Origin of the sequence: Paenibacillus sp. FSL H8-0537, from assembly GCF_038051995.1 — a bacterium.
In the GTDB taxonomy this organism is placed as follows: Bacteria; Bacillota; Bacilli; order Paenibacillales; family Paenibacillaceae; genus Pristimantibacillus.
Genome location: NZ_CP150290.1, coordinates 6,708,529 through 6,766,199, shown reverse-complemented (window position 1 = coordinate 6,766,199; position 57,671 = coordinate 6,708,529). Strand labels below are relative to the sequence as shown.

47 protein-coding genes and 1 pseudogene (2 of these 48 only partly in view) are annotated in these 57,671 nt (G+C 48.0%); 30 read left to right on the top strand and 18 right to left on the bottom strand.

The window, feature by feature from the left end; genetic code table 11:
- On the top strand, window positions 1-198 hold the 3' portion of the coding sequence (locus MHB80_RS28645; protein WP_341280103.1) for a sigma-70 family RNA polymerase sigma factor. Its footprint begins 144 nt before the window's first position; 198 of the gene's 342 nt are visible here — the last part of the coding sequence; its start codon lies off the left edge, out of view; the stop codon is at window positions 196-198.
- Window positions 150-374 (top strand): hypothetical protein, encoded by a 225-nt coding sequence (locus MHB80_RS28640; RefSeq protein WP_341280102.1) that lies wholly within the window; start codon window positions 150-152, stop codon window positions 372-374. The genes MHB80_RS28645 and MHB80_RS28640 overlap by 49 nt, the downstream gene beginning before the upstream one ends.
- A gap of 67 nt (window positions 375-441) precedes the next feature.
- Here the strand turns inward: MHB80_RS28640 and MHB80_RS28635 are convergent, their stop codons facing one another.
- Entirely contained in the window at window positions 442-1,077 is a 636-nt protein-coding gene (locus tag MHB80_RS28635) for a DUF1361 domain-containing protein (protein WP_341280101.1), read from the bottom strand.
- A 797-nt stretch (window positions 1,078-1,874) separates the two neighbouring features.
- On the opposite strand from MHB80_RS28635, the gene MHB80_RS28630 reads away from it, so the two are divergent.
- Window positions 1,875-2,162, top strand: a complete 288-nt coding sequence (locus tag MHB80_RS28630) for a putative quinol monooxygenase (protein WP_341280100.1) — start codon at window positions 1,875-1,877, stop codon at window positions 2,160-2,162.
- Window positions 2,163-2,176: 14 nt separating this feature from the next.
- Window positions 2,177-2,590, top strand: coding sequence for an organic hydroperoxide resistance protein (locus tag MHB80_RS28625; RefSeq protein WP_341280099.1), 414 nt, complete (start codon window positions 2,177-2,179; stop codon window positions 2,588-2,590).
- Between the two features lie 96 nt (window positions 2,591-2,686).
- On the opposite strand, the gene MHB80_RS28620 is transcribed toward MHB80_RS28625, so the two are convergent.
- Window positions 2,687-3,121 carry an Lrp/AsnC family transcriptional regulator gene (locus MHB80_RS28620; protein WP_341283109.1) on the bottom strand — a complete coding sequence of 145 codons (435 nt, stop codon included), beginning with the start codon at window positions 3,119-3,121 and terminating at the stop codon, window positions 2,687-2,689.
- A 160-nt stretch (window positions 3,122-3,281) separates the two neighbouring features.
- On the opposite strand from MHB80_RS28620, the gene MHB80_RS28615 reads away from it, so the two are divergent.
- Window positions 3,282-3,758, top strand: a complete 477-nt coding sequence (locus MHB80_RS28615; RefSeq protein WP_341280098.1) for a VOC family protein — start codon at window positions 3,282-3,284, stop codon at window positions 3,756-3,758.
- 73 nt (window positions 3,759-3,831) lie between these two features.
- Here MHB80_RS28615 and MHB80_RS28610 read toward each other — a convergent pair whose 3' ends face one another.
- The 4 genes from MHB80_RS28610 to MHB80_RS28595 form a co-directional block, all read right to left on the bottom strand.
- A complete protein-coding gene (locus MHB80_RS28610) occupies window positions 3,832-6,147 on the bottom strand; it encodes an S-layer homology domain-containing protein (RefSeq protein ID WP_341280097.1) in 2,316 nt (771 codons plus the stop codon).
- 225 nt (window positions 6,148-6,372) lie between these two features.
- Window positions 6,373-6,882: a hypothetical protein gene (locus MHB80_RS28605; RefSeq protein WP_341280096.1), complete on the bottom strand. Its 510-nt coding sequence runs from the start codon at window positions 6,880-6,882 to the stop codon at window positions 6,373-6,375.
- The gene (locus tag MHB80_RS28600) at window positions 6,872-7,297 is read right to left on the bottom strand and encodes a YkvA family protein (RefSeq protein ID WP_341280095.1); all 426 of its coding nucleotides are present in this window, start codon (window positions 7,295-7,297) and stop codon (window positions 6,872-6,874) included. Before MHB80_RS28600 ends, MHB80_RS28605 begins: the two co-directional genes overlap by 11 nt.
- Window positions 7,298-7,591: 294 nt before the next feature.
- Window positions 7,592-8,212 (bottom strand): GPR1/FUN34/YaaH family transporter, encoded by a 621-nt coding sequence (locus tag MHB80_RS28595; protein WP_056036441.1) that lies wholly within the window; start codon window positions 8,210-8,212, stop codon window positions 7,592-7,594.
- A gap of 215 nt (window positions 8,213-8,427) precedes the next feature.
- On the opposite strand from MHB80_RS28595, the gene MHB80_RS28590 reads away from it, so the two are divergent.
- The 4 genes from MHB80_RS28590 to MHB80_RS28575 all read left to right on the top strand — a co-directional run bounded on the left by MHB80_RS28590 (window position 8,428) and on the right by MHB80_RS28575 (window position 14,438).
- Complete coding sequence (locus MHB80_RS28590; protein WP_341280094.1) at window positions 8,428-10,128, top strand: methyl-accepting chemotaxis protein; 1,701 nt, start codon at window positions 8,428-8,430, stop codon at window positions 10,126-10,128.
- 85 nt (window positions 10,129-10,213) lie between these two features.
- Window positions 10,214-10,504, top strand: a complete 291-nt coding sequence (locus MHB80_RS28585) for a hypothetical protein (RefSeq protein WP_341280093.1) — start codon at window positions 10,214-10,216, stop codon at window positions 10,502-10,504.
- 236 nt (window positions 10,505-10,740) lie between these two features.
- Window positions 10,741-13,269 (top strand): glycoside hydrolase family 3 N-terminal domain-containing protein, encoded by a 2,529-nt coding sequence (locus tag MHB80_RS28580; protein WP_341280092.1) that lies wholly within the window; start codon window positions 10,741-10,743, stop codon window positions 13,267-13,269.
- Between the two features lie 383 nt (window positions 13,270-13,652).
- Window positions 13,653-14,438 (top strand): ankyrin repeat domain-containing protein, encoded by a 786-nt coding sequence (locus MHB80_RS28575; protein ID WP_341280091.1) that lies wholly within the window; start codon window positions 13,653-13,655, stop codon window positions 14,436-14,438.
- A gap of 255 nt (window positions 14,439-14,693) precedes the next feature.
- Here the strand turns inward: MHB80_RS28575 and MHB80_RS28570 are convergent, their stop codons facing one another.
- Window positions 14,694-15,413 (bottom strand): 3-ketoacyl-ACP reductase, encoded by a 720-nt coding sequence (locus MHB80_RS28570; protein ID WP_341283108.1) that lies wholly within the window; start codon window positions 15,411-15,413, stop codon window positions 14,694-14,696.
- Between the two features lie 125 nt (window positions 15,414-15,538).
- Between MHB80_RS28570 and MHB80_RS28565 the strand changes: the two genes are divergently transcribed.
- The 3 genes from MHB80_RS28565 to MHB80_RS28555 all read left to right on the top strand — a co-directional run bounded on the left by MHB80_RS28565 (window position 15,539) and on the right by MHB80_RS28555 (window position 19,062).
- Complete coding sequence (locus tag MHB80_RS28565) at window positions 15,539-16,471, top strand: YafY family protein (protein ID WP_341280090.1); 933 nt, start codon at window positions 15,539-15,541, stop codon at window positions 16,469-16,471.
- 165 nt (window positions 16,472-16,636) lie between these two features.
- Entirely contained in the window at window positions 16,637-17,152 is a 516-nt protein-coding gene (locus MHB80_RS28560; RefSeq protein ID WP_341280089.1) for an effector binding domain-containing protein, read from the top strand.
- A gap of 128 nt (window positions 17,153-17,280) precedes the next feature.
- Window positions 17,281-19,062 carry a hypothetical protein gene (locus tag MHB80_RS28555; protein WP_341280088.1) on the top strand — a complete coding sequence of 594 codons (1,782 nt, stop codon included), beginning with the start codon at window positions 17,281-17,283 and terminating at the stop codon, window positions 19,060-19,062.
- Between the two features lie 462 nt (window positions 19,063-19,524).
- On the opposite strand, the gene MHB80_RS28550 is transcribed toward MHB80_RS28555, so the two are convergent.
- Window positions 19,525-20,358, bottom strand: a complete 834-nt coding sequence (locus MHB80_RS28550) for a carbohydrate ABC transporter permease (RefSeq protein ID WP_341280087.1) — start codon at window positions 20,356-20,358, stop codon at window positions 19,525-19,527.
- Window positions 20,358-21,248, bottom strand: coding sequence for a sugar ABC transporter permease (locus MHB80_RS28545; protein ID WP_341280086.1), 891 nt, complete (start codon window positions 21,246-21,248; stop codon window positions 20,358-20,360). The genes MHB80_RS28550 and MHB80_RS28545 overlap by 1 nt, the downstream gene beginning before the upstream one ends.
- Window positions 21,249-21,445: 197 nt before the next feature.
- On the opposite strand from MHB80_RS28545, the gene MHB80_RS28540 reads away from it, so the two are divergent.
- The 12 genes and pseudogenes from MHB80_RS28540 (at window position 21,446) to MHB80_RS28485 (ending at window position 44,324) form a co-directional block, all read left to right on the top strand.
- Complete coding sequence (locus MHB80_RS28540) at window positions 21,446-23,290, top strand: histidine kinase (protein ID WP_341280085.1); 1,845 nt, start codon at window positions 21,446-21,448, stop codon at window positions 23,288-23,290.
- A complete protein-coding gene (locus MHB80_RS28535) occupies window positions 23,287-24,996 on the top strand; it encodes a response regulator (protein ID WP_341280084.1) in 1,710 nt (569 codons plus the stop codon). Before MHB80_RS28540 ends, MHB80_RS28535 begins: the two co-directional genes overlap by 4 nt.
- A gap of 130 nt (window positions 24,997-25,126) precedes the next feature.
- Entirely contained in the window at window positions 25,127-26,464 is a 1,338-nt protein-coding gene (locus MHB80_RS28530; protein ID WP_341280083.1) for an extracellular solute-binding protein, read from the top strand.
- A 196-nt stretch (window positions 26,465-26,660) separates the two neighbouring features.
- Window positions 26,661-28,718, top strand: a complete 2,058-nt coding sequence (locus tag MHB80_RS28525) for a methyl-accepting chemotaxis protein (RefSeq protein ID WP_341280082.1) — start codon at window positions 26,661-26,663, stop codon at window positions 28,716-28,718.
- A gap of 189 nt (window positions 28,719-28,907) precedes the next feature.
- Window positions 28,908-30,629, top strand: coding sequence for an ATP-binding protein (locus MHB80_RS28520; RefSeq protein WP_341280081.1), 1,722 nt, complete (start codon window positions 28,908-28,910; stop codon window positions 30,627-30,629).
- A 677-nt stretch (window positions 30,630-31,306) separates the two neighbouring features.
- A complete protein-coding gene (locus MHB80_RS28515) occupies window positions 31,307-31,570 on the top strand; it encodes a hypothetical protein (protein ID WP_341280080.1) in 264 nt (87 codons plus the stop codon).
- 368 nt (window positions 31,571-31,938) lie between these two features.
- The gene (locus MHB80_RS28510; RefSeq protein ID WP_341280079.1) at window positions 31,939-32,493 is read left to right on the top strand and encodes a hypothetical protein; all 555 of its coding nucleotides are present in this window, start codon (window positions 31,939-31,941) and stop codon (window positions 32,491-32,493) included.
- Between the two features lie 69 nt (window positions 32,494-32,562).
- On the top strand, window positions 32,563-33,384 hold the full coding sequence (locus tag MHB80_RS28505) for a S8 family serine peptidase (RefSeq protein WP_341280078.1): 822 nt from the start codon (window positions 32,563-32,565) through the stop codon (window positions 33,382-33,384).
- Between the two features lie 251 nt (window positions 33,385-33,635).
- On the top strand, window positions 33,636-34,178 hold the full coding sequence (locus tag MHB80_RS28500) for a hypothetical protein (RefSeq protein WP_341280077.1): 543 nt from the start codon (window positions 33,636-33,638) through the stop codon (window positions 34,176-34,178).
- A 190-nt stretch (window positions 34,179-34,368) separates the two neighbouring features.
- On the top strand, window positions 34,369-35,373 hold the full coding sequence (locus MHB80_RS28495) for a S8 family serine peptidase (RefSeq protein ID WP_341280076.1): 1,005 nt from the start codon (window positions 34,369-34,371) through the stop codon (window positions 35,371-35,373).
- Window positions 35,298-35,522 (top strand): annotated as a pseudogene (locus tag MHB80_RS28490) (S8 family serine peptidase); the annotation flags it as partial. The gene MHB80_RS28495 and the pseudogene MHB80_RS28490, both read left to right, overlap by 76 nt.
- Window positions 35,523-36,080: 558 nt before the next feature.
- Window positions 36,081-44,324 carry a fibronectin type III domain-containing protein gene (locus tag MHB80_RS28485; protein ID WP_341283107.1) on the top strand — a complete coding sequence of 2,748 codons (8,244 nt, stop codon included), beginning with the start codon at window positions 36,081-36,083 and terminating at the stop codon, window positions 44,322-44,324.
- Window positions 44,325-44,447: 123 nt separating this feature from the next.
- Here MHB80_RS28485 and MHB80_RS28480 read toward each other — a convergent pair whose 3' ends face one another.
- Entirely contained in the window at window positions 44,448-45,461 is a 1,014-nt protein-coding gene (locus MHB80_RS28480; protein WP_341280075.1) for an LLM class flavin-dependent oxidoreductase, read from the bottom strand.
- A 191-nt stretch (window positions 45,462-45,652) separates the two neighbouring features.
- Here MHB80_RS28480 and MHB80_RS28475 point away from each other — a divergent pair, with 191 nt between their 5' ends.
- The 4 genes from MHB80_RS28475 (at window position 45,653) to MHB80_RS28460 (ending at window position 48,411) form a co-directional block, all read left to right on the top strand.
- The gene (locus tag MHB80_RS28475) at window positions 45,653-46,129 is read left to right on the top strand and encodes a MarR family transcriptional regulator (protein ID WP_341280074.1); all 477 of its coding nucleotides are present in this window, start codon (window positions 45,653-45,655) and stop codon (window positions 46,127-46,129) included.
- A 102-nt stretch (window positions 46,130-46,231) separates the two neighbouring features.
- The gene (locus MHB80_RS28470; RefSeq protein ID WP_341280073.1) at window positions 46,232-47,161 is read left to right on the top strand and encodes a ring-cleaving dioxygenase; all 930 of its coding nucleotides are present in this window, start codon (window positions 46,232-46,234) and stop codon (window positions 47,159-47,161) included.
- Window positions 47,162-47,179: 18 nt separating this feature from the next.
- Window positions 47,180-47,791, top strand: coding sequence for an alpha/beta hydrolase (locus MHB80_RS28465; RefSeq protein ID WP_341280072.1), 612 nt, complete (start codon window positions 47,180-47,182; stop codon window positions 47,789-47,791).
- Window positions 47,791-48,411: a flavin reductase family protein gene (locus MHB80_RS28460; protein WP_341283106.1), complete on the top strand. Its 621-nt coding sequence runs from the start codon at window positions 47,791-47,793 to the stop codon at window positions 48,409-48,411. The genes MHB80_RS28465 and MHB80_RS28460 overlap by 1 nt, the downstream gene beginning before the upstream one ends.
- 133 nt (window positions 48,412-48,544) lie before the next feature.
- Here MHB80_RS28460 and pepT read toward each other — a convergent pair whose 3' ends face one another.
- Window positions 48,545-49,777 (bottom strand): peptidase T, encoded by a 1,233-nt coding sequence (gene pepT, locus MHB80_RS28455; RefSeq protein ID WP_341280071.1) that lies wholly within the window; start codon window positions 49,775-49,777, stop codon window positions 48,545-48,547.
- Window positions 49,778-50,019: 242 nt separating this feature from the next.
- On the opposite strand from pepT, the gene MHB80_RS28450 reads away from it, so the two are divergent.
- Window positions 50,020-50,583, top strand: a complete 564-nt coding sequence (locus MHB80_RS28450; protein ID WP_341280070.1) for a DUF1697 domain-containing protein — start codon at window positions 50,020-50,022, stop codon at window positions 50,581-50,583.
- 172 nt (window positions 50,584-50,755) lie between these two features.
- On the opposite strand, the gene MHB80_RS28445 is transcribed toward MHB80_RS28450, so the two are convergent.
- The 6 genes from MHB80_RS28445 to MHB80_RS28420 form a co-directional block, all read right to left on the bottom strand.
- The gene (locus MHB80_RS28445) at window positions 50,756-52,459 is read right to left on the bottom strand and encodes an alpha/beta fold hydrolase (RefSeq protein WP_341280069.1); all 1,704 of its coding nucleotides are present in this window, start codon (window positions 52,457-52,459) and stop codon (window positions 50,756-50,758) included.
- 288 nt (window positions 52,460-52,747) lie between these two features.
- Window positions 52,748-53,800 carry a Glu/Leu/Phe/Val dehydrogenase dimerization domain-containing protein gene (locus MHB80_RS28440; RefSeq protein WP_341280068.1) on the bottom strand — a complete coding sequence of 351 codons (1,053 nt, stop codon included), beginning with the start codon at window positions 53,798-53,800 and terminating at the stop codon, window positions 52,748-52,750.
- A gap of 199 nt (window positions 53,801-53,999) precedes the next feature.
- The gene (locus MHB80_RS28435; RefSeq protein ID WP_341280067.1) at window positions 54,000-54,686 is read right to left on the bottom strand and encodes a hypothetical protein; all 687 of its coding nucleotides are present in this window, start codon (window positions 54,684-54,686) and stop codon (window positions 54,000-54,002) included.
- Entirely contained in the window at window positions 54,686-55,579 is an 894-nt protein-coding gene (locus tag MHB80_RS28430) for an ABC transporter ATP-binding protein (RefSeq protein WP_341280066.1), read from the bottom strand. The genes MHB80_RS28435 and MHB80_RS28430 overlap by 1 nt, the downstream gene beginning before the upstream one ends.
- Window positions 55,576-55,947, bottom strand: coding sequence for a GntR family transcriptional regulator (locus MHB80_RS28425; protein WP_341280065.1), 372 nt, complete (start codon window positions 55,945-55,947; stop codon window positions 55,576-55,578). The genes MHB80_RS28430 and MHB80_RS28425 overlap by 4 nt, the downstream gene beginning before the upstream one ends.
- Before the next feature lie 169 nt (window positions 55,948-56,116).
- Window positions 56,117-56,566 (bottom strand): MarR family transcriptional regulator, encoded by a 450-nt coding sequence (locus tag MHB80_RS28420; protein ID WP_341280064.1) that lies wholly within the window; start codon window positions 56,564-56,566, stop codon window positions 56,117-56,119.
- Window positions 56,567-56,806: 240 nt separating this feature from the next.
- Between MHB80_RS28420 and MHB80_RS28415 the strand changes: the two genes are divergently transcribed.
- The gene (locus MHB80_RS28415; RefSeq protein WP_341280063.1) at window positions 56,807-57,286 is read left to right on the top strand and encodes a glutathione peroxidase; all 480 of its coding nucleotides are present in this window, start codon (window positions 56,807-56,809) and stop codon (window positions 57,284-57,286) included.
- On the opposite strand, the gene MHB80_RS28410 is transcribed toward MHB80_RS28415, so the two are convergent.
- Window positions 57,275-57,671 carry the 3' portion of an NAD(P)H-binding protein gene (locus tag MHB80_RS28410; protein ID WP_341280062.1) on the bottom strand. The gene runs 230 nt beyond the window's last position, so 397 of the gene's 627 nt are visible here — the last part of the coding sequence; its start codon lies beyond the right edge, outside the window; it ends in the stop codon at window positions 57,275-57,277. The two genes, MHB80_RS28415 and MHB80_RS28410, sit on opposite strands and share 12 nt — an antisense overlap.

Here is a 57,671-nt window from a genome sequence, read left to right as displayed (position 1 = left end):
CAGATGGAGCAGAAATTATTAGTGCAGCAGCTGCTTGCTGCGCTCCCTTCAAAGCTGGGCCGAACAGTCATTCATGAGCTGTATTTGCAGGATAAGACGGAAGCGCAGGTGGCCAAGGCGCTGAACATGAGCCAGCAGGCGGTGAACAAATGGAAGCAAAAGACGCTGAAGCAGCTATGTCAGATGCTGAGTTCCTGAGGCTGCTCGAGCTGGTTCAGCAAAATGATGAGCAGGCGGCACTTGCGCTGATCCGATTTTTTGAGCCGGAGATGATACGAATCAGCCGCTTTATCCGCATGCCGCAAGAGGATGCTGTGCAGAGCATGACTGCTGAGCTGCTTGCTTTTTTCAAGGAAGGACAAGAAGCCCCCTAGCCGAAATCGGATAGGGGGCTATAGGCATTTAGGAACCCAGACACTCTAACACTCAGACACTCGATATCTACCGCCTCATCCAAGTAAAGGCGTAAAGCACTACGTAGAAAAACAAAGTGAAGGCAAAGATTGACAAGGTGAAGGGGATAAGCAGTACTTCTGCCTTCGCATTCGTTACGATCTCATAGAGCTGGCCGAATACGACATGCGGTCGTGCCCATACATCCCAAGTGTTCCAGCGTACAAACCTGCCAATATAGATGCCGAAGCTGCTGAGCAGCAAAACAACAACAGTGAACAGCCAGCCAGTAACAGCGCCAAAGGCTTGACGGATGAGCTGATGCAGCGAGTACAGCGAGACGACGCTTACCAGCACACCGACTGAAGCTGCCGTCAGAAAAATAAAAAGATGCTGCCAAAATTCCATCGTCTGGACAAAATGCCCGCCCCCATCGGCCTGAACTCGCATAAAGGGATGCAGCAGGTCCGTGATCAAATAAGCGGCGTTTGGATAGAAGAGCAGCCATACCAGTCCGAGAGGCAGCAAAATCAGCGTCTTCACCGCTGTATGCTTCTGCTTCAAATAAAAAGCTGCCAGCTCAATGATTAAGGAAAGCCCCAGTGGAACCCACGCCAGAAACACATCCCAATCCAAAAATAAATAAATTGCGCGGCCTGTCACCGCTCTTAAGTGATCTGCCAAAGTGAGGCTTGCTATAGTAGCCGCCAATAAAACGGCAATAATAATAGCTTTGCTGTGCAGCTGCGTATTTTCCCGAAATTTCAGTTTGAACCCTCCCTATGCGTTTTCCTATATATGTATAACGTTTATTTTGGGATTTTGTTGCTAGGACGTGGATGCAAACGTAAGCGTAAGCGTAAGTGATCCAGATCCTGATCGAAGCCCACGTCAAATGTAGTTCCTCTACTACTGGGAATGTCACCCCTCATGGATGTGAATATTTGTGAATATGAATATACGAGAATGTGAATGTACTTACTGAAAAGCAGCCTCCTGCATTTCGCTTCATTGGTCTGCTCCTAGCATAAAGCTAGACTTGGTGGACACAGCGGCCGCTATTTCAACCGAATCACCGATTAAGGCATAGGTCGCGGACTCAGGAGCCACTAATGGGCTGCAATTGGCCATATTTCTGGGATAATGTGGGCAATAACGGATATCCTGTCCGCTTATGGCCTGAAATCGATTCAAAATCCAAAATAGCGGAACCTCAGTCCTTGAAAAAGGGAGTGGGCGTTCGAACTGTGGGCAAACTGCGGGGGTCTAGGAACCGTGTTTTTGCAGCATTTTTTGTTAAAGGCAGTTGACAGCGGTAAAGCGATGCGTTAATATTGGTTTTATCAAATTAAATTTTATACAATTTATTGGTGAGGCCTTCTAATATCCGACTTGTATTTCCAAATTATTGGGATAGCAATTAGCAATTTGGGTAATAAGAAAGTAGGGTGTCGCAGCACACAGCATGGAGGTAGGCACAGATGATTATTGTACAAGCTTTTTTGAAGGTACAAGCAGACGCACGTGAGGCTTTTATTGAGCAGGCGAAAATTCTGATTGCCGCGACGCAGCAGGAGCCGGGCAATATAAGCTACAAGCTGTATGAGGATGCGGAGCAGCCCAGCCATTTTGTGATGCTGGAGGAATGGCAGGATCAGCAGGCGATTGACGAGCATAATGGATCGGCGCATTACACAGCATTCGCTGGCTTTGCACGCGGCGTATTGGCGGCACCGCCAGAACTTAAACTTTCTACACCAAAACAATAACGGAGGCGATTGTTATGCAAAATTTATACACAGCTACAGTAACAGCAGTAGGCGGAAGAGACGGTCAGCTTAAATCCGAGGACGGCATTTTGGAATTAGCAATTCGCGCACCTAAGGAGCTAGGCGGCCCAGGCGGCGCCACGAATCCAGAGCAGCTTTTTGCTGGCGGCTATGCGGCTTGCTTTGAAAGTGCCTTGAACGTTGTCGCAAGAATGAAAAAGATCAAGGTTGAGAAGACGCAGGTTACAGCGCATGTCACGCTCGGCAAAGAAGAAGATGGCGGCTACGGTCTGGAAGCGAAGCTGGACATTTCCGTAGTTGGCGTAGATGCAGATGTGGCGAAGGAGCTTGTTGAAGCGGCGCATCAGGTTTGCCCGTATTCAAGAGCAACAAGAGGAAACATGAAAGTCGAATTGAACATCGTTTAATGACAGATCAAGCCATCCTTCGCGGGATGGCTTTTTTTCGTAAGCGGGCATTAAATGCTTAGCCAATAGCCAATTGCTATTAGCCAACAACAAGCGTTAGAGCAAAACCCTGTTCTCGATTATATTTTTCATACTAATATGCGATTTGGAGGCTCCAAGCGTGACCAGCGTATCTTGAAAAGCGGCAACCTCGCCGACGGAGCCGGTTTGTATTTTGATTAAATAATTATATTCCCCGCTTATTCGAAATAAATCTGTTACTTCACCAGCGTTGTGGCAAAAATCGACCAGCTCTTGGCATTGCTCTGTTTTCACGAGAATAAAGGTGGTCATTCCGCGATTCAGCTCCTGCAAACAGAATACGGTTGTGTATGAAGCTATAATATTTTTCTCTTCCAGCTTCATTATTCTTTCTTTAACCGAAGGGGGAGACATGGCGATTTGTTTGCTGATTTGTGAGATGGGCATTCGGGCATTTTGCTGAAGCAGCTGCATAATTTTTTTATCAATATCATCAATGAGATGATCCATCATAAGCACCTCCCAGGCTATGCCTTGAAAAATAAGCCTATTTTGCTTAAATAACTGCGATATATGAACTATTTTAGCCGAATATCCTCATCTATTCTATGTATTTATCCCTATATTCCCCGTAAAATAAACGGCATATTCGAAACGGGAGCGATGGCAGATGAGTATAAAAGGACTTGCGCACGTAGCTATTCAAGCTAAAAATTATCAAGAAACGATTGCGTTTTACACGCTGGCCTTAGGTTTTAAGGTGGGGCATCATTGGAGCTTGCCGTCGTTTCAGATCAAGGAAGCGTCCATGCTGATTTCGCCTGACGGACGGACCTGCCTAGAGATTTTCGATAATGAGGCCGTCATTCCGGCACAAGGGAGAAAAGCTGCTTCTGATGAGGAGGTAGTCCATGGGGCGCTGCTGCATCTGGCCTTTTATGTTGATCAAGTGGATGTCATTTATCAGAAGTCGCTTGCCCACGGAGCGAAGGCGTATATAGAGCCTAGCGAGCTTGCCCTTGGGGAGCCGCCGCTGCTCGTCAGAAATGCGCTCGTCTATAGCCCGAATGGCGAGGTAATCGAGTTTATTGAGGATGTGGATTTTGATCGTTCGGGTCTTTTGGAGGAGGAGCGGACGCTGCTTTGAATGCAGCAGATCTTATCATTAAAAAAACCAGTCTCATAAGAAACTGGTTTTTTACTTCATTTTATCACGTAAACTAGGATTGGCTGCTTAATAATTGCCACAGTATTGTAATAGCCTCAGCGCGAGAGGCCTCTGCCTGCCCGTCAAACTGTCCGTCTTTACGTCCTTGCAATACCCCTTTTTGTTTCAGCGCCTCGGCTGCGCCACTTGCCCAGTTAGGAATGCTTGCACTATCTGTGAAGCTAGAATCGCCTTGAACAACAGCAATATTAAATGCTCTGGCAACCATGGTTACGAGCTCCGCACGTGTAATACGTTCTTTTGGCCGGAAACTGCCGTCGGCATAGCCGCTTACGATGCCCTTGCTGACCGCCTCTTCAACTGCAGACTTTGCCCAAGTGCTAATTGCGGTACCGTCGGTGAAGCTTGCAGCTCCTCCGCTGTTACCTGTGTTTGTTCCTGCGGCTTTCATGATCATGACTACGAACTCTGCTCGTGTTACAGGGGCATTTGGACGGAATGAACCATCAGGATAGCCGCTTACAATGCCGCTAGCAGTCATTTCCTGAATGGCTTCCGATGCCCAGTGCTCGTTCACATCAGTGAACGTAGACGTATTAGGAGCGGAAGGCTGGGCTTTGCGGACAATGGTAATAGTGTAAGTTTTTGTCGCCCCGTCTGCTGCCTGTACAGTCACTTCAATTCGGTTATCGCCTTCTTTGAGATCAATAGGGCTGTCCAGACTAACGGACTTTCCATTAATATACGCCGTAACTTTCGTTGCGTTAGCAGCAACATCAGGGCTGAGGGTAATCTGGCTGGCTTCTGTTTCTGCGGTATAGGCCGTATCACTGATTTTATTCAGTACTAATGCTTTACCATTTACTAGGACATTGACCTGTTTAATATCTGTGTTGCCGGAAACAATAGGAAGGCTTCCTCCGCCAGCTCCGCCGCTGCTAGGTAATGGAGAAGGGGAGACAATTTGCACCTGTTTTACATACTCGTTTCCTGCTTGATCTTTGACATAGATGCTCAGCCAGCTATTTTCCGCTATGCTCAATGTTGCTTTATTATCGATTAAGGTAAGTGTAGTTCCGCTTTGTTCAAAATAGGAGACGGATTGAATGCCGGTTGCCCATTTCGTTTCAACGGTTCCGCTATGCGAATCATATACGGAAGCAGTGACACTAACCGACTGGTTCGATGAAGGTGTAGCTGTCGTCAATACAATATCTGGTGGTGTAACATCAATAAAAAAAGGATGGGACACATAATAGAAGTCAAACCCGTTAGAATCCTTTGCCCATACATGTAAATGCCATTGGCCAGTTTGCGTAGGAGCGGCAATAGAAACATTGGAGTCAAATAAATTCCATGCTCCGGACAAAGGAATAGCAGCGCTTGTAGACCACTGGTATTTAATTATTTCAGTACCGGGTAAGGAGGGAAGAGATATATTTACATCTGTTGAATGCGTCTTTTGCCAATTCAAGTTTCCATCTGGGCTAAAATCGACATTAATCGGTGCAAATCGCTCAAATGAATATCCTTGGGCATCGGCAAATTGCTCTGCATTGTCGTAACCAATTAGGGTGAGTCCTGATGGATTATCGCTAAAAGCAGCGTGATTAATGTATGTAGAATCGCCTTTAACAAGTACCTTTGATAATTGATTATTGGAAAAAGCCTCCCCTGCAACACCGAAGACACCCACAGGGAGAGTAAGGGAGGTTAGTTGATTATAGGAAAAAGCATTCTGATAAATTTCATAGATACTATCAGGTAGCGAGATACTAGTGAGTTCGTTATGTGAAAAAACGTCCGCACGGAGGGCCCTCACACCGTCAGGGATAGAGAGGCTGGTTAATTGGTTGTATGAAAAAGCTCCTGAATCAATATCAGTGACACCTTCAGGAATAACAAGACTCGTTAACTGATTATGCGAAAAGGCATCGTTGAAAATTCTTTTAACACTATCCGGTATAGTAACACTTCTTAATTGGCTATTAGAAAAAGCTCCTACTCCAATCGCATAAACACCGTACGGAATTGAAACACTAGTTAGTTGACTGAAGTAAAAAGCTTGAGCACCTATGAATGTTACACCATCAGGAATAGTAACGCTTGTTAATTGACTACGGGCAAATGACCCTGATCCAATTATGGTTACATTCAGCCCATTAATGGATTTTGGAATGTTGACATACCCCGCACTTCCTAAGTATTTCGTAATGGTAGCTGTCCCATTTCCATTATTTTCATACTCAAAATCACCTGAAACTAAAGCAGCAGCATGTATTTGCTGTATAGGAGAGCCCGGCCATGCCATTTGTAGAAATAAAGCGAGAACAATCAGCATGATTAATTTAGCAGATTTCATTTTCATAAATAGTGATCCCATCCCTCTAATAAATTAAACAATATATCTGGCTGTAAACAGATAGTCCCAATGTACCATACCCATTATTTTGATAGCAATAAAATTATAAAGAAACAAAAGGGAAAATATTAAAAATTAAATATTATAGTATATTTAATTTTTAATTTATTAAAGGGATTCCACCACAAATAAAAAATGCGATCCAATGATCGCATTTTTCCAAAGCCTATATTAAGTTTGACGTTGCTTCCCGTGGTTCCTTTTACCTACCCTACTAACATTTCGTGTTATCGCGAGCAGCTCCCCCAGCACCCACCCATAAACGACATGGCCAACAAGCCACCAAGTCCACGCGGCGCCGCTTCCGATGGACGGCGTACGATCTGACAGAAGCGTAGTCTGAAAAAGCACCAATCCGATTAGCAAGCTGACCGCCATAGCGGAATAGGTTTGCCGTACCACGGGCCAGCGAACGATCCTGAAGAAGAGAGCTAGTCCGATGCCGACGAGTGCAGATACGAACAAGTGCAAGGCGAATTCCCATAGCTCGGATAGCGCCAGCTCGTTCAGCAGCGGGATATAATCGACATTGAGCAGCAGCGTGTAGACGGTTTGTCCGGTCAACTGCTGAACGGCCTTCATATACAATCCGATCAGCAAGCCAGCCCCTGCACCAGCAGCGGCTGCGAGGGCAAGCGTCCGGGCTAGGCCGCCGTTGCCTCGTTTGCGTTTAATTCGCAAACCACTGCTCCGCCATCTCCGTATGTGCGTCCGTCACATGGATGCTGATGCTGCGGTATGCCGCCCAGAAGGCTGCTGCATCATCGGTATAGCCAATGCCGAGCACAAAATCCGGAATCAAATCAATCGGCAGCAAAATATAAGCGAGTGCCCCAATGGCAATGACTTTAGCCGAAGTAGGCGTATTGGCGTCAACGGCGCAGTAGTACATAGCAACGGCGTGCTTCGCAAAAGGGATTTTTTTTGCGTGTTTTTTAATTTTACGCAGAAAGCCTTGCTTCACATACTTTTCCTGTTTGGCGGAATCGCCAATTTTGGACGTCCACTCATTCACATTCGGCGTATCCTCGGGTGCCGTCTGCTGCTCCTGTTCATCCTTAAAGCGGTAAGGCTGGCCTGTAATCAAGTTATCCATTATCATTTGCCCCTTTCATTCATAAAATCCATCTATTGCTTAACAGCTTCATAGCTTCAACCATCCAGATTCTAAACCCGCAAATGCAGGTTGTAATGCTTATACGTAGTTATACCCAAGTTTGATTCGTTTTGAAAATAAATCAAAAAACCGCCTCCGCGAATCGGCGCGGGAGGCGGTTTAAAGAAAATATAAGAAAGTATAGGATTCCCCCTTATACTCGGCTTATATTTCTCGGACTGAAACGCGCCGAGCCGCCAAAGGACGGCGACAGCCGTTTCACCTTGAGCGCAGCTAAGCGCGTGGCTTGAAAATGCCGAACGGCTTGCCAATCGGCAGGAAGCTCCGGCCGAAATGAGCGTTAAGCACGGAAGCGCCGCAGCCGTAAAGCGATACGATGCCGATAGCGAGCTCGGAGTAGGCAGCCAGCGTATGGAAAATTTCAGGTGCAACACCGAAAGCATCGAGCGTAAGTCCTAGGAACAATAGATCAATCAAGCAGAAAATGATCAGCAGCACACGGTTCGTTTCAACCGCGCCAATGGTCATAAACAAAGTAAATACGAGATAGCCGGCGAAAGCGAAGCCGAGCTGCTTGCCATCAACATCGCCTGCGAGCGCGGTGCCAAAGACACCCATTTTAAACATCCAGCTTGTTGCGACTGCAAACCAGAAAAACGCATAAGCGCCGAAAGCTGTCGTACCGAATGTATTGTTCCGCTTGGAATCTTGAATGCAAGCGAATAACTGGGCGAATGCGCCCAGGAAGATGGCCCATGGGATAACGAAGCTGTAGCCCGTTGTAATTCCGAGCTTTTGGGATGATGCGACCAAGGTGACGATGGCTAGTCCGAATAAGCCTAGGGCGCTCGGATCAGCATTCATAATTTTGACGTTCGATGATTCCTTTTGCATATAAGCCTCCAATAATCCTGCGATTTCCTCTGTTTCATGCGTATTTGCCGACTACTAACACACATTGAAATATTCTAACTGAATTCGAAACAAGAAGAAAGGGTATAATTCGTGTCCGAAAGTCGAAATTTGCTGAATATAGTTGTTTAGACTCGAATAAATTGGTTTAATAGGTAAAGAGAACTAATACATAAGATAAAAGGGAGCGCTTTCATGTGAATATTAGAAAAAAACTGATTTCAGGTTTTGCAGCAGTATTATTGCTTACTTTGACCGTCGGCGCAATAAGCTTGTTTCAGCTTACGTCTCTTAATCAGGCCTATCAGGATTTGCTGAATGACCGTGTTCAGAAAATTATTTGGGTGAATAAGCTTAAGGCATTAACGATGAGTGAATTCAGCTATGTAAGGGGGCACTTAATTACAGGGGGCTCTTCGCAGTTGGAAAAATATGAAGCGGATCGCCGATCGTTTGCCGATACGATCAACCAATTGAGGAGCAGCATTAAATCGCAGCTGGCGATCGAATTAACCGAGGAGCTCAAGCAGTTGGAAGCAGATTATAATGCGGCATCGCTGGAGTTTATTGCAGCCAAACAGCAAGGTGATATGGATCAGGTGATCTTATTGCTTGAAACAAAGGGTATGCCAATTTCAGAGAAGTTTTTGAGTGCCGCTACTGAGCTGGAGAAATATCAGACGGATATGCTAAATGAAGGAAAGGTCAGCTTGACTAAGCAAGTCAGCGAGGTGCAGACGATCATTATAACAACGATTATCGTCGCTATGGTTCTTGGTATCGCTCTTGCATTGCTCATTGGACAAATGATTGCCCGTCCTGTCCAGAAGGTAGCCCAGGCAGCGCGGCAAATCGCAGATGGCGACCTGACGGGAGCAGATATTGTGCTGCGACAGAAGGATGAAATCGGAGCGATGGCTTTGGATTTCAATAGAATGAAGCAAAATTTGCGGCAGTTGATGCTGGCCATCAATCATAATGCGGTGGAGGTTGAAGCAGCGTCGAAGGAGCTTTCTGGCGGGGCGGAGCAGGCAGTAATGGCTTCCAACCATATAGCGGAGTCTGTGCAGGAGGTATCGGAAGCATCGGATCAGCAGTCTGCCAGCATTAATGAGAATAAGCAGGCGATTGAAGAGAGCGCCATCAGCATTCAGCGTATTGCCGATTCAGCTACGGTTACTTCGGAATCGTCCGAGCTTGCCTTACAGCAGGCAGAACGCGGCAGTGCGCTGCTCGGTGAGACGATTGGCCAAATGAAGCAGCTCCACCAGACCATTGATCAATCTGCTGCTGTCATTTACGAGCTTGGCGAGCAATCGCGGGCAATTGAGGGAATTACACAGTTTATTCGCGAAATTGCCAATCAGACAAACCTGCTGTCGCTGAACGCATCCATCGAGGCGGCACGTGCAGGCGAAGGCGGCAGAGGCTTTGCTGTCGTTGCTGGCGAGGTGAAAAAGCTGGCTGAGCAGACCGGTGAAGCATCCGATAAAATCGCCGTTTCCATTCGGGCTATGGTGGACAAGGTGAATGGCGCAGTCGTGTCCATGCAGAAGGGCTCTGGTGAGGTTGAGTCCAGCACCGCTTATATGAATCAGACAGGCGAAGCTTTTGAGCAGGTTTATGCGGCAATTCGTACGGTAACCAGCCAAGTTCAGGAAGTATCGGCATCGGCGGAGGAACTGGCCGCTTCGACAGAGCAGCAGCTCGCAACCGAGGAGCAGTTGGTCGTGCTTGCGAATAACATTTCGGGCAATTCTCAAAGCGTGGCTGCCGTTTGCGAGGAGCAGCTGGCATCGATGGAGGAAATTTCAGCTTCGGCCGAGTCGCTGAGCCAGATGGCTAATGTGCTGCGGGGCGAAATCCAGAAGTTTACTTTTGAGAAAGAGCAGGCGTAATTTGTTTAGCTGCTGAGCATGCTTAGATACGAAGGGGCCGTTGTGATACAATGACATTAGACAGCCCATGAGGAGATGATGACAGATGAGCGAGCAAGGAAATGACCAAATCGACGAGCAACAGCTGATCGCGTACATAACGAGTAAGGCGAAGGCATCCGAAGCGGATGTAAAGCTGGTACTTAAGCATGAAATGACCTTCATTAACAATGCGCAGGAGAACGCTTCTGGTGAGGTTGAAGTTGACAGCGATGAGCTGGTCGATTACATCCTGAAGCAGCGTGATGTGAAGCTGGATGAGCTTATGGTTGAGACGATTCTTGATCTGGAAATGGAATATTTGATGGATCAAGGCGTGGCTGGGTACGTTGATTAAGCAGTATAATTAAAAGAAGCTTTCGAAGCGCCATTTAGGCGTATTCGGAAGCTTTTTTTATTCAGAAGTAAATGAATCCCATTATTGTGGATGTGTCGAAGCATCCCCCTATTCTAGTCGCAAAAGTACTAATAAATAGTCGTCTTATCGGTAGTGAGGGTGGATGCATAAAGGTTATAGTCAAACTAATCAAACTAATCAAATGCAGCACTTTTAATGAAGAGAGGACGATAGCGATGAAGGGCGTATGGCATGGGCATGTGAAAATAGGGGAAGGCTCCGCGCTGTTTATTTTTACGGTAGAGGAATGGGACGGCGATTATCGGCTTGCTGTGCATTCGGTACCAGGCATATACAGCTTTGAGGCAGGCGGCCTGAAGGCGGAAGGAAGCAAAGGCAATGAGCTTAAGGCAACCGGTCATCTGGCGATGTTTGGAGCGAATATGACGGTTCACCTTATATTTGGAGAAACATCGCTCACAGGCATGGTGACTTTACCGTTTGGCGGTCCCTTTCCGCTCGAAGGGGAGAAAGGGCATCCGACCTTTCGCAATGATTCCCTTTTAGTGAGAGCTGCTGAGGTGCAGGGCGGAACAGTCGTAGAGCGAACGGAGGCAGAAATCGCCGAGCAAGTGGAGCTGCTGCTAGAACGAATGAGCGTGGAGGAGAAAATCGGACAAATGAGCCAGGTCGGAGCGTCGAACTTCTCGTTCGGCGGCGATGTGGAGAGCGAGCCGGTTGAGGTGTTGATCGCAAAAGGGAAGATTGGCTCAATATTAGGCGCATTCGATATGAGTCAGGTACTGGAGCTGCAAAGAATTGCGGTCGAGCAGTCGCCGCTCCGTATTCCGCTGTTGTTTAATGCCGATGTGATTCACGGTTATCAGACGATTTTTCCAGTGCCGCTAGCTTGGGCATGCAGTTGGGATATGGAGGCGATTCGCAAAGCCTGCGCAATCGCGGCCAAGGAGGCCGCAGCTTCCGGCATTACGTATAATCATGCGCCAATGGTCGATGTTACTCGCGATGCCAGATGGGGCAGGGTAGTTGAGGGAGCGGGCGAGGACCCGTATCTTGGCGCTGCCATTGCTAAAGCTCAGGTAGAGGGATTTCAAGGTGAAAGCCTGCTGGATCAGGATACAATGATTGCCTGCTTGAAGCATTTTATCGCGTATGGAGCGGCCGAGGCAGGCCGGGATTACAATACGGTCGATATTTCCGAGCGTACGCTGCGTGACGTGTTTTTGCCGCCCTTCCGTGCGGGCATTGAGGCCGGCGCCGGATCGGTCATGAATGCTTTTAATTTGTACGATGGCATTCCGATTGCTGGAAATACCCGCATATTGCGTGATCTGCTGCGGGAGGAGCTTGGGTTCGAGGGCATGCTCATCTCCGATTATGCGGCCATTGATGAGCTGGTCGTCCATGGCGCTGCCGAGAACGGCAAAGAGGCTGCCGCGCAAGCGCTGCATGCAACGATGGATATTGAAATGGTGACCAGGCTGTACGAGGAGCATCTTCCGGCGCTTCTGGCAGAAGGAAGGGTGACGGAGGAGCAGTTGAATGCGGCGGTGCGCCGGATTTTGACCTATAAATTTAAAATAGGCATTATGGATGCTCCTTACCGTTATGTGAGGCCAGAAGAAGCGTACAAGCATTATTTGTCGCCTGAGCATTTGGAGGCAAGTCGTGACGTAGCCCGCAAATCCATTGTGCTGCTGAAAAATAACGGCGTGCTGCCGCTTGCGTATGGCTCCAAGCTGGCGGTTATCGGGCCGTTCGCGGCCAGCCGGGATTTGCTCGGGCCGTGGCAGTTTTCCAATTACGCGAGTGAAACGGCGACGCTGCTGCAAGGCTTGGCAGCGAAGGGCTTCGCACCGGAGCAGCTGCTGTATGCAGAAGGCTGCGGCGTGCATGAGCCGCTGGCCGGAGGCATCGAGCGCGCCTTGGAGCAGGCGAGCAAAGCAGATATCGTGCTGCTGGCGTTGGGCGAGAGCAGCGATATGTCTGGCGAGGCGGCATCTCGTATGGATGTGACGCTGCCGGATGCCCAATTGGAGCTGGCTAAGGCAATTGCGCAGACAGGCAAGCCGGTCGTGCTTATTTTGACCAATGGCCGTCCATTGGTGCTGGAATGGTTTGATAACCACATGGCTGCGATAGTGGAAAGCTGGTTCCTTGGCTCGCAAGCGGGGCATGCTTTAGCAGATGTTCTTCTGGGCGATTACAATCCATCGGGCAAGCTGACGATGAGCTTTCCATACAAGACGGGCCAAGTGCCTGTGTATTACAATCATTTCCGAACTGGCCGTCCGCTTACGGAGAGCAACAGCGGCCAGAAGTTTATTTCCAAATACATGGATGGCCCGAATGAGCCCTTGTACCCATTTGGCTATGGCCTCAGCTATACGGCATTTGCTTATTCAGAGCTTGTGCTTAGCCGCTCTGAGCTGCGGGTGGGCGACACGCTGGAGGTCTCCGTCACGGTGACGAATACAGGCAGCAGAGCTGGAGAAGAAATCGTGCAGCTGTACGTTCAGGACGTTCACGGCAGTGTCGTTCGTCCGGTGAAGGAGCTGAAAGGGTTCCAGAAGCTGTGGCTGGAAGCGGGAGAAAGCCGGAAAGCGGTCTTTACCCTTTCGGAGGAGCATTTGAAATTTACAACAGCAGCTATGATTTGGCAGATAGAAGCAGGGCAGTTCAAGGTTTACGTAGGCGGAAGCTCAAGAGAAACGCTGACAGCGGGGTTTGAATGGCTCGCGTAGCCTCAAGGAAGCGGAAGCATAACGTTTAGTGTAAGTGGAGCCATCAGCCTAAGATAGCTATGAAAAAGACAAGGAAGAGGGTGAATCCCTCGCTCCTTGTCTTTTTTTGCGTCGTTATATGATTTTAGCCCACAATTGTGCGAATGGAGTCATGCCGCGGATGCGAATATCCGTATCAACACGCGCCTATCAAAAGAAAATAAAGGTTTAGATTGGATAGGGGGTTAAGCTAACGGGCAGGACATTATTATCCTTCCACGAATACTTCAAGTACGGCGAATTTGCGGAGCTTAAATTTAAGACAGTATATAATTCAAATGGTTACACAATTCTTGAAGGACAGATATAGAACTGATTATATAGGTGTGTGAGGAGATTGGGATATGGAATTTATTTACGAAGATGAAACGCTGGCAGTAACCGTTGTTAAAGCGATCCACACTGGCGATATCCCATCGTTGAAACGACTTCTTGAAGAGAATCCGGGCTTGGCTACGGCAAGAATGATCGGTAGAGACAATAACAACGAAGACAATAGTTGTGGAATGTCTCGAACACTTTTGCATGTCGTGACCGACTGGCCCGGTCACTTTCCTAACGGTGCGGCTACTGTTAGTACGCTAATCGAGTTTGGTGCGGAGGTGAATGCTCGGTTCACTGGATCGCACACCGAGACGCCGCTTCATTGGGCTTCGAGTTGCGATGACATTAAAGTGCTTGATGCGCTTCTTGATGCTGGTGCCGATATCGAAGCGCCAGGTGCAGTGATCGCAGGCGGTACACCGCTGGATGATGCAGTAGCGTTCGCACAGTGGCGGGCAGCGCATAGGTTGGTTGAACGTGGAGCGCAAATCGCACTCTGGCATGCGGCTGCGCTAGGACAATTGGCTGAAATTGAGGCTTACTTCGCCGGTTCCACACTTTCAGAACGATACCCTTGGGGAGCAAGTCGCTCTTCACCTCCGGACAAGATTACCGTCGCCTTCTGGTGCGCTTGCCACGGTGGACAACGGCGCACTGCAGAGTACCTTCTCGGCCGAGGCGCTGAACTGAACTGGATTTCGGTTTGGGATGGATTGACCCCGCTGGACGCGGCGCAGCGCAGTTCTGCTGCTGATCTGGTTCATTGGCTGCATAGCCAAGGCGCCAAAGCTGCCGGCGAATTGTGAAGAATCAATATAGTTGTAGCGCCTCAAGCTAGAGTTCCTTAGGATTAAGCTATCGAATACGTTAGCCCAATATGAACAGCGGCAGTCTAAGACTTTCTTCAGTCTTAGTCCGCCGCTGTTTCATTTGTATGGTCTGTCTAATCCTTCATTTTTGAGGTCTGGCGATTATTATTCTCAAAAACCGCGCTAGATCAGGCATCTCAATCTAAAACTTTATTTTCATTGGGCAATGCCAACCCATTCGCTGCAATAACTTTATTGCGGGTTCGTCGTCCAAATACCCGCCGTCTTAATGAAGACGCGTGGCGGCAGCGATATAGCGGCAAGCGCCAAAGCTGCAACATCCTCAGGCTGCATCATGCGGTCCTCATCACCGATTTTGAGGCCAGCTTTCGTAGCCAGCTCGGTATTGACCGTGCTTGGCGTAAGAGCTGTAACGCGAATATTGTGCTTGCGCACCTCCTGCAGCAGCGATTCAGTGAAGCCCAGCACTGCGAACTTGGAAGCGCAGTAGGCCGAGCCCGTTGCGAAGCCGCGCTCTCCCGCTGTGGAGGCTACATTAATAATTTCGCCGCTATTTCTGGCAATCATATCTGGCAGTACAGCGCGAGTCACATTGTAGGTGCCGAATAAATTAACATCCATCATGCTCTTCCACTCTTCTGGGTCCATATCCAGCACGGTGCCGAATTTGGCAATGCCTGCATTATTGATTAGAATATCAATAGGGCCAAGCTGCTCGGTAATCGAGGCGACAGCTGCCTGAACCTCTTGATTAACCGATACATCGGCAGCCGCAAGGCTGACCTGTATCGAATAGCTGGCTTTCAGCGTATCGGCGAGCGTCTCCAAATCGGATGCCGTTCGGGAAATAAGTCCAAGGCTTACGCCCTCCTTCGCGAGTGCATGGGCAATAGCAAGTCCGATGCCTTTGCCCGCGCCGGTAATGATCGCTGTTTTTCCGCTTAGTGTCATCATTAATCTCTCCATTCATTAGGAAAATCGCTTCTCGTTTCTCCTCTCCATTATAAAGCTGACAATAACCGGAATACAAATAAGCCCCAATAAGCGGGCAAATGCTACAAGTCAGGTGGGTCCGTATGAAAATAGATCGATTGCTCAGCATCGTCGTCCTGCTGCTCGGCAGAAAGCGTTGGAATGCGACCGAGCTTGCTGAGCGTTTTGAAGTATCAATCAAAACGATTTACCGTGATATGGATACGCTGAGTCTAGCTGGCATTCCTGTGGTCTCGCATCATGGTGCAGCCGGCGGTTACGAAATTATGGAGCAATACACGTTAAATCGGCAGCTTGCAAGCGCGAAGGAATGGAAGGCGCTGCTTGCTGCAGTGAAGGGAATTGCCTCAGCTCTAGATGATCAAGCCTATCATGAGCTGCTCGCCAAAGTGAATGCGCTGCTGCCTCAAGCAGCGCATGAGGAGCAAGCCAGGCAGGGCGAGGAGCTGGTGTTTGATCTGCAATCATGGGGATCGGGACTGGATTTGAAGCCCAAGCTGGCCTTGCTCCAACAAGCGATTACAGAAGGCAAGGTGGCTTGCCTGCGTTATGCCAGCTCGGCCGGGACCGAAAGCGAGCGGGAGGTTGAGCCGGCAGCGCTCATCATGAAAGGGTCCGTGTGGTATGTGCAGGCGTATTGCCGGGGGAAGCAGGGCTTTCGCATGTTTCGTTTGACGCGCATACTCAGTCTGTCGCTAAGGCTGGAACGCTTCGAGCCGCGGCAGTCGCCGCAGCTGGAAGGGCTGATCTGGCGCAGCGACTGGGGAGCAGATCAGGAGACGCAAATGCTTCTGCACTTTCAGCCGCAGGTCAAGCATCGGGTATATGATGCTTTTCCAAGCGTATTAATTACCGAGCTAGCGGATGGCAGCTTGCAGGTGGCGGGTTCTTTTTCGCTGGATGAGTGGTTTTATGGCTTGCTGCTGAGCTTCTGCCAGCATGTTAAGGTGCTGGCTCCCGTTCATGCCGCTGAAGAAGTGAAGCGTCGGGCACGGCTTATCTTTGAAAGCTATTAATTTAGTAGCAACGCCGCCAAAGGGAGGCGACAGCCGTTTCACCTTGCAAATTGAATCCGGACATATAGCTGTCTGATAAGATGCGATAAGCTTTGGGTAAATCTAAGTAAGCATGGTGCATGGCTCGCACCTTAGCCGCTGTGCTTATGGAAAAGAGGAAATGACATGATGAAATCGATAGTGGAACAGCAAGGGACCTTGAAACTGGCGGGCTTCGGCGTTCGGACAACAAATCAGGAGGAAGCGGGGCCGAATGGGCGAATTCCTGCGCTCTGGACACAGTATTTTCAGCTGGCGGGCACGCACTCCAATGAGGCTCAAGCTCAAGACGATTTTATTTATGGGGTATATACGGACTATGAAACGGATGCGAGCGGCGCTTACACGGCTTTCATCGGACATGCCTATGATTTAGACCTGCCCATGACAACAGAAACAACAGGGGCATCTGCCGCAGCAAATATACAGCAAATTGTTGTGCCTAGCTCTATGTACCGGGTTTTTGAGACGAGGAGAGGGCCTATGCCGCAGGTCGTCATCGAGGCTTGGCAGGAAATTTGGGCTTATTATGAGACAGCTGCCGAGCAGCGGGCGTATACGGGTGATTTTGAGCGATATGATAAAAATGATTATCAGGATGGGGAAGCAGCCGTTCGTATTTATATCGCCATTAAAGGCTGAATGCTGTTAAGCGTTCGTTAGCCGAGAATGCGTCATGTAAATGCCGCATGCCCCGTCACTGGATGGATCGCCGTTCCTTTTTTTGTGCGAGAGGAGAGGATAACGGTTAGATTGGAAGGGGAAGGCGAATGATCAACAGAAGCAAGCTGGAGCAAATAAAAAAATGGAACAGGACCGGTGAATTTCATCGGTCCATTCAAGCGTTGCAGGAGGCGGTAGCCATTCCCGCTGATATTAGAAGTGAAGCGGGCTGCCAAGAAGGCTTTGATACGCTGTACTTATATGTAGAAGCGCAGCTTTACAGCGGGCATGCGGAGGAAGCAGAGGCGCATTACCCAGCGCTTCAATCGCTGCTGTATACGTGGAATGGTATTTATAATCACAGCTATACGGCCAATTATCAGCTGAATTTCATTCGGTCAGCGCTGGATTACGCGCTGGGGAGCAAGCTTGCAGCAGGGCGCGGCTTCGCCAGGCTGATGGAGTATGGCGCACAGCTTGATACACAGCTGCGGGCGGCGATTTATTATTATTTTTCGCTAATGGACTACGAAGATTACAACGTGGTGGATGCGGGAGAGAAGCTGAATTTGGCTAAGCGAGAGGAAGACTGCACGCCGTTCGTAGCAGAGCGGCTAGACGAATTGGAGCAGTGGATTGTCATTCGCGAAGCACGGATGGAGTGGGAGCAGCTTGATCGCAGCCGCTCAACCTTCCAGCAATTCGGGGAGCTTGCAGCGGGGCAAGAAAGCGGCATCTGCGAGCTCGCGCTGAATGCCGAGGGCAGCTTGGCAGCCGTCCTCTATAATGACGGCATCGTCCGCGTGTGGCATACAGCGGATGGCCAGCTTCAAGCTGTAATCGACAGAGGAGATGGGGAAGCTGTGGGTAATCGTACTGAAAGCAAAGCTGCAGCAGATAGGGCTGCGTTGTGTTTTAGTCCCGACTCCAGTCTGCTGGCGATTGGCAGTGGAATTGGCGTTGTAGATCTCTTTCATGTACATAGCGGGAAGCCGGAGCAGCATTGGGAGTTCTGTGCTGACATACAGGAGCCGCTTCGTGATGCGCTTGATCAGAGCTTTTATACGCATGTCAGCTTTAGCGGCAATGGCCGTTATGCCGTCGTTATGCCGGTGGCCGAGGGCGATGTGCTTCCATTTGTAGATGAGGTGGATATGTCGTGTTTCCACACCGTATTTGTTATAGAAACAAGCAGTGGACAGTGTGTGCTGCAGCATGCGTTTCGCGAAGGGCGAATCGGTGCGGTTGCCTTCAGCGAGGATGAGCGGATGCTGGCGGTCGGCGTTATTGGCCAAGAGGTTGCTGTATGGGAGCTGAATAGCCGCAGTATTGTATATTTCGATCATGATTTTGTGACGGTGCAGGATCATGGTCGCATGGCGCTTGCGAATACGATTGCTTTTGCACATGGCAGCTCCATGCTTGCTTATCCGGCAAGCGATCATACGATTAAAATAATCAGCATGAGTGAGTGGGGCGGCGTCTATACGATTCAGCGGCGGGCGATTGTACTGGAGGAAGGTGTTACGGTCAGTGCGATAACGTTCAGCGAAGATGGAGCAACGCTCATTTCGGCGGAGGATCATAGCCGTTGGAAACATGGATTGCTCAGCGTTTGGGATGTGGAGCGGGCACAGCAGCTGCATACGGCCGCCATTGAGCGGTCCGTCGCTTCTAAGCTTGCTATTCATGAACAAAACGATGAGCTATGGGTGCTAACCGGCCCGCTCTTGGAAATCCGCAGGCTGAGTACACTGGAGCAGCTAAAAAGGCTCGACCCTTGCCAGTGGCACAATTCCACAGCCATGTTGCAAAATGCCAGCGTGCTTGCTGACGACAGAGCCGCCTGCGCCATCGCCTTTAGAGGCAAGGTGCGGTTTTTCAGCTAACGATAGAGTGCCAAGCTTAAATAATAGGGTCGGTCTGCTGTCGCGGACTCATTCAGCAGGCTGGAGTCGTTAAGAAAGGCTTTATTTTTGATTTAATAGCAGCTGGCATAGGTCGGGATAAACCTCCTGATTGTTCAGAGCCATAAGCAAGTAATCAGGGTTTACATCCTCTGGCACAACAGCCGAAACGTAGGCAACAAACTCATGATAGGATGGGGGAGCATCGGCAAACAAAGGATGGTTTGGACGGGAGAATAGCGTGTGACGCTGCTGAATGTCGGCAACCTTTGCGTTATAAAAGCGGATGCTATGCTCATCGCTAGCGGCGGCAGCCCCTTTCATAATGAGATGGATAAAATGATTCTTCTATAATAATATTGTAATTGAAATACTTTTTATAAACGAGCAAAAAGCCTATCCGCTTGATGGAATAGGCTTTAATTTTTTTAAGGCCCCTTGTTTTTAGCCTTTCACCGCTCCGGCAACGACGCCTTTGACGATGTATTTTTGCAGAAAAATAAAGACGATAATCGAAGGCAGCACGGCCATAACCATGGCGGTCATTGCATATTGCCAGTCGGATGTATATTGGCCGACGAACGTGTAGGCCGCAAGCGTCAGCGTCTTCGTATCCGGCGAGCCGTTCACCATAAGCAGCGGCAGCAGGAAGTCATTCCAGATCCACATTACATCAATAATAATGATGGTCGTCGTGACCGATTGCAGCAGCGGGAAAATAACGAGGAAAAACAGCCGAAAGCCAGATGCGCCATCCATCGTCGCGCTTTCGTCGATTTCCTGCGGGATGCCTTTCACGAAGCCGTGATAAATAAAGACAGCAAGCGGAGCGCCAAAGCCCCAATACAGCACGCCAAGTCCCCAGGTACTCTCCGACAAATGCAGCTGTTTAGCGAATTGGAGCACCGTCAGCATAATCGACTGGAACGGAATGAGCATCGGCATAATGCAGAGCAGATAGATCAGGCCGCTCATCCGCGTTTTTGTACGCGCCAGCTTATAGGCAGCAATAGATGAGACGAGAATAATACCTGCAAGGCCAACAATTGTAATGACCAGATTGTTCATGAACAGCTTCGGGTAATTGATAAACTGCCACACATAAGCATAGTTTTCAAAAATAATTTTCTCAGGCAGCGCGATAACGTCGCTCATCACTTCTCCAAAGCTTTTGAACGAGTTGTTAATGGCCAGAAACAGCGGGTATAGAAACAGCAGAGAGAGCAGAAGCATGACGGCTTCCAGTGCGTAGCGTCCGACTGGGCGATTTTTTCTCATTAGGCCTCTACCTCCCGGCGCTTGAACAGCGTTAATTGAATGATCGTAATGAACAGCACGGCAACGAACAGAATGAGCGCTTTCGCCGTACCGTAGCCATACAAATTGTTCTGGAACGTATCGCGGTAAATGTCATAGGCGATGCTGTAGGTCGAGCCGCCCGGCCCGCCGCCCGTCAGCGACAAAATGACATCAAACACCTTGATCGAATTTGTCAGCGCCATAAAGACGGCAATCGTAATCGAAGGGGCGAGCAGGGGCAGTGTAATGTTGAAAAAGGTGCGCAGCGGTCCCGCGCCGTCTACCGTTGCGGCCTCCTTCAAATCTCCCGGCACCGATTGCAGTCCCGCGATATAGATAACGAGGTAGAAGCCAATCGATTGCCAGATCGATACGAGCAAAATCGAAACAAAGGCAAGCCCCGGCGTGCCAAGCCAGCTTAAATCAAAAATTCCCCAGCCCGTACTTTCTCCCAGTGATTCAAAGCCCTGCATGAAAATAAACTTCCAGATGAAGCCGACGATGACGAGGCTCAAAATGTACGGAATAAAGAAAGCGGCCCGCAGCCAATTGGTCGTGCGCAGCTTCATGTCGAGCAGAACCGCAAGCCCAATCGCCAGCACATTGACAAGCACGATGTACAGCACGGCGTATTTAATCGTAAACCACGCCGAGCTGGTGAAATTCGCATCATTCAGAAAAATTTGCTTGAAATTATCGAGCCCAATAAATTTCGGATGCTTGGAAATGCCGTTCCATTTGGTTAAGGAATAACGGATGGTCATGGCAAAAGGAATATAAAAGGCAATGGCAATACAAATCAGTACAGGCAGGCTGAACAAGGTGAATTCCAGCTTTCCGCCCCATTTTTTACCTAATGCTTTGAACATATGATGCACCCCAATTCGTCTATTTCATCCACGCTTGCGAGCCTCGCAGCCAGAGGATGGCGCCAGCCGCTTACGCTGGAAAAAGCATTTTCCAATCTAGCTTTAATGTGTATTATAGAGCAGACGGTTGCCCGTCTAAATGGATTATAGAAAACAGTTAGGGGTAAAAAGGTGAACTGTATGCGGAGCGTGAAACGATGATGAAAGCGATTGCGGGCAAGGTGTGGGAGCTGCTTTCTTTTTGGCGGGAGCTGGTTGCCAGAAGGCTGGTCAATAAGCTGATTTTACTGTTTACGGGCGTCATTGTACTGGTTGTGGCTTCGCTTAACTTCATCTCCTACCAGATGCTTGAGAAGGAATCGGTCGGCAACAGCATCGATAGTACAACGAACAACTTGCTGCTCGTTGGCCGCAATTTAGAGGATTATCTGAAGGGCATCGAGCAAATTTCCTTGCCGCAAATCGGCTACGATGAAATTACCTATGCCATTATGCACGAGTCAGAGGACTATTCCTCCAAGATGTATGTTGAAAATTATTTGCGCAATCTGTTTTATTCCCGCAGCGACTTGGAGGCTATCTACTTGTATGTCGTAGAGAAGCAGAAGTATTATGCGATAACGAGAGAAAATTACAATATAACGGTGCGGACGGGAACGAACACCGTCATTGCGGAGCAGCCATGGTATGCCAAGGCGATGGCAGATCCGAGCAATCAAGCGTATCAATCGCTGTCGGGACCAGGTGCGGAGGCGGATTTTGGCTATTCCGCCGAAATTCAGCAGGCCAGCTTTATGGCGTATCACCGGGTCATGCGTTCGATTAAGACGCGCAAGCCGCAGGCGGTGCTTTCTTTTTATTACAACGCTTCAGTCAAGGACGAGATTGTGAAGGATATACCGTTTAGCGAAGGCCAGCATTTGCTGTATGTCAGCCCGGATAATGAGCCTTTTGAGCTGGATGATGAAGCGTTCTACACGGAGCTGCGGGAAGCAGGTGTGCTGCAAAAGCTAGATGGCGGAGCGGGGCCGTTTACTTGGTTGCAGAGGGAGCAAAAATATTTAATTATTTACAATGTAGCGGAGAAAAGCGGCTGGAAGCTGATTAAGCCGATTCCTTATTCACAAATTTATGAGGCCGCGACGAAGACGCGCAACCTGAACTATGCCATTGGCGTGCTGTTTTTGCTGCTCGCAGTTGTGCTCGTCAGCTTGATGTCGAGCGCTATCACAAAGCCTCTCAAGAAATTATCCCGCCAAATGAGCCGATTCAGCGCAGGCAGCTTTGACGCGGAGGCCGAGGTGAAGGGCCGCGATGAAATTGCTTATTTATCGCGCCATTTCAATTTGATGGTCAGGCGGACGAATGAGCTGATTAATGAGCGCTACAAGATGAAGCTGGCGGAAAACCATGCGATTTTAAAGGCGCTGGAGGCGGAGATCAATCCGCATTTTCTGTATAATGCGCTGCAAGCGATCTCCACGAAAGCGCTCAAGCATCAAACATATGACGTCGCGGATATGATCGATGCGTTGGCGCTGACGTTCCGCTATTGCATCAGCGGGAAGGATATTGTGTTTGCGCGCGAGGAGCTGAAGCATATTGAGTGTTATATGGCGCTGCAAACGGCGCGGTTCGGCGCCAGATTGCAGGTCGTCTATGAGTGGGAGGAAGCGCTGATGGAGCTTGAGATTCCGAAGCTTTCGGTGCAGACGCTGGTCGAGAACGCGATCAAGCATGGGCTGGAGAAGGTAACAAGCACCGTCACCATTGGCATTAAGGCGTCCATTCAAGAGGACGGAACAGCGCTGATCGCTGTTCAGGATGACGGGCCGGGCTTTACGCAAGGCAGGCTGGGGCAGGTGGAGGCTTCGCTGCGGCGCGAATGGGGCCAGCGGGAGAGCGACAACATTGGGCTCGTCAACCTTTACACGAGGCTGAAGCTGCTGTATGGGGAAGAGGCTGAGCTGCTCATTAAGAGCGATCAAGCGGGGACGGAGCTGGCGATGCGGCTGCCCCGGCGAGGAGGGAACGGTTCATGAATTATACGGTGCTGATCATAGATGATGAAGAGCCGCTGCGCGAAGCCATTAGGCTGCTTGGCGACTGGGATGGACTTGGCGTGGAGCAGGTGCTGGAGGCTGCAGATGGGTTAAGCGGACTGCGCATGCTTGCGGAGCATAAAGTGGACCTGGCTATCGTCGATATGAAGATGCCTGGCCTGAACGGAGCGGAGCTGCTGCAAACCGTGGAGCAGCAGTACCCGGGGCTGCTGACCATTGTCGTCAGCGGCTACAACGACTTTGAATATACGCGGCAGGCGATTCGCTCCAAAGTCGTCGATTATTTGCTCAAGCCCGTAAACCGGACAGAGCTGAATCAGGCGCTGCGCAAGGCAATGGATGTGCTGGAGGCGAAGCGCAGGCAGGAGAGCGATTTTATTGCGCAAAATATTACCCTCAACCTGTCGCTGCCAGGGCTCAAGGAGAAGATGTATTTGTCCATTCTCGAACGCAGCTTTAAGCAGCAGGCGAATGAAGCGTTTCTGCCGCTCATTGGCGCGGACGACAAGGCCAATCGCTTCGTCGTTGTGCTGCTGCGCATTTTGAATCTAGACCAGGTCAGGCGCAGCCGCTTCCACGGCGATACGGAGCTGCTGCATTTCGCCGTCAGCAACGTCGTCAATGAGGTGGCGGGCGCGCACTTTCAAGCGTTCAGCTTCGCGAATCCGAAGCAGGAGCGCGAGCTGTTCGCCATTCTGACCATGAATGGCGGGGGTGCAGCCGATGCAGCCTATCGGGCGCTGCATCAGGTGAATGCAATAGCCGCTACGCTCCAGCGGCTATTCGGCATTAGGGTCGCCGCAGGCATCGGCGGCCCGGTAATGGAGGCGCTGGACATGGCCGCCTCCTTCGAAGAAGCGCGCACAGCGCTGGGTGAGATGGACCTGCTGCGCATGAATGGAGCAGCAGCTGTTAGAGCTGCCGCGGCTGATCATCGCGGCAGCGGCAATGGTGGCGGTAGCCGCACGTCAGGAGCGGCTGCTACGGGTACAGAGAAGCGGCAGCCGAAGGAGGGGCTGTCGCTGCCAGGGCGTATGGCGGTCATCCGCCAAGCGCTGGCGGGCGACAATCTTCAGCAGGCGAGCAGCATCATCAGCGAGCTGGCCCGCAGCTGGCAGGAGGCGGACAAGCTGAGCTTGGGCGAGGCCGATCGCATCATTCGCGAGGGCATCGTGCTGCTTGGCGACCTGTCGCTTGCGCTTGGCGTTCCGCAGGAGCGGCTGCCGGCCGGCAGCGAGGAGAGCTTGCGCAGCTGGGGGCTTTCGCTCGATTTTGCCACCTTCGAGCAGTTCGCCGCGCTGCTTCAGCGGCTGCTAAGCTTCTACCATGAGCAGCTGAGGGCAGCGCAGGCTGTGCAGAAGCCGTTCGATATTGCCGATATTAAAGCCCATATCGACCGTTATTATTTTGAGGATATTAAAATCTCGCTATATACCGATAAATATTTTCTCAGCCGCGAGTATTTGATGAAGCTGTTCAAGCAGCAGTTTGGCTGCGGCATTCATGAATATGTACAGAAGGTGCGGATGGATAAAGCGCGGGAGCTGCTGGACGATTCGGCGCTCAAAATTCAAGATATTTCCGAGCTGCTCGGCTACAAGGACAACAACTATTTCAGCAAGGCGTTCCGCAATTATTACAGCCTGTCGCCTTCGGAATATCGGAGCAGCAAGGGGAATGGTTAGGGAGCCCACAGCCATATACCACTTTTTTACCCTTAATACACCACTTATCTGCATGTTTATCTCCTATCCTTTTCTTTAGAATAAGCAGCGAAGACTTGTATTCCAAGCGAAAAGAAATGGGGGCCCTACCATGTTCAAAAAAATCATGTCCATGTCCACCAGTATCGTCCTGGCTTCGGTCATGCTGGCTGCTTGCGGCAGCGGCAATGGCAGCACCACGAGCAACAGCGGCAATACGCCGGAAGCGAGCAGCACAGCCGAGGCTGGCGGCGCTGCGAATGAGGCTAAGCCGGTTACGATCAACATGTTCACCGCTTCTCCCGAATATACCGATGCGTTTAATGCTTACATTGCCGAATACAAAAAAGTAAAGCCGAACGTCACGATCAACCTGGAAATTATGCAAGCCGATTACAATACGGTGCTAAAGTCGAAAATCGCAGCCGGAAGCACGCCGGATGTATTCCAGACGACAGCGGGCGGCGACATTGACACCTTTGCCGAATACAGCGCAGATTTGACGAATGAGCCGCTTGCGGCAGCTATGACGGATGCGGTACGTGTTAATATGACCTCGAGCGACGGCAAGGTGCTTGGACTTCCGGTCAAGGGCAATTTAATGATGATGATTTATAATAAAAAGCTGCTCGCGGACGCGGGCATTACTGCCGCTCCGAAGACGACGGCAGAGCTTGAGGATGCGGTTGGCAAGCTGGAAGCGAAGGGCATCACGCCATTTGCCAACGCCTACAAAGAGTGGTGGGTATGGAAGCATATTTTCCAAAACTTCGTCAACGCAGCAGCGGAAGATGCGGGCACCACGCCGAAAGAGCTGGTGGGTCAGTTCATCGCGGGTGAAACGACCTTTAAAGACCATCCTATGCTGAGCGACAATTTCTTTAATTTCATCAATCTGACTGTGAAGCACGGGACAGACAAGCCGCTGGAGCGTGACAGCAACGCCGAAGTAAGTGACTTTGCTTCAGGCAAAGCGGCCTTCATGACGGGCAAGGGCGCATGGGACGAGGAAGCGATCAAAAAAATTACACCTGACATCGAGATCGGCATCGCAGGCTATCCGGTCAGCGACAAGCCAGAGCAAGCGCTGCTTGTAACGGGAGCTGATCAGGCGCTGCGCATCAACAAGGATTCCGCTGTTGCGGCGGAAACAATTGCATTTTTCAACTGGCTGTATACCTCCGACTACGGTAAAAAATGGTTCTCGGAAGTCGCGAAGGTTATTCCGCCGATTAAAGATGCAGCGCTGCCGGATCTAGATATGCCGAAGCAGATGGAAGAGATTTTGAAGACGGAGAAATCCGGCGATCTGTCGGTCAACTATTCCCTCGACACGTTCCATCAAAAATTTGGCGAGCTGATGCAGAGCTACATTAGTGGCGGAAAAACGAAGGAGCAGACGATTACCGAAATCCAGCAAGCGTGGATTCAATTCGGCTCCTCGATGTAAGCAAGCGGCTAAGCACAGGGACGAAAGCGTTCCCTGTGTTTTTTTTATGAAATGACGTGTTGAATAGCGCTATGAAATGGCAAGACTATTCTACAAAAAATGTTTTAATTAATGGGCTTGGCGCTTACTATCCTTCTTGAGTTAACCGATATAACTAGGTAAAAGGGTTTACTTTAAGCTAGAGGAGAGTGACGAGATGAAAGCATCTAGTCCATTGAAATTTTTAACTAATCTGTCATTTCGCGTTAAGCTCCCCGTCATGATCTGCTTGCTGGTATGTATCGTGCTTGCGGCAACGGGCATTTTAAGCTATCGCATCGCAGCGGAAATTACAATTGATAAGAGCAAGGATGAAATTCGTTCTACCTCCGATCGCATCGGAGAAGGGCTGTATTCGTCGATTGAGCTGGCGCAGCAATCCGTATTTTTGCTGTCGGTTCAGGCCCCCATCCTTGATATTGTTAGTTTGCACAATAGCAGCTCGGTAGCGGAGGAGCAGTTTTTCACAGCTGACAATACGGCTTTAACGAGCGTAAATGAACGATTAACTACGAGTATTCAAGGCATGCAGGGAACGGAAACCATTTTGGTTTTGGACAAAAATGGTTTGATTGTCGCCAGCAGCAACGAATCTGTATTGAACAGCAGCCGCTCGGACCGTGATTATTTTCAGCAGGCGATTAAAGGGAAGGCTGCGGTGAGCGATGCGCTGGTGTCCAAATCCACCGGCAACTTGGTAACCGTGCTTGCCGCTCCTATTATGGACAAGCAGGGTGCCGTTCAAGGCGTTGTTGCCGTTACGCTCGTTACTGATTTCTTCGTCAATAAATTGCAAAATGTAAAAATTAATGACGAGGGCAAAGTCATTATTTTAGATCGCGTTGGTATGGTTATCTATCATTCGGGGGATGAGGCGCTCGTTGGTACGGTGCTTGAAACCGAAGATTATAAGGCGGTGCTGGAGCTGCCGCCAAGCAAGGAAATAATGAAAAATGAGCTATTATTCCCGGATAAGGTCGCCTTCTACTCCAAAACGCCGATTGCGGACTGGTCCATTATTATTGAGGACGCGTCTAGCGACGTAAATAAACCATTGAATCAAATGATGGAGCAGATGCTCATCGTATTGCTTTTTGCCATTGCTATTTCCATTGCCGTTGGTATCGGGATATCCCTATTGATTACGAAGCCAGTCAGCCGCTTGACGACCTTATTCAAGAAGCTGGCCTCAGGCGATTTGACCGTGGTGGCTGCTGGAAAATACAGTGGGGAGTTCAAGGTTCTTGCTGATAGCTTTGATGTCATGGTCTCACGCAACAAGCAGCTTATTACGAGCATGAACAGCTCGATTGCCGTCTTGCAAAACAGCATGTCAGAGCTTGAAGAGACGTCCAAAAGAACGAATCTTTCGATCGCCGAGACGTCGACTACGACGCAGGAAATCGCCAAGGCGATGGAGTCGCAGGCTAACGATACAGAATCGATCGTCGATAAGTTCATGGAGGTCGGCGACAAAATTGCTGACGTAAGCAGCAAGTCGCAGGAAATTAGAACGAAAGCAGATTCCGTAGCTCAAGTATTCAAAGCCAACTATGAGGTTATTGAGGCTTTGGTGGAAATCAACCATCGCAGCGAGCTGGAGGTGCGCAACATTTCTGAGGTAACCGCGCAGCTGGCGGAAAGCTCATCGGGCATCCGCCAAATTACGGGAGCTATTTCCGACATTGCTAATCAGACGCAGCTGCTTGCGCTGAATGCCTCCATTGAAGCGGCAAGAGCAGGAGAGCAGGGCCGCGGCTTTGCGGTCGTCGCCTCGGAAATTCGCAAGCTGGCGGAGCAGACGTCGCTGCAATCCCAAGATATTAATAAAATCGTCGCTCAGACGATTGGATACGTAGAGCGAAGCGACCACAGTGTGAAGGCGATAGAGTCCATTTCGGAGCAGCATAACAGCAGTGTGCAGCAGACGCAGCAAACCTTCGGCTACATTACCGATAATATTCGCGAAATTATTGAGCAGGTCAAGACGATTGCTGTCCAGCTGAAAGCGATAGAGCAGGATAAAGAAGGCGTGCTTGGCGCAGCGCAAAGCTTGTCGGCTTCCGGCGAGCAGGTATCCGCTTCCGTGGAGGAAGTAACAGCAACGGTACAGGAGCAATCGGCAATGGTACAGAACCTTGCGGAGATGGTTGAAACGATCGAAAGCTTGAGCAATGAGCTGGCACAAGCAGCTGGCGAATTTAAAGTAGAATAACGATACAGTTCACAAACACCCCTGTTCTATTAGTAGAACAGGGGTGTTTGGTTCGCCTAAATAAAGGAACTCATAGCGGGTGAAAATAAGCTATAATATAACAATAATCGATAAATATCGGGTTGAAGCGTGTGCGCTAGTTGCCTGCCAGGCAGGAAAACAGTTTGTTGCGAAAAGGAGATTGCGGCGGTGGATCACTTCAAAAATTTATTTGAGCTATCTTTTGACATGCTTGTGGTCATGGACTGCAACGGCCGCGTTGTGCACTATAACAGTGGCTTGCAGAAGATGCTGGGCTATCCTGTCTTATTGAATAGTATGAAAGATTTTTACACGTATATGCATCCTGATGACATAGCATCCATGAATACTTTAGTCCCACAATTAATACAAGGCAGGGAGCTAAGCGGGTACTTAAATCGATTCCGCTGCTTAGACGGCTCTTATAAATGGCTGCAATGGAATGTCTCTCTGGATCAGATCAATATGTACTTTTATGTCATAGGGCGTGATGTGCATCATCAGAAAAGCTTCGAGCAGCACCTGGCGGCACAGGAGCTATGGTACCGTTCCTGCCTCGACAATTTGCTGGATGGCTTCAGTTATTATAAGACAGTCAGGGACGAAGGTGGAGACATTATTGATTATCGGTCGGAGTACATGAATGATACCTTTTGCCGCATGATGAATTATTCGAAAGATGAAGCTGTGGGCCGGCTGTGGTCGCAGCTTTTTCCTGATTTTACAGAAGAGATCAGGGCGGTGCTGAAGCAGGTGACGAGCAGCGGCAAACCCGTTTTGCGGCAGGAACGAGTGTACAATAAGTGGCTGACCGATGAAGAAAGCTACGATGTGCTCTATTATAAAATGGGTGATGGCTTCGCCTGCAGCTGGCGCAATGTAACGGAATACCGCCGAGCTCAGGAGCATTTGGAGCTTTCGAACCTGAAATTTACGAGCGCCTTTCATACGAATGCGACGATGAACTTTTTAATAGATTTGGAAACAGCGACGATTATAGAGATGAATCAGAAATTTTCGCAGACGATGCGGCGGGGACATTATTCCCATTTTGTAAATAGTATTTTGCAAGCGATTCCAGATCAGGGGTTATTAGAAAATATCGAGCTTCCCTTTCTGCGGCAGTCTGGCGATACCGGCTATGGCGTCATTTCGGGCGAAGTGCTTGAACTGAAGAACAAGCGTTATTTTCTCGCCTTTGCCATCGATATTACGGAGCTGCGTAAAGCCAAAAAGCATCTCCTGCTTATGGACAAGCTGAATTTGCTCAGCTCCATGGCAGCAAGTATCGCCCATGAGGTGCGCAATCCAATGACGACGATTAAAGGCTTTTTACAGCTGATGCAGAAAAATACGACGCTCGCTTCTTACCGCGATACGTTAAATTTAATGATTAGCGAGCTCGATCGCGCGAACGGCATTATTTCAGAATATTTATCACTGGCGAATACCCGTTTTGTGCAAAAAGAACAGAAGCAGCTGGATGTTCTCGTTTCGAATATACTGCCGCTGCTGGAAGCGGATGCGGCCTACTCCAACATTTTAATTGTGCTTGATCTGCATGCCACGGAGCCCGTTACCGTGGAGGAGAAGGAGATCCGCCAGCTGCTGCTGAATTTGACGCGCAATGCAATCGAAGCGATGGAGAGCGGCGGCGAGCTGACCATTCGGACGAGAATGAATCAGGGCGATGTCATCTTGGAAGTAGCCGATCAAGGACATGGCATTCCGAAGGAGCATATAGAAGCGATTTTCACCCCTTTTTATACGACGAAGGAAACGGGAACCGGGCTTGGTCTTGCGGTGTGCCGCAGCATTGCGGAGCATCATGGCGCCGAAATCGAGATTGAATCAAGCGAGGAGGGTACGACATTTCGGGTCGTATTTTAGCTGCCCTCCAAGCAGCGTACAATCTCATGAGAAGCAGCCAATCGTTTGGGTGGAATAGGATATTTTCCCACACTAACGTTTTTTTGCTGATGAATGGTTTGGACAGTCAGGGTCAGGGACTTGGGATATTGAATCCAGTAACTAAGATTATAAGTAGGTTAGGCATTGATAGCTTGAATCCACCTGTGTGGCTCAAGTCATCAATGCCTTTTTGTATAACAATGATTTAATAGAAGCAGTAAGTTCTAATATGCGACAAAATATTTCCGAATAGAGGACTTTTTTACTATGTCGTCGAATGTGTTTGTTGAAAAATTTTACAGTTTGAAGTTTGAAGAGCATGTTTTCAAAAGGGGAAAGTCTTCTTTATATAGAAAGGGGAGCTAAAGGTGAAAGATTCACGCTACATTGTAATCGGAATTATCTTGCATGTAGGTTGGTTTTTGTGGTCTTTTTATATGTTTCGGTATACAGGAGTATTGTCTTTTTTATTATTGGATCAAACCCTCTCTAGCGAATTAAAGGGAAGTTCATTGGCGGTTTGGATGTATGTCTTTTAGATTCTCCATTTTATCTATACCTGTATTCTAGTGTATTATCACATTCGTTATTTCAAGCGTTCACAAACAATAAGAAAGAAAAAGAATCGCTACTTCTTTGCCATAATGGGAGCGGTGGTGTTATTTGTAACTGGTTTTTCACTGAGGTGGATTTATGTTCCTGTGATGAGTAAAGGGAAAGCGTTAGAGTTAGCCGTGGAAAAAATGGCAGCGGAATCCTCTGAATTAAAGTTTTATTCTATTCGGCATGATAAGCACAATAATCGCTGGCTTATAGAATACAAAGAGGATAAATCCTCAGATCAATGCACTTCCCTCGAAATCGGTAGGGACAATATCACCGTAAATTTTGTGACTTGTTTTGAGAATAAAGAAAATTAAATATTAAATTAGAAAACACCATTTATTCTTGATTGGGACTGCTTAAATTGAAGGGGAAGTTTAAATGACAAAGATCAAGTAGATTCTAGCATTTATGCTGATCCTCTCGCTAATATTTAATCTTACGCCAGTAGCTCATTCCCAAAATATAATGGAAGCAGGGGAAAATATAGTGGTATGAGTTTCTCAAATGCAAGTACAAACTTCCTCAAAAGGATATAAAATCTAATATACGACAAAATATTTATTAATAGAGGACTTTTTTACTATTTCGTCGAATATGTGTATTGAAAAATTTACAAGTGGAAAATTTACGAGTGTTGTTGGTGAGCGGAAAGAGATGCTAGATAGAGACAGGAGGACTGAAAGTGAAAGATTCTCGCTACATTATAATGGGAATTATTCTGCATGTAGGTTGGTTTTTGTGGGGATTTTATTTGTTGCAGTATATCGGAAAAGCAAGCTTTATGATGATATATAATAGTTGGAGTGGTGGATTGGAAGGGACGGAGGCAGTAGCAAACAGGATGTATATTTTACAAATGCTGTTTGCCCTGTACTCTTTTAGTCTGCTGTATTTCCATGGACGCTATTTTAATCGTTCGAAGGCGGTAGTGAAAAAGAAGCTGCTTCATCTACTTTTTATTATAGGAGTGAACATATTTTTCACAACAGGATTTCTGCTCTGGTGGAATTACGCACCTCCAATGAGTGAAACGAAAGCATTGAAGGTTGCTAAGGTGAGGATGGAAGAATACGCATCTGAGTTAAAATTTAATTCTATTAGGTATGATAAATACAATAATCGATGGTTGGTCGAATATAAATATGAGGATATTTCTGATCAATGCGTAACACTAGAAATTACAAGAGGATATGATGCAATAAATAATGTAGCTTGCTTTGATTTTCAAGAGAATTAAATTTTAAGATTGGACAGAGTGTTATTTATTTTAATATAGAATTAGTTAATTATTAAAGGGGGAATTTAAGTGGAAAAGATTAAGTCAATTCTAGCAGTTGTGTTAATCCTCTCGTTAATCTTTAATCATACGCCAGTAGCTCATTCCCAAAATATAATCGAATCAGGGGTTGAGGACACGAATGTCATGAGTCCGACAGTAACTGAATCGATATATGAGAATACTGGTGAAGTCCAAGAGTATATGATCGCTTTTGAGGAAAAAGTAGATGTTAATGAATTTATTGAAACAGAGATGGTTTCAAGAAACGTTGTTGAAAAAAATGAAGAACAGCAAAATAGTAAAATAACAACAGTGCTGTTGACCGAATCAGAGAAGGAACAATTGGAGCAAAATCCTGAAATTAAATACATAGAACCAAATAGCCCTGTGAGTATGCTAACAGAGGGAGTGCCTGTCAAAGAAGGCGATTCATATACTTATAGAAACGTCGAGGGTGATTCGGTAAGCTGGGGTCTCTATTCCATTGGAGGAGATCAGGCGCATAGGGCAGGAATGAAAGGTGCAGGAGTAAAAATCGCTGTATTAGATACAAGAATCGCGGAACACGCGGATCTTTATGTTAATGGTGGCGTATCTTTTGTAAGCGATACCATAGATTTCAAAGATGACAATGGACACGGTACATTCGTAGCAGGCATTATTGGTGCACAATTAAACGGCCAAGGAATAGCAGGTGTTGCTCCTGATGCCGAATTATATGCGGTAAAAGTTCTCAATTCAGAGGGTACGGGCACGTATGCTCAGGTAGTAAATGGAATTGACTGGGCCATTGAAAATCAGATGATTATGATAAGTATCAGTTTTGGCGGTATGGAATTGAGCGAATAAAGCGGAAATACTGGTTGTTGCTGCTATTGGTAACGCAGGATCGGGAGAAATAGAAGTAGCATGGAATCCTCAACCGCAAGAGTGAATATCCTGAAAAGGATATTTATTCTAAAATACGACAAAATATTTATTAATAGAGGACTTTTTTACTAGTTGGTCGAATATGTTTATTGAAAAATTTACAAGTGAAAAATCGACGAGTGTTGTTGGGAAGCAGAAAGAGATACTAGATATAGACAGGAGGACTGAAAGTGAAAGATTCTCGCTACATTATAATGGGAATTATCCTGCATGTAGGTTGGTTTTTGTGGGGATTTTATTTATGGAAGTATATGGGGAGGGTATCCTTTCAAGTTATGTATGACAGCTTTAATGGTGAGACGGGAGGAAGAGATCTAGCTAAGAGGTTAAATGTTTTTCTAGTTCTTTATTTTATTTATAGTTGTGTTTTGTGGTATTTTCATAGCCGTTATTTTAGGCGCTCGCATACGGTCAGAAAGAAAAAATATTTATACTTCTATACAATTATAACTGCAACGTTTCTGTTTGCGACATGTTTCTTGCTATGGTGGAACTATGTCCCTCCAATGAGTGAAGCAAGAGCGTTGGAGTATGCGAAGAAAAAGATGGCTAATGAGAATAATAATTTGAGTTTTTATTCTATAAAATACAACAAAAATGAAAATTCATGGCATGTAATTTATAATAAAAATAATAGAAAAGATATTTGCGTTACTTTAATTATATATAGAGATCATAACATGGAGACTATGGGGTATTGCAATGGTTTATAGTGTTATTTTGGAAAATAACTTTTTGATTAATTGGAATAGCAAAAACCTGCATGTGTGTTCGTTTTTGTTTGTGGGAGCATCGGGGAAGGTGCCTCAGAAACAATGATTATTTTACAGGTGCGTTATTCCGCTTAGTATATTGGCTTGTTCATGTTTATAGAAATCATTTGATGTAGAAGGGAAAGTTTAAATGACAAAGATCAAGTCAATTTTAGCGGTTATGCTAATCCTCGCGCTAATCTTCAATCTTCCGCCAGTTGCTCAAGCTCAAAACATAATTGAAGCAGGGGCAGAGGATACGAATGTAGTGAGTTCGACAGTAACTGAAGCTGTATATGAAGATACGGGAGAAGTTCAAGAGTACATGATCGCTTTTGAGGAAAAAGTAGATGTTGACGAATTCATTGAAGCAGAGATGGGTAGCAGAAAGGTTATTGAACAAAATGAAGAACAGCCAAATAGTAAAATAGCGACTTTAATGCTGACCGAAACAGAGAAGGAACAATGGGAGCAAAACCCTGAAATTAAATACATCGAACCCAATAGCCCTGTAAGTATGCTAACGGAGGGAGTACCTGTCAAAGAGGGGGATGCCTATACCTATAGAAACGTAGATGGTGATTCGATAAGCTGGGGTCTCTATTCCATTGGAGGAGATCAGGCGCATCAGGCAGGGATGAAAGGTGCGGGTGCAAAAATCGCTGTTCTCGATACAGGAATCGCAGAACATGCGGATCTCCGTGTGAATGGTGGCGTATCTTTTGTAAACGGGGTCGCAGATTTCGAGGATGATAATGGGCATGGTACATTCGTAGCGGGCATTATTGGCGCGCAAATAAATGGTCAGGGAATAGCTGGTGTGGCTCCTGATGCGGAATTATATGCGGTAAAAGTGCTAAATGCAGAGGGTAAGGGTACGTATGCACAAGTTGTAAATGGCATAGACTGGGCCATTAATAACCAAATGAATATAATAAGTATCAGTTTTGGCGGTATGGAATCGAGCGAAATTTTGCGTGAAGCCGTCATTCGAGCGAATGATGCAGGAATATTGGTTGTTGCTGCTCTGCTGGTAACTCAGGTGCAGGGGAAGAGACTGAGCTTTATCCAGCGCGTTTTGAGGAAGTTGTGTCCGTTGGCGCTGTTACCCGATCATTCAAACGTGCCATTTATTCAAGTACAGGCGCTCAATTAAATTTAGTTGCCCCTGGTAGTGATATTTTAAGCACAACCTTTGATGGTGATTACGGTGTTTTATCAGGTACGTCAGTTGCAGCACCGTTTGTCGTAGGAGCGGCGGCGCTTTTATTCTCAATAAATCCTCAGCAAACGCCCTTTGAACTCAAATTAACATTATATTTAAGTGCGACACCGTTAGGGGAGCAAACTTCTTATGGCAGCGGAATAGTAAACGTTGCAAAAGCAATTGGTCTTAACGATGAGCCTATCCCTCCCATTTTTTTAGGTTCTGACACGAATGAGGATGAAGAATGGGTTCCTCCCATATTTGAGGCACAGGATGGTGAAGTTTCTATTCTTGCCTATGGGCATAGTGGTAATGGACAGTCCATCGTGCCTGGAGCGAGCGCTACTGTTTCTCTAATCCTTTCTGCTCCGAAGAGCAAAGTATACATTGGTGTTTTTAATCCAGCAGGTGTTAAAATTGGGGACGGAGAATTTACTAACGTAAGTGCAAACGTTCCCATTGAATATACGTGGAACAGCTCTTCCGGCATACCTCCAGGGATATACAAAATTAAATATGCCTACTCAGGCACCACTCTAACAGATTTCTTTACCATTTATGTTACTGCAACTCAATCCAATGCTACGCCAGTAAAGCCTACGGGACTATATATTAGTAGCTATTCAGATAGCGGAATTAGAATAAATTGGAACGATATGGGTGGTGGCTTGCAGTATATTGTTAGACTTAATGGTAGCACGGTCACCACTACAATGAACAAGAGCTATACATTTACAGGCTTGCAGCCAAATACGCAATATGTTATGCAGGTGTTAACGACTAATGCATCGGGAGACAAAAGTGATGATGCGATTATATACAAAAGTACACTCTTTCCAGTTCCTGCTGGGCTAACGGCCACAGATGTCACGGAAACATCCATGACAATAAAATGGAATAAAATCGTAGGAGCAGATTATAGTGTACGTATAAATGGGGAATATTTTACGACGACGGGAAATAATTATCAGAGCTTTACGGGTCTCGATCCAAATACTACCTACAATTTTACAGTTGCTTCGAAGAATAGTAGCGGGGAGCTAAGTGAATTTAGTAATGCGTTAGCTAAGAAGACACTGGCAGATACAATAAATCCTTCAGTCTCGATTTCTGTGGCAACAGCGCTACCTTATTATGAAAACAAAGAGATTCTCATTCATTTCTCAGCGTCCGATAATATAGCGGTTACGAAGTTGAATTTTATAGTGAAGAAAGACGGTGTCTTTTTATTAAATAAGGATCTTCCACCAAATACACCTAGTCAGAAGTATACGCCCACAACAGCTGGGAACTATATATTTGAATTGACGGGATATGATAAAGCAGGCAATTCACAGACCAGGAGCCAAATCGTTATTGTAAGTCCTGAGAAAAAGGTTATTGTTTATGTGCCTGGGTTTATGAATACAAAAATCTTGAAAAATGGTAATGAAGTCTGGCCAACCTATCTCGTAAATCCAGCAATAAATCCGCTTTTGTTGTCTAGTAATGGTGAACCTGATAATGGTACTACTCATGGAGAGATATTTAAAGAGTTTTTTAATATAGACTTTGGAAAAAGTTTTTTGGACTATTTAGAGGGCAATGGTGTTGAGGTTGTGCCAGTTGGATATGATTGGAGAAGAGATTTACGACTCGCAGCGGAGCTTGTAAAAAACACAGTTGACGCCGAGTTTGAAAAAGCAGGTGGTCAAAAAATCAATCTTGTAACACACAGCACAGGTGGAATTGTAGCTAGATATTATTTGCTCACAGACCCTACGGCAAAAAATAAAGTAAAGAATTTTATAAATATTGCATCGCCTAATCTAGGGACAGTGACTGCTCTCAAAGGATTGGTGGTTGGGGATAGTTTAGGTATCATTAAAGGTAATGTTGCTCCTTTTACCATAGGTGAGTCTAGGCATATGGTTCAAAACTTTCCTGCTGTTTATCAACTGCTGCCTAGCCAGAAGTATGTAAACGTGCATGATAATTTATATGGAGGCAAATTTAAAAGTTTCTTTCAATATACTTACCGTGAATCTACTCGTGAAAGAATTCTAGGTCCACTAAAGGTAAATGATAACTATTCTGATACTGTAGATTACATCAAAAAAAATCATAATAATAATATTTATGAGGTCCCTGAAGAAGTGAATTCGTTTAGAAATAAAATTGAAAATAAGCAACTGGATTCTTCCATAAATGAATACCGAATTATAGGCACTTATGATAATGGCAAGCAAACGGTAATAAAACTTGCAGCCTACCGAGAAAATGAGCTTCCAGTTCGTGAGTATAAGGCTGTTTGGGGAATGGGAGACGGATTGGTATCTTTACTTAGTGCAAATTTCAATGAGCAAGGCTCCTCAACCAACTATTATGTACAAAAAAGTCATGTGGGCCTTATACAACCCAATGGAACGGAGCCATCCAGCGCGTTCAAAATAGTCAAAAGCATCGTAGCAGACAATGACCCATTGCCAGCCTATAATTATCCCAAGCCTTCATTAACAGATATTAAAGGAGACGCTATAGATATTTTATGCCCTGTTAATGTCGTAGTAACGGATCAATATGGCAACAAAGCCTATGTGGATGAAAATGGTTATGTTGTGAACAACATTGAGGGCTTAACTTATGAAATAGTAGGCGAATCGAAGCTCTTATTTGTATCAGCAGGAGTAAAGGTGAAATTCGATATTGTTGGAACAGATGAAGGGGAGGTAAATCTGGGTGTAACCAGATACGAATCCTCTGTTCCTGTTCGCACGAATTTGATTCAGAATCTGGACATTAACGATAAGTCCCAAATTAAGTTTGAATTCACAGGCGGTCAAGCAGGTACGAATCAAACGGATATTTTGTATGACTTTAATGGTGATGGAAACGTGCAAGTGCTTCATCTAACGAAAGAAGTTCCAGCTGATGAGTACTTGGATAATTCCTATATTGACGTTACTGCACCAACTGTGCCGACTGCTCTGTCTGTTGCAGGGAAAACAGAAACGACAGTGTCTTTGGTCTGGCAGGCTGCAACGGATAATGAAGGTATAAAAGGCTATGAAATTTATGAAGGAGCCAAGCAGGTTGGTTTTTCCAAGACGTTGGCGTATACCGTTCGAGATTTGCAGCCGAATGCTTCATACAGATTCTCCATCAAGGCGGTAGATAAGGCAGGTAACCCTTCGAATTCAAGTGCAGAAGTAGTTGCTATTACTAATCGAGATGTACAAGCGCCAACTGTTCCTGTAGAGATAGTCGTTAAATCAAAAACAGAAAAATCGGTAACCTTGTCATGGGCTGCGTCTACAGATAATGTTGGCGTAGCTGGGTACGATGTATACAAAAACGGAAATATTTTAGCGGGATCTTCTGTAGCTGCAGAATTTACTGTAACGGGGCTGGTTCCAGAGACAGCATACTCCTTTACCATTAAGTCCAAGGATGTCTCGGGTAATATTTCTGGTTTCAGTACAGCGATAACGGTGGTGACTAATGCGGATACAGAAGCGCCCTCCGTTCCGACTAATTTGCAATTGCTGACTAAAACAGATCAAACCGTAACGCTATCATGGTCAGCATCTACTGATAATATTGCGGTGAAAAATTATGATATCTATGTGGGTACAGAATTAGTAGGCACATCGGCTACTACCTCCTATACGGTTACAAAGCTGATGCCGGATACTTCGTATGATATTTCTATTAAAGCTAAGGACGCCAAAGGAAATGCGTCAGAGTTTAGCTCAATTTTAAATGTTCGGACGATGCCAGATACAACTCCTCCGGAGGCACCCACAAATTTAAGTGAGAGTGAAAAAACAGCAGCGAAGCTGAAATTGTCATGGAAAGAAGCGAAGGATAATATCGCGGTGACAGGCTATCATATTTACGAGAGCTCTAATTTAATAGGAACGACAGATTCTACAAGCTTTGAAGTAGGGGGTCTGACTTCAAACCGACTCTATATTTTTTCTATAAGGGCTTATGATGCTGCTGGAAATATATCTAGCGAAAGTAAACCTCTTGACAGCATTTTTGTAGTCTCAAATGGAATAAAGCGGCTAGCGATTGGAAATCAGATGCTTTATGCGAAAGCGGACGGAAGTCTATGGGGTTGGGGAAACAATAGCTCCGGGCAATTGGGAGATGGAACGATCAATGCAAAATCGACGGCCACGCAAGTACCTGATGTGAGCGGAATTGTCCATGTAGCAACAGGCTATGCACACACGCTGGCGTTAAAGGAAGACGGAACCGTGTGGGCATGGGGAGATAACGGCTTCGGTTCTTTGGGGACGGGTGACAAAGTTAATCAGAAAAAACCGAAGCAAGTAGCCGGCCTAACCGATGTAGTTGCCGTAGCGGCAAATGGACAGGGCTACAGTAGCTATGCCCTGAAGAAAGATGGAACCGTATGGACATGGGGGAGATTTCTCAATAATTACAATACCCATCTAGTAGTGCCGCAGAAGATGTACGGAATGGAAGGGATTAGTCAGATCGCGACAAGTTCGACTAAATTTGCCGCATTGAAAAATGACGGAACAGTTTTGGTGGTAGGAACTACGACAAGTAATCCTGCTCAAATGATTGTCCCAGAAAAAGTAAGTACGATAGTGGTAGAAGACAAAGTGCTTGCCCTAACAGAAAGCGGAAAGGTATGGGCATGGGGCGGCCCAGGTGCAGGCGATAACCCAACAGAAGTAGCAGGGTTGAGTGGAATAGTGAAGGTGGCCGAAGGAGGAGCGTTCTACCTGGCACTTAAGGGTGACGGAACCGTATGGGGCTGGGGAAGAAACACGCAAGGTCAGCTAGGAGATGGAACGAGGACAGATCGAGCAGCACCCGTGAAAGTAAATGGCTTAACAGATGTGAAAAGTATCTATGCAGGAATGGCAAGCAGTGCAGCGATTAAGCAGGACGGGAGTGTGTGGACGTGGGGAGGGAATACCAGCGGTCAACTGGGAGATGGAACGACCACGGATCGCTCAACGGCTGTTCGGATGCTAGAAAACACAGCACCTACGTTAACCCTGAAATACCCGCTAGGTACGGAAAGTCAGCCAGTATTCGTGAATATTGACCAGCCATCTATTGCCTGGGAGCAAATAGATACTGATTCGTTGACGGTATTTAGCCGTTTTCAAGTACAAATAAGCGATGCAATTGGAGTAGTTGTAGTGGACTCTGGTGAGGTAGAGCAGACGCTGCGAGCTAAAGCAGGAAACTGGGTAGTCAACACAGCGTTACCTTCAAATAAGATGCTAAAAGTACGAGTAAGGGTAAAGGATGATTCGTTGTGGTCAGAGTGGAGTGATTACGGATGGCTGCAAGTTAAAGTAGAATTTTCTAAGAATGTCATGGCGATTGGAAATCAGATGATGTACGTGAAGGCAGATGGAAGCTTATGGGGCTGGGGAAATAATAACTCAGGGCAATTGGGAGATGGGACGACCAATGCCAAAACGACGGCCACGCAAGTGCCTGATGTGAGCAGAATCGTCAATATAGCAACAGGCTATGCACACACGCTAGCGTTAAAGGAAGATGGAAGTGTGTGGGCATGGGGAGACAACACCTTCGGTTCTCTGGGAATAGGCGACAAAGTTAATCAGAAAAAACCGAAGAAAGTAACAGGCCTAACCGATGTAGTTGCCGTAGCAGCAAATGGATATGGCTATAGCAGTTATGCCTTGAAGAAAGATGGAACGGTGTGGACATGGGGAAGATTCATTAATAATTACAATACCCATCTCGTGGTGCCGCAGAAGATGTATGGAATGGAAGGGATTAGTCAGATTGCGACAAGTTCGACCAAATTTGCTGCATTGAAAAATGACGGAACAGTTTTGGTGGTAGGAACTACGACAAGTAATCCTGCTCAAATGATTGTCCCAGAAAAAGTTAGTGCGATAGTGGTAGAAGACAAAGTTCTTGCGCTAACAGAAAGTGGGAAGGTATGGGCATGGGGTGGCCCGGGCACAGGCGATAATCCAACAGAAGTAGCAGGGTTAAGTGGAATAGTGGAGATAGCTGTAGGAGGAGCATTTTACTTAGCGCTTAAGAGTGATGGAACCGTATGGGGCTGGGGAAGAAATACGCAGGGCCAGCTAGGAGATGGAACGACCACAGATCGAGCAGTACCTGCGAAAGTAAATGGATTAACGAATGTGAAAAGTATCTATGCAGGAGTAGCAAGCAGTGCAGCAATTAAGCAAGATGGAAGTGTGTGGACGTGGGGAGGAAACACCAGTGGTCAGCTGGGAGATGGAACGACAACGGATCGCTCAACCGCTGTTCAGATGCTAGAAAATACAGCGCCAACGTTAACTCTTAAGTACCCACTAGGTACGGAAAGTCAGCCAGCAGTGGTGAATATTAACCAGCCGTCTATTGCATGGGAGCAAATAGATACTGATTCGCAGACGGTGTTTAGTCGTTTTCAAGTACAAATAAGCGATGCAGTTGGAGTAGTTGCGTTGGATTCCGGTGAGGTGGAGCAGACATTACGAACTAAAGCAGGAAGTTGGGTAGTCAGCACGGCATTACCTTCAAATAAGATGCTAAAAGTACGGGTAAGGGTAAAGGATGATTCATTGTGGTCAGAGTGGAGTGATTACGGATGGCTGCAAGTTAAAGCAGAGTTTTCTAAAAATGCCATGGCGATTGGAAATCAGATGATGTACGTGAAGGCGGATGGAAGCCTATGGGGCTGGGGAAATAATAACTCAGGGCAATTGGGAGACGGAACAACCAATGCAAAAACGACAGCCACGCAAGTGCCTGATGTGAGCGGAATCGTCAATGTAGCAACAGGCTATGCGCACACGCTGGCGTTAAAGGAAGATGGAACGGTATGGGCATGGGGAGATAACACCTTCGGTTCATTAGGAACAGGTGACAAGGTTAGCCAGAAAAAGCCGAAGCAAGTAACAGGTTTAACAGATGTGATTGCCGTAGCGGCAAATGGAAATGGCTATAGCAGTTATGCTTTGAAGAAGGATGGAACCGTGTGGACATGGGGGCAGTTCATCAATAACTACAATGTCTCTCTAGTTGTGCCGCAGAGGATGTACGGAATGGAAGGGATTAGTCAAATATCGGCAAGTACAACCAAATTTGCTGCATTGAAAAATGACGGAACAGTTTTGGTGGTAGGTAGTACTTCAGGCAATCCTGCTCAAATGAGCATACCGGAGAAAGTAAGTACAATAGTGGTAGAAGACAAAGTACTTGCTCTCACCGAAAGTGGGAAGGTCTGGGCATGGAGCGGCCCGAATACCGGTAACAATCCAACAGAAGTAGCAGGGCTGAGCGGAATAGTGGGAGTAGCAGTTGGAGGAGTGTTCTCCTTAGCATTGAAGAGTGACGGAACCGTATGGGGATGGGGAAGGAACACACAGGGCCAACTGGGAGATGGCACGATCACTGATCGAGTGACTCCGGTGAAAGTGAACGGACTGACAGGTGTAAAAAGTATCTATGCAGGAGTAGCAAGCAGTGCAGCAATTAAACAGGACGGGAGTGTATGGACGTGGGGAGGAAATACGCAGGGTCAACTGGGAGATGGTACAACAGTAGATCGTTCAACTGTTGTCCAGATGCGGGAAAATACAGCGCCTACGTTAACCTTGAAGTACCCACTAGGTACGGAAAGCCAGCCAGTAGTAACGAATATTGATCAACCGTCTATTGCATGGGAGCAAGTAGATACGGATTCGCTAACGGTATTTAGTCGTTTTCAAGTGCAAATAACCGACGGAGCGGGCGTGATGGTAGCAGATTCCGGTGAGGTGGAGCAGACATTGCGAACTAAAGCGGGAAGTTGGGTAGTCAACACAGCATTACCATCTGATAAGAAGCTAAAAGTACGGGTAAGGGTAAAGGATGATTCGTTGTGGTCAGAGTGGAGTGATTACGGATGGCTGCAAGTCAAAGTAGAATTTTCTAAGAATGTCATGGCGATTGGAAATCAGATGATGTACGTGAAAGCGGATGGGGGCTTATGGGGTTGGGGGAACAATAACTCAGGTCAACTGGGAGATGGAACAACCAATGCAAAAGCGACAGCCGCACAGGTGCCTGATGTGAGCGGAATCGTCAATGTAGCAACAGGCTACGCGCACACGCTGGCGTTAAAGGAAGATGGAACCGTGTGGGCTTGGGGAGAGAATGGATATGCGTCATTGGGAACAGGTGATAAAATTAGTCAGAAAAAACCGAAGCAAGTAACAGGTTTAACAGATGTAATTGCCGTGGCGGCAAATGGGAATGGCTACAGCAGCTATGCTTTGAAGAAAGATGGAACCGTGTGGACATGGGGGCAGTTCATTAATAACTACAATTCCTTTTTAGTCGTCCCTCAGAAGATGTACGGAATGGAAGGTATTAGCCAGTTCGCAGCAGGAAGTGATAAAGTAGCGGCACTGAAGAATGATGGAACAGTATGGGTAGTGTCCCGAACATATAGCACGCCTATCCAAATGAGCATACCAGAGAAAGTAAGTACGATAGTGGTGGAAGACAGAGTTGTTGCACTTACGGAAAGTGGGAAGGTATGGATATGGAGTGGCCCGGGTACAGGTAGCAACCCAACAGAAGTAGCAGGCTTGAGTGGAATAGTGGAGGTAGCGGTAGGAGGAGCATTTTCCTTAGTACTTAAAAGTGACGGAACTGTATGGGGCTGGGGAAGAAATACGCAGGGTCAGCTGGGAGATGGAACGACCACAGATCGAGTAGCTCCCGTGAAGGTGAATGGCTTAACAGACGTGAAAAGTATATATGCAGGAGTGGCAAGCAGCGCAGCGATTAAGCAGGACGGGAGTGTATGGACTTGGGGTGGGAATGGCAGTGGTCAACTGGGAGATGGAACGACAATGAATCGCTTGCTACCAGTTAAGATAGTACAATAATTAAAACAATACTATTATAAGTTTAGAATGTCATAAATTTGTACCCGCAGATTGACGCTAAAAATGGCGTTCAGTTCGCGGGTACATTTTTTATATTGAATTTATATTAGAAATAAAACAGCCTTAGCCCTCGTTCCTAATCTCAGCAATCAATTCAAAAGAGCGAAGGCGTGCCTGATGCTCATAAGCAGAGCCAGTTATCATCAGCTCATCAGCACCTGTCTTTTCAATAATGTCGGCGATTCTGCGGCGTACCGTTTCCTTGCTTCCGGCTGCGCCGAAGCTGAATTTGCTGCGGACGACAACCTTCTCCTGTTCATTCCACAGCTCATCCATATTCGCAACGGGCGGCTTCAGCTTGCTCGTCTGGCCGCGGATGAGGTTCAGGAACTGCTGCTCCTGCGAGGAGGCGAGGAAGCGTGCTTCTTCATCCGTATCGGCCGCGAGAATGTTTACGCCAATCATGACATGCGGCTGCTCCAGTGCTGCCGAAGGTCGGAAGCTGCTGCGATACAATTGCAAAGCCTGCATTAAATAGTCCGGCGCAAAATGGCTGGCGAAAGCAAACGGCAGGCCGAGCTGCCCTGCCAACTGAGCGCTAAAGCCGCTGGAGCCTAGCAGCCAGATCGGAATATCGAGTCCTTCGCCTGGAAAAGCGCGAACTGCAGGAACACCTTCTTCTATAGAAGGGTTTAGAAAGCTGCGGAGTTCGCCAAGCAGCTCAGGGAAGTCCTGGCCGTTATTGCTATTAAGTCCACGGCGAAGCGCGCGGGCAGTTGCTTGGTCAGAGCCTGGCGCACGCCCAAGTCCTAGATCAATGCGCCTTGGATACATCGAGGCAAGTGTGCCGAATTGCTCGGCTATCATAAGCGGCGCATGGTTGGGCAGCATAATACCACCGGAGCCGACGCGGATCGTATGGGTGCCTTCGGCAACATAACCGATGAGAACGGAGGTAGCAGCGCTGGCAATGCCTTGCATATTGTGATGCTCAGCCAGCCAATAGCGCTGATAGCCCCAACGCTCAGCATGCTGGGCGAGATCGCGTGTATTTTTGAAAGCGTCGGTTGCATTGCCGCCTTCAACAACGGGAGCCAAATCAAGAATGGAAAGAGGAACGGTATGTGAATGGGTCATGATAACAATAACCTCCTGTACAGTAAATTGACTTTTAGGTCATACTCTCCATTATATCATAGTGAACGCCTAGAATAGAGTGGACGGGGTGGAGTGGAAATGGTTTAAATAAATTTGAAGCAAAAGCTTGCATTTTATCTTTAATTGTAGTATCTTAAATTTAAGATAATAAATACAAGGAGGTGAGGGCAATGAAAGAGGCAGACAGCAAGACGAAAGTGTCACCGCAGGAAGCCGAAGACAGCGCCTTGAAGCTCTACATTGCGCTCAACCGGGCCAGCCAATGGATTAACGCCCACGGCGACCGGGACATTCGCAAACATGGCTTGAATCGTACCGAATTCGGCGTACTGGAAATGTTGTATCACAAGGGTGCACAGCCTTTGCAGCAAATTGGCGGCAAGGTGCTGATGAGCAGCGGCAACATTACCTACGTAATAGATAAGCTTGAGAAGAAGCAGCTCGTGCAGCGCAGAGCTTCGGCTGATGATCGCCGGCTCATCTTCGCAGAAATAACGAGCTATGGCACGCAGTTTATTGAGGAAGTATTCCCGGCACATGCAACTATTATTAAAGAAGCGGTTAGCGGCTTGACGTTAGAGGAACAGAAGCTGGCGAGCGTGCTGCTCAAGAAGCTCGGAAGACACGCGCAGGATGCATTTAAGTAGAAGCTGCTTAGTATCCTGTACAGTCACTTATAGTCATCGCTCAGCCCAAATATCTTAATTTAAAGATTCTCAAATCCATGATATAATAGAGGAGTGTTCATAATGACACAACAAACAGCAGGCATTCACCACATTACAGCTTTCGTATCTAGCGCACAAGCAACGGTTACTTTCTACGCGGGCGTACTTGCCCAGAGGCTCGTGAAAAAAACAATCAACTTCGATGCTCCGGAAGTGTATCATCTGTATTTCGGAGACCAAGCCGGCAGCCCAGGCACGATCATGACCTTTTTCCCTTTTGCACACGGTCGTAAAGGTGTGATTGGCGGCGGACAGGTTGGGGTAACCACTTATGTTGTTCCTGCGGGAGCGCTGGATTTTTGGAAAGAGCGTTTGGCAAAATATGAAGTACCATTTACCGAAACAGAGCGGTTCGGCGAGTCGTATGTCCAATTCGTTGATCCTGATGGCTTGCAGCTTGAGCTTGTAGCTCGGGAGGAAGGCCCGCTGAGCGACTGGTCTTATGCGGGAGTACCGACAGACAAAGCCATTAAAGGCTTTGGCGGCGCAATTTTGTACAGCTCTGCTCCGCAAAAAACGTTCCGTTTGCTGGAAGAGGTAATGGGACTGAGCAAAATCGGTGAGGATGCTGGTTATGCGCGTTTCAGATCATCGGCAGATATCGGCAATATCATTGATCTTCCGATTGAGCGGGTCGAGCCTGGCCATGGCGGTTCCGGTACGGTGCATCATATTGCATGGCGTGCGAAAGATGATGCAGAGCATGCACTTTGGAGAAGCCATGTAGAGACAAATGGCTACCACCCTACACCAATAATTGACAGACAATATTTCCATGCGATTTATTTCCGCGAAGAAGGCGGCATATTATTCGAGATTGCGACAGATCCTCCAGGCTTTGCACGTGACGAGGAGCCGGAACATCTCGGTGAAAAATTGATGCTGCCAGAATGGTTTGAACAGCATCGCGAGGACATTGTGCGGCTGCTGCCGCCTATCCAATTACCGTAAGTGAGAGGAGAATGGACAATGAAGCATATTTATCAGCAAGGTACGAATGCAGCGGCGCCAGTTTTGGTGCTGCTGCACGGTACCGGAGGAACGGAAAGAGATTTGCTGCCGCTGGCTGGCCGGATTGATCCTACAGCATCGGTGCTCAGCATAAGAGGAAACGTACTTGAAAATGGGATGTCCCGCTATTTCCGCAGACTCGCCGAAGGTGTGTTTGACGAGGAGGATTTGGTGCTTCGTACGAAGGAGCTACATGATTTTCTGGATCAGGCGGCCGTTGACTATGGCTTTGATCGTGAAAACCTCGTCGCCATCGGTTACTCCAATGGCGCCAACATTGCGGGCAGCCTGATGTTCCATTACAAGGATGCTTTCCGCGGCGCGATTTTGCATCACCCGATGGTTCCGCTTCGCAGCGTCGAGCTTCCCGTTATGACCGGTATTTCCTGCTTCATCGGAGCAGGCCGCAATGACCAGATGTGCCCGCCGCAGGAGACGGAAGAGCTGCAAGCGATGCTGTCCGGCGCAGGTGCTGTGGTTAGCGTACATTGGGAAAACTATGGCCATCAGTTGACGGGCAGCGAGGTTGAAGCAGCGGCAGCTTGGTATGCTGAGGTCATCTGCCCATGATGGTAACCATTGATCCGTCTGAGCGCTCGGCCCGCGACAATTATAAGCTGCTTTCGGGCAGCGTTATACCGCGGCCGATTGCTTTCGTAACGACGCTGTCGTCAGAAGGCGTACTCAATGCTGCGCCATATAGCTACTTCAATATTGTATCGTCCAATCCGCCGCTGTTATCGGTTTCGGTACAGCGGAAGCAGGGCGGACAGCAGAAGGATACCGCCCGCAATGCGATCGAGACAGGCTCATTCGTTGTGCATATTGCCGACCAATCGTATATTGAACAGCTGAACGTAACGGCGGCAAATCTTCCACCGGAGGAAAGCGAGGTCGCAGCAGCAGGACTTACGCCTGTTCCAAGCGTTCGCATTGCCGTGCCTGGTATAGCTGAAGCGAAAATTCGGATGGAATGCGTGCTTGAGAAAGCTATTCCGCTCGGCGGAACAGACGATGCTCCCGCTTGCGATTTGCTGATCGGCAAGGTGGTATTCTATCATCTGGACGAGACGGTTTACGACGAGCGCGGTTGTATTGACTCAGGTCGGCTTGCGCCTATTGCCAGGCTTGCGGGCAGCGATTATGCGGGCCTTGGCGAACGTTTCTCCATTGATCGTCCGACCTCGTAATGGAATACGCAGATATCCATTTGAACTAAAATGGCGAAACGAAAAGAACCTTCGACTACCCCGTATTCGGCGTAGAGCGAAGGTTCTTTTGCTTGTAAAAGTCATAGTGTGCGCTGCGTTTGCTCTATTAAGCTTAAGCTTCTGCTTCCGCCAGCTTAGCAATCTCCACGATGACCTGGACGGCTTTCAGCATATTATCCACCGAAGCATATTCGTAACGGCCATGATAGTTCTCGCCGCCAGTGAACACATTAGGCGTAGGAAGCCCCATATAGGAAAGCTGCGAGCCATCGGTACCGCCGCGAATCGGCTTAATATCCGGCTTGATGCCGAGGTTTTCCATCGCCAGCTTTGCTTGATTAACGATGCCGATAACCGGCTCGATTTTATCCCGCATATTAAAATATTGATCCCGAATGTTCAGCTCTACGCTGGACTCGCCATATTTGAGCTTAAGTCCGCTGACGATGTCCGCAAGCCTCTGCTTGCGGCCAGCAAACCCTTCTTGATCAAAGTCGCGAATAATATAGCGCAGCTCGGACTTCTCCACATCGCCGCTCATTTGAATCAAATGATAAAAGCCTTCATAGCCTTCAGTAAATTCCGGCGCTTCTTCAGCAGGAAGCTGACTGTGCAATTCCATGGCGATTTTCGCCGAATGGACCATTTTGCCCTTAGCCGTGCCGGGATGCACGTTCGTGCCTTTGCAAATAATGTGGGCGGCCGCAGCATTAAAGCTTTCGTATTGCAGCTCGCCAAGCGGTCCGCCATCCATCGTATAGGCATAATCTGCACCGAAGGCAGCAACGTCGAAACGATGCGGCCCGCGGCCGATTTCCTCATCCGGCGTAAAGGCGACGCGGATTTTCCCATGCTTCACTTCAGGATGCTGAATCAAATACACCATCGCTGTCATAATTTCGGCAATGCCCGCTTTGTTGTCGGCGCCCAGCAGCGTCGTACCGTCAGTCGTAATCAGCGTATGCCCCACATATTGGCTCAGCTCAGGCGAAGCGAATGGAGACAATACGATGGACAACGCTTCGTTCAGGACAATATCGCCGCCGTCGTAGTTTTCGACCACTTGCGGCTTTACATTTTCACCGGTGAAATCCAGCGCGGTATCGATATGGGCGAGAAAGCCAATCGTCGGCACCGTTTTGTCCGTATTGGCAGGCAGTGTAGCCATCACATAGCCGTTCTCATCGACGGTTACCTCCTCCATGCCGATCTTCAGCAGTTCTTCCACCAATTGGTCGGCAAGCACCAACTGCCCTGGGGTCGTCGGACAAGTCTCGCTGCGGTCATCGGATTGCGTATTCACTTTAACATAAGAAATAAAGCGCTCCATCAGTTCCTGTTTCATGCTTCCATGCTCCTTTTTCATCTATTTCAAAATATAAGAATTTATAAGTTTACACGTATAAATAGGCTTATATTTCACCCGCGAAACGGAAGCTTTGCCGCCAAAGGACGGCTTCAGCCGTTTACGCTTGTCAGTATGTATCTCTGGGTTTATTTCTATTTTATCACAAGTGCAGCAGCGTTCGCGCGTAGGGCCGTACATGCTATACTTAGGATTATTGAGAAAAGGGCAGGTGCTGTTGGATGGCCATTTATATAGCATTGCTACGTGGCATTAATGTCGGCGGGCATAAAATCATCAAAATGCAGGACTTGCAGCGGATGTTTGAGCAGCTTGGCGTGCAGCAGGTCAAAACGTACATTCAAAGCGGAAATGTGCTGTTCGAGTCGGATGCTCCAGCCGATCAGCTGCGCCAGCAAATTCAGCAGGAGATTATGGCGGTATTCGGATTCGACGTTCCAGTCGTCATACGTACCAACACCGAGCTGGCGGCGATTGTCGCAAGCAGCCCTTTTGATGCAGATCAGCTTCAGGCGGGTGAAAATATTTATGTCGCGCTGCTCGCTGACACGCCTACTGAAGAAGGAAAGCAGCGGCTGCTCGCCTGCAGCAGCGAGGTGGACGACTATCGCCTGCACGATAGCGAAGTGTATATTTATTGCCGTCAAAGCGTGCGCAAGTCGATGTTTTCGAATAATTTATTGGAAAAAAAGCTCGGCGTGTCCGCCACTTCGCGCAACTGGCAGACGATGAACAAGCTGCTTAGCCTCACTGCCAGCATGGAGGAACGACTCAATGGCGAATAGGCTGTCGCCGTCCTCTGGCGGTGCGGTGCGTTTCATTCCGAGATATATAGATAAAGGATAGCGTTATGATATACTTCTTATATTTCAAAAAAAACCGCCAGCCTGGCAGCAAGGGAGCATAAAGCTCCCCTGTCCAAGCTGGCGGTTCGTTGTATGGAATGAAGGATAAGGGCTAAGCGTGCTGTTTCAGCCATTTGGCGATATCGGAAATGACTTCTTTATCGAAGCTGCCTGCATGGTTATATTCCGCCACCGTGCCTTCTCCTTCGCCGCTGTAATCTACGAAAAAGTGGTTAAGGCCCGGGTACAGCTTGAAGGAAGCATTCGATTTCCCTTTGAACAGCTCCTCCCACAGCACATAGTCTTTATCCGCATACACTTGGAAATCGTCCTTGCCCTGCAGAACAAGCACCGGCTTCGTCAATTTTGCGGCATATTCGCTAGTAGGGTGGTTATCCATTTCCTTGAAATAATAGGCGGGAATTGAGAAAATTGTCGTCGCCTGCGCCTGCGCATCGGTCAACGTATCCAAAGTTTGTGCCCTCTTGTATTCGGCTTCTATGAACTGGGTATTCTTCTGCTTGGCTGGGTCTTTATCATCCATAGCAGCGATAACTGCATGATTCTGGTCGTAGACGATTTCCCACAGCGAGCGCGGCGAGCCAGCAAGCAGCACAAGTCCGGCAAAGTCGCCGCCTTCCGCATCGATGCGTGGTGCGAGCATGCCGCCAAGGCTATGACCGACTACATACACCTTTGAGGCATCAATCCGTTTATCAGCCTTGAGCAGCTTGGCCGCAACAATGGCGTCGTCAATGGTTTCTTCCTTTACGGTCATTTTCATAAAAGCTTCTGTCGTCATGCTGCTGCCGTAAACAAATGTGCGTTTATCATAGCGCAGTACGGCAATCCCTTGCTCAGCAAGTCCCCAAGCGATATCACGGAATGGCGTATAGCCGCTTACGGCCTCATCGCGATCGGATGCACCAGAGCCTTGAACCAATACGACCGCTGTCAGCGGGCCAGTGGCATTTTTCGGCAGAGTCAACGTTCCACCCAGCGCATAAGGAGTGCCTTCGCCGACGGTAACCTCTTCCTCAACGATCGTAGCTGGCGCTTCCTTGTCAATAGGCTTTGGCGTAATCCGCATGCCTTCGAGCAGCTTGCTCCGCATGTTGACGTAAAGTGTCAGATTAAAACTGGTTTTCTCAAAAGCAGCGGTAGCCGTAATGATGCTCACCTCGCCAGATACGCCAGATATGGCAATGTCTTCTGAGCGAACGAAGCTGCCCGCTTGTGCCTTGATGCTATCCCAACCTTGTCCGAGTGCTGTTACGGAAACCTGTGCCTTGAGATCACTAGAAAAATAATCATCCGACAGCTTCTGGTAGCTTCCTTTGTTTAGCAGCTCAGTCACGCGCTTGATCCAGCTCTCAGCCTCAAACTGCGCTGTCGTAATGGATATTTGCTGTGTGCCGCTGTCAAAGCTGGCTTGATGCCCGAGTGCCTTATCGAAAAAAGCGAGCGGCACATAAGTACGTCCCTGCTTTTGGACAGATACGGCATCGAATGAGCGTTTCACGCCATTTACAACAGCGGTTCTGCTCCCGGTACGGAAAATGACGGCAAGGTCTTGTCCTTCAAGCACAATTTCGGAGCCTGCTTTCTGATAAGTCACTTTAAAACCAAGCTGCTCGGCTGTGCTGCGGAGCGGGATCATGACTGTGTTCTGATTTTTGTAAGGCTGTGCGCCGGAGGCGGAAACGGCGCTTCCATTAATAAACAGCTTCATGCTTTCTGCGGCGGCCGTCATAGCGGGAAAAGCAGCCATGAGCAGCAGTGAAAATACGATGGTTGATGCCAAATGCTTTTTCAAAATAAATGCAGTCCTCCTTCAAATTGGGCTTGCCTTGTTGCTGGCAAGAAATATAAGGTCATGGAAAAATAAGTGGGTGATGAAGCTGTGACTAAATATGTAAGTGTGATGCGGTGACCGCGTCTTTGTTTAATACGAAATAGACCTATAATTGGTTTCCACATTATGGTGAGGGAAAAGAAGAGGCATATATCGGCATAATCCCGTTGCCTGAGCCAGCAGCCCGCTGCTGCTGGCTGGAATCAATGGTTTTGTGAGGACTAGGAACAAGTATAAGGGGTTATAGACCTATAGACCGATCAGCTTACGCGTAATCGCATCTGCGGCCGCAGCTGGCGGCAGCGTGCCAGGCGCGGTGCCTGCAGACCTTGCAAATATATGGGCCAGTGTATCGCCAATGCGTTCGACCTGACTTTGGGCATAGGAGGCGGAGCTGCCATCCAGCTCGGCTGCGGTTACGATAATGCCTCCAGCATTAATAGCGTAATCGGGAGCATAGAGAATGGCCGCCTGCTCCAGCAGCGCGTCATGACGGGGCTCCGCCAGCTGGTTATTGGCTGCCCCTGCAATGATCTGACACTCAAGCTCGGGAATGGTCAAATCGTTCAAAATGCCCCCAAGTGCGCAAGGGGCAAAAACATCGCAATGCTGCTTATGGATGGCATCGACAGCAATGGGCACAGCCCCGAATTGCGAGGCTGCCAGCTGCATCAGCTTGTTATCCAAATCGGCAACAATGAGCTGTGCGCCTGATTGATGCAGATAGCGGCATAGGGCAAAGCCGACCTTGCCAAGCCCTTGAACAGCAACGGTGCGCTGCTGCAGCTGCTCAGAGCCATATTTTTGCTTAAGTGACGTACGAATTGCGATATATACGCCATAGGCGGTCATTTCCGCCGTGAAATTGCCCGTTGCCCCTAACGAGCCGGTCACATCGGTCACATGGCGCGTTTCATGCAAAATCTCATCCATATCCGCCGGGGTTGTACCCAAATCCATGCCGGTAATATAGCGTCCGTTCAGCCGTTCAATGAAACGTCCGAGTGAGCGGAACAGCTTGCTGCTTTTGTCCATGGCAGGGTTGCCGATAATGACGGCCTTGCCTCCGCCGTATGGAATGCCAGCCAGCGCTGATTTGTATGTCATGCCTCGTGCAAGTCGAAGCGCATCGCTAATGGCCGCCTCCTCTGACGCGTACATCCACATTCGGCAGCCGCCCAGTGCAGGGCCAAGCTTGGTCTGATCAATGGCAATGATCGCTTTGAGTCCGCTCGTCACATCCTCCATCACATCCAGCCGTTCGAAGCCCTCTAAGCTTGCGCTCACGCTATGCCCGTCCATAGATAGCAGCCCCCTTTATGCTGTAGCGCAAAGCCGTTTACGCTCGCTTACTATTGGTGTATTCAACCGCAGCGCAATTTGATACCGCATATGCACGAATCGGGGGAATGCATAGTTTAAAATAGCGTGGCGTGGATATGAAAAAAGCCGCTATCACCCGTTGCCTGGAATGATGAAGCGGCCCCTTTCAAGCAAGCTTTTATATCGTTGATCTCCTAAGCATAAGGAAGGATAGCAGAGCATTTAGCAGGATAAACGGAATGAGCCAAAGGGAGAGGCCAAAGGCGGTATGCTTGTTGAGCCACAACCAAATATCGACCCACCATTGATTTTGAGTGATGATATAGAAGCCGAGGGTGAAGCCAAGTAAAGAAGCGGGAAAGAGTATCAGCAAGCCGTTTTTATTAAACTTGCGGTAGAAGCTGCCGAATACAAATCCCCACAAAAACAAATGCAAAGTGAACAGGAAGAAGGTGAGCAGCTGTACGAGTAAATTTCCGTCAGACAAATAGGGCAGGTGGAAAAAATATAAGCCTGACCACCAGTGGTTCGTAAGCTGACTTTCGATAATAGACATAAGCAGCAGCAGCAGCGCCGAGCCGAAACTAACTAGAAGTGCCATCACGATGGTCCCTGTAAAATAATTGGAGCGGCTAATGCTGAAGCTAATTGCAAATGGAAAGGTCTGTGCGACTACGATTATGCCCAGCACGAACATATAGACCAATAGGGATGCGATTCCGCCTGTATATAAAGTGTCCTCAGAAATCATCATACTTATCAGCCAATTTACAATAAAGCTGGAGCCAAGAATGAACAGAGGGATAAAAACCCAGGAAAATTTATCGCGCTGATGCAGCTTGATTACGCTTAAAGTGCGGTTCATTACAAATCAGCCGCCTTTCGTTCGGTTTTGCCATTCGTCAGATGAATAATCAACTGCTGCAGAGAGACGGAGCCAAACTCCAGTCCCCTCGCCATTGCCTGTTTGCGATCCTCTGCATGCAGCGTGCCATCTACAGTGGCGGAAAGCAAGGCGCCAAAGGGGTCGCGGGAGATAACGGTTTTGCCGACGAGAAACGACTCGACCTCGGCAGCAGAGCCTGCTACAGTGAAGGCGCGACCCCGCAGCAGCTCGGCATCCTCGTTGATCAGTATCGTACCCTTGTCGATGACGATCACATGCTCAAGAAGCTGGCTAACCTCATCAATCAGATGGGAGGAAAGGACGACCGTGCGAGGATACTCGGCATAATCCTCCAGCAAATGGCCATAAAATATATTTCTGGAAACAGCGTCCAGCCCCAAATAAGGCTCATCGAAAATCGTCAGCGGGGCGCGGCTCGCAAGTCCAACAATGATGCCGACGGAGGAATGCATGCCGCGCGACATTTTTTTAATTTTATGCTTCAATGGCAGCTGAAAATCCTGAACCAATGTATTCGCGTAGGTGCGATCCCAGTTTGGAAACAGAGCGGCGGACAGCTCGAGTACATCGAGCAGGCTGTAATTATCGGGGTATTTCTGGCTCTCCTTAATAAAACAAATTTGGCTCAGCACACGGTTATTTTCATAAGGGGCTTCGCCAAAGACGGTCAGCTCGCCACTGGTCGCAAACAACTGGGCCGTCAGCATGTGCATAATCGTCGTTTTTCCGGCGCCGTTGCGTCCGAGCAAGCCATATATCTTATCAGGCTCCAGTATGAAGCTGACCTCGTTAACGGCTTTGGAATTTCCATAAGCCTTCGTAACCTGCTTTAGCTCCGCAATAGGGTTCATGGCTTGGTTCCTCCTCTTCTGATCATATCTGACAGCTGCTCCGCCGTAATGCCCAGCTTCTCTGCCTCATGCATCATCGTCACGACATACTGCTCGAAAAACTGCTCACGACGCTTCTCCATCAATAAGGTTCTTGAACCTGTTGCAACAAACATGCCAATCCCTCGTTTCTTATAAAGAATGCCTTGATCTACTAACTGATTGACGCCCTTCGCTGCTGTGGCGGGGTTGATCTGGTAAAAGGCTGCAAATTGATTTTTCGAAGGCACCTGTGACTCTTCAGGCAGCAGCCCTTGAATGATATCGTCCTCAATGCGTTCGGCAATTTGCATGAAAATCGGTCTGCTATCGTCGATGCTTAAGCTCATATTGTCCACCACCAAACTGGTTAGTTACTCATGTAACCAACTATACATGCAATCAACCGACTCGTCAACAGGCAGCAGCAATGAAAATATAAAAAAAGGATAGAAGAGGCAGCGTTAAATCTGCTCTTCTATCCTTTAGATATCGGTTGTAGCGGCCGACTAAAGCCTGTTAGGTCGGCTGTTGTAAGGCATCTATTTTGCCAAGCAGGTCTCGTACCTGCTTATGAACGGCATGAAATTCCTCAGGCGTAATGTCCAAGCCGCCATAAACGCGCTTCGGAACATCGGCAGCCCGTTTTTTAAGCTCGCGGCCATCATCCGTCAACTGAATAACGAGATTGCGCTCGTCGGCTTTATCGCGAATGCGGGTAATCAGGCTCATACCTTCCAGCTTCTTAAGCAGCGGGGTCAGCGTGCCAGAGTCGAGCAGCAGCCTTGCGCCAAGCTCTTTCATCGTCACCTTGTCCTGTTCCCATAAGGACAGCAGGGTGACATATTGTGTATACGTTAAGCCAAGCTCAGAAAGTACAGGACGGTACAGCTTTGTAATTTCCCGCGAGCAGGCATATAAGGAAAAGCAAACCTGATTATCGAGCTTCATCCATTCATCTTCATTCATACTTGTTGTCTCTCCCTCCGAATCAAGGTTATGCGAAGTAATCAATTGTGTGCAATTAATTAAGTTATTGTAGCATTGCATGCGGAACCTGTCAAAAGAAGACGCAGTATGCATAGCAGCTTATTTCAGCAAGCTGATTTGACAATTGAAATTAAATTGTATAAAATTAAATTTATCAAAATCAATCGCTATAATTTCAGCCTGATCGCTGTTTTTAAAAAATTCAAGGAGGTTATTACTATGTCCATTTATGACATCGAAGTGAAGAAGATTACAGGTGCGCAGGAGACGCTGGCACCTTATAAAGGCAAAGTAATGCTGATCGTAAATACAGCTACCAAGTGCGGCTTTGCACCACAATTCAAAGGCTTGCAGCAATTGCAGGATACGTATGGCGAGCAAGGGCTTGCGGTTCTAGGCTTTCCAAGCGGACAGTTTATGAATCAGGAGCTGGAGGGCGATGCGGAAATTGCGCAGGCTTGCGAGCTTAACCACGGGGTATCTTTTCCGCTGTTTGGCAAAATCGATGTAAACGGCAATGGCGCGCACCCGCTGTACCAGCACCTGACGAATGAGGCTCGCGGGGTGCTGGGCTCGAAGGCAATCAAGTGGAATTTTACGAAGTTTCTAGTAGATCGGGACGGCAAAGTGGTCAAACGGTTTGGGCCGAATGATAAGCCGGAGGATCTTGTAGAAGATATTAAAAAGCTACTCGGCTAAGCCAACCCGGCATCGGAAGTAGGTGCCGCTGACCGCCTCAAGATAGGTGAAGTCGGCGGTATCGCCAACGGTAATTTGCAGCCCGCCTTCGGGCAAATAGTCTTGCTCGGTGCGATAAACGCCAGAATATGGCCCATCCGGCAAATAAGTTGGGCATACGAGCGTCCAATTAAACGGCTCTGCAGATGCTTGAAGCAGGCGAAGTACAGCATGATGCTCCTCGGCAGCTCGAGAGGACCGGCGTTTCGATTCGCTTGATTGATAGCGAAGCAGCCCGGGCTCGCTGCGGCTCTCCAAGATGCCGGCCGTTCCAACCGTCACTAAACGATGGATTCCTTGCTGCTCCATGACGGCAAGAAGCAGCGGAAAGCAGGCAGAGAGTGTA

Excerpts from the sequence above, each read along its gene's own strand:
- MHB80_RS28565 (WP_341280090.1), top strand. The coding sequence starts at position 15,539 with ATGAAAATAGATCGATTGCTCAGCATCGTCGTCCTGCTGCTCGGCAGA.
- MHB80_RS28535 (WP_341280084.1), top strand. The coding sequence starts at position 23,287 with ATGAATTATACGGTGCTGATCATAGATGATGAAGAGCCGCTGCGCGAA.
- MHB80_RS28555 (WP_341280088.1), top strand. The coding sequence starts at position 17,281 with ATGATCAACAGAAGCAAGCTGGAGCAAATAAAAAAATGGAACAGGACC.
- MHB80_RS28550 (WP_341280087.1), bottom strand. The coding sequence starts at position 20,358 with ATGAGAAAAAATCGCCCAGTCGGACGCTACGCACTGGAAGCCGTCATG.
- MHB80_RS28585 (WP_341280093.1), top strand. The coding sequence starts at position 10,214 with ATGAGCGAGCAAGGAAATGACCAAATCGACGAGCAACAGCTGATCGCG.
- MHB80_RS28460 (WP_341283106.1), top strand. The coding sequence starts at position 47,791 with ATGGTAACCATTGATCCGTCTGAGCGCTCGGCCCGCGACAATTATAAG.
- MHB80_RS28480 (WP_341280075.1), bottom strand. The coding sequence starts at position 45,461 with ATGACCCATTCACATACCGTTCCTCTTTCCATTCTTGATTTGGCTCCC.
- MHB80_RS28475 (WP_341280074.1), top strand. The coding sequence starts at position 45,653 with ATGAAAGAGGCAGACAGCAAGACGAAAGTGTCACCGCAGGAAGCCGAA.
- MHB80_RS28415 (WP_341280063.1), top strand. The coding sequence starts at position 56,807 with ATGTCCATTTATGACATCGAAGTGAAGAAGATTACAGGTGCGCAGGAG.
- MHB80_RS28600 (WP_341280095.1), bottom strand. The coding sequence starts at position 7,297 with ATGGATAACTTGATTACAGGCCAGCCTTACCGCTTTAAGGATGAACAG.
- MHB80_RS28570 (WP_341283108.1), bottom strand. The coding sequence starts at position 15,413 with ATGACACTAAGCGGAAAAACAGCGATCATTACCGGCGCGGGCAAAGGC.
- MHB80_RS28620 (WP_341283109.1), bottom strand. The coding sequence starts at position 3,121 with ATGGATCATCTCATTGATGATATTGATAAAAAAATTATGCAGCTGCTT.
- MHB80_RS28580 (WP_341280092.1), top strand. The coding sequence starts at position 10,741 with ATGAAGGGCGTATGGCATGGGCATGTGAAAATAGGGGAAGGCTCCGCG.
- MHB80_RS28560 (WP_341280089.1), top strand. The coding sequence starts at position 16,637 with ATGATGAAATCGATAGTGGAACAGCAAGGGACCTTGAAACTGGCGGGC.
- MHB80_RS28420 (WP_341280064.1), bottom strand. The coding sequence starts at position 56,566 with ATGAATGAAGATGAATGGATGAAGCTCGATAATCAGGTTTGCTTTTCC.
- MHB80_RS28595 (WP_056036441.1), bottom strand. The coding sequence starts at position 8,212 with ATGCAAAAGGAATCATCGAACGTCAAAATTATGAATGCTGATCCGAGC.
- MHB80_RS28610 (WP_341280097.1), bottom strand. The coding sequence starts at position 6,147 with ATGAAAATGAAATCTGCTAAATTAATCATGCTGATTGTTCTCGCTTTA.
- MHB80_RS28525 (WP_341280082.1), top strand. The coding sequence starts at position 26,661 with ATGAAAGCATCTAGTCCATTGAAATTTTTAACTAATCTGTCATTTCGC.
- MHB80_RS28465 (WP_341280072.1), top strand. The coding sequence starts at position 47,180 with ATGAAGCATATTTATCAGCAAGGTACGAATGCAGCGGCGCCAGTTTTG.
- MHB80_RS28425 (WP_341280065.1), bottom strand. The coding sequence starts at position 55,947 with ATGAGCTTAAGCATCGACGATAGCAGACCGATTTTCATGCAAATTGCC.
- MHB80_RS28625 (WP_341280099.1), top strand. The coding sequence starts at position 2,177 with ATGCAAAATTTATACACAGCTACAGTAACAGCAGTAGGCGGAAGAGAC.
- MHB80_RS28435 (WP_341280067.1), bottom strand. The coding sequence starts at position 54,686 with ATGAACCGCACTTTAAGCGTAATCAAGCTGCATCAGCGCGATAAATTT.
- MHB80_RS28640 (WP_341280102.1), top strand. The coding sequence starts at position 150 with ATGGAAGCAAAAGACGCTGAAGCAGCTATGTCAGATGCTGAGTTCCTG.
- MHB80_RS28630 (WP_341280100.1), top strand. The coding sequence starts at position 1,875 with ATGATTATTGTACAAGCTTTTTTGAAGGTACAAGCAGACGCACGTGAG.
- MHB80_RS28440 (WP_341280068.1), bottom strand. The coding sequence starts at position 53,800 with ATGGACGGGCATAGCGTGAGCGCAAGCTTAGAGGGCTTCGAACGGCTG.
- MHB80_RS28450 (WP_341280070.1), top strand. The coding sequence starts at position 50,020 with ATGGCCATTTATATAGCATTGCTACGTGGCATTAATGTCGGCGGGCAT.
- pepT (WP_341280071.1), bottom strand. The coding sequence starts at position 49,777 with ATGAAACAGGAACTGATGGAGCGCTTTATTTCTTATGTTAAAGTGAAT.
- MHB80_RS28495 (WP_341280076.1), top strand. The coding sequence starts at position 34,369 with ATGACAAAGATCAAGTCAATTTTAGCGGTTATGCTAATCCTCGCGCTA.
- MHB80_RS28530 (WP_341280083.1), top strand. The coding sequence starts at position 25,127 with ATGTTCAAAAAAATCATGTCCATGTCCACCAGTATCGTCCTGGCTTCG.
- MHB80_RS28430 (WP_341280066.1), bottom strand. The coding sequence starts at position 55,579 with ATGAACCCTATTGCGGAGCTAAAGCAGGTTACGAAGGCTTATGGAAAT.
- MHB80_RS28470 (WP_341280073.1), top strand. The coding sequence starts at position 46,232 with ATGACACAACAAACAGCAGGCATTCACCACATTACAGCTTTCGTATCT.
- MHB80_RS28540 (WP_341280085.1), top strand. The coding sequence starts at position 21,446 with ATGATGAAAGCGATTGCGGGCAAGGTGTGGGAGCTGCTTTCTTTTTGG.
- MHB80_RS28615 (WP_341280098.1), top strand. The coding sequence starts at position 3,282 with ATGAGTATAAAAGGACTTGCGCACGTAGCTATTCAAGCTAAAAATTAT.
- MHB80_RS28485 (WP_341283107.1), top strand. The coding sequence starts at position 36,081 with ATGGGTGGTGGCTTGCAGTATATTGTTAGACTTAATGGTAGCACGGTC.
- MHB80_RS28575 (WP_341280091.1), top strand. The coding sequence starts at position 13,653 with ATGGAATTTATTTACGAAGATGAAACGCTGGCAGTAACCGTTGTTAAA.
- MHB80_RS28545 (WP_341280086.1), bottom strand. The coding sequence starts at position 21,248 with ATGTTCAAAGCATTAGGTAAAAAATGGGGCGGAAAGCTGGAATTCACC.